Source organism: Aeromonas sp. 25-AL00135, from assembly GCF_054052385.1.
The window spans coordinates 113,113-155,479 of the sequence record NZ_JBSTYQ010000011.1; the positions used below are offsets into that span (position 1 = coordinate 113,113).

The 42,367-nt window shown below is 59.2% G+C and carries 38 protein-coding genes and 1 other annotated feature (1 of these 39 cut by a window edge); of the genes, 20 read left to right on the forward strand and 18 right to left on the reverse strand.

The window, feature by feature from the left end; all coding sequences use genetic code 11:
• The 4 genes from ACW5XC_RS12180 to xdhC form a co-directional block, all read left to right on the forward strand.
• Nucleotides 1-814, forward strand: partial view of an NCS2 family permease gene (locus ACW5XC_RS12180; RefSeq protein ID WP_236727596.1) — the 3' portion only. 488 nt of this gene lie to the left of the window's left edge; only the last 814 of its 1,302 coding nucleotides appear in the window; its start codon lies off the left edge, out of view; its stop codon occupies nt 812-814.
• Between the two features lie 374 nt (nt 815-1,188).
• A complete protein-coding gene (xdhA, locus tag ACW5XC_RS12185) occupies nt 1,189-3,507 on the forward strand; it encodes a xanthine dehydrogenase molybdenum-binding subunit XdhA (RefSeq protein ID WP_042055988.1) in 2,319 nt (772 codons plus the stop codon).
• Nucleotides 3,500-4,378 (forward strand): xanthine dehydrogenase FAD-binding subunit XdhB, encoded by an 879-nt coding sequence (gene xdhB / locus ACW5XC_RS12190; RefSeq protein WP_042055991.1) that lies wholly within the window; start codon nt 3,500-3,502, stop codon nt 4,376-4,378. Before xdhA ends, xdhB begins: the two co-directional genes overlap by 8 nt.
• On the forward strand, nt 4,375-4,860 hold the full coding sequence (gene xdhC, locus ACW5XC_RS12195) for a xanthine dehydrogenase iron sulfur-binding subunit XdhC (RefSeq protein WP_021230037.1): 486 nt from the start codon (nt 4,375-4,377) through the stop codon (nt 4,858-4,860). The genes xdhB and xdhC overlap by 4 nt, the downstream gene beginning before the upstream one ends.
• Before the next feature lie 112 nt (nt 4,861-4,972).
• Here the strand turns inward: xdhC and ACW5XC_RS12200 are convergent, their stop codons facing one another.
• A complete protein-coding gene (locus ACW5XC_RS12200) occupies nt 4,973-5,512 on the reverse strand; it encodes a glycine zipper 2TM domain-containing protein (RefSeq protein ID WP_042056068.1) in 540 nt (179 codons plus the stop codon).
• Nucleotides 5,513-6,013: 501 nt separating this feature from the next.
• On the opposite strand from ACW5XC_RS12200, the gene ACW5XC_RS12205 reads away from it, so the two are divergent.
• The gene (locus tag ACW5XC_RS12205; protein WP_005345660.1) at nt 6,014-6,202 is read left to right on the forward strand and encodes a hypothetical protein; all 189 of its coding nucleotides are present in this window, start codon (nt 6,014-6,016) and stop codon (nt 6,200-6,202) included.
• A 62-nt stretch (nt 6,203-6,264) separates the two neighbouring features.
• On the opposite strand, the gene ACW5XC_RS12210 is transcribed toward ACW5XC_RS12205, so the two are convergent.
• Nucleotides 6,265-7,791: a YfcC family protein gene (locus ACW5XC_RS12210; protein WP_042055994.1), complete on the reverse strand. Its 1,527-nt coding sequence runs from the start codon at nt 7,789-7,791 to the stop codon at nt 6,265-6,267.
• Nucleotides 7,792-8,459: 668 nt separating this feature from the next.
• On the opposite strand from ACW5XC_RS12210, the gene ACW5XC_RS12215 reads away from it, so the two are divergent.
• Entirely contained in the window at nt 8,460-10,082 is a 1,623-nt protein-coding gene (locus ACW5XC_RS12215) for an acyl-CoA synthetase (protein ID WP_042055996.1), read from the forward strand.
• A gap of 86 nt (nt 10,083-10,168) precedes the next feature.
• Here the strand turns inward: ACW5XC_RS12215 and ACW5XC_RS12220 are convergent, their stop codons facing one another.
• Nucleotides 10,169-11,458 (reverse strand): sensor domain-containing diguanylate cyclase, encoded by a 1,290-nt coding sequence (locus ACW5XC_RS12220; protein WP_042055998.1) that lies wholly within the window; start codon nt 11,456-11,458, stop codon nt 10,169-10,171.
• A gap of 354 nt (nt 11,459-11,812) precedes the next feature.
• Between ACW5XC_RS12220 and ACW5XC_RS12225 the strand changes: the two genes are divergently transcribed.
• Together ACW5XC_RS12225 and ACW5XC_RS12230 are read left to right on the forward strand one after the other, a co-directional pair.
• A complete protein-coding gene (locus ACW5XC_RS12225; protein ID WP_236727594.1) occupies nt 11,813-12,043 on the forward strand; it encodes a KAP family NTPase in 231 nt (76 codons plus the stop codon).
• Nucleotides 12,034-13,305, forward strand: coding sequence for a KAP family P-loop NTPase fold protein (locus ACW5XC_RS12230; RefSeq protein WP_236727595.1), 1,272 nt, complete (start codon nt 12,034-12,036; stop codon nt 13,303-13,305). The genes ACW5XC_RS12225 and ACW5XC_RS12230 overlap by 10 nt, the downstream gene beginning before the upstream one ends.
• Before the next feature lie 39 nt (nt 13,306-13,344).
• On the opposite strand, the gene hisIE is transcribed toward ACW5XC_RS12230, so the two are convergent.
• The 8 genes from hisIE to hisG form a co-directional block, all read right to left on the reverse strand.
• Nucleotides 13,345-13,911 (reverse strand): bifunctional phosphoribosyl-AMP cyclohydrolase/phosphoribosyl-ATP diphosphatase HisIE, encoded by a 567-nt coding sequence (gene hisIE, locus ACW5XC_RS12235; protein ID WP_236727597.1) that lies wholly within the window; start codon nt 13,909-13,911, stop codon nt 13,345-13,347.
• A 182-nt stretch (nt 13,912-14,093) separates the two neighbouring features.
• Nucleotides 14,094-14,867 carry an imidazole glycerol phosphate synthase subunit HisF gene (gene hisF, locus ACW5XC_RS12240; protein WP_042056003.1) on the reverse strand — a complete coding sequence of 258 codons (774 nt, stop codon included), beginning with the start codon at nt 14,865-14,867 and terminating at the stop codon, nt 14,094-14,096.
• Nucleotides 14,867-15,628, reverse strand: a complete 762-nt coding sequence (hisA, locus tag ACW5XC_RS12245; RefSeq protein ID WP_042056006.1) for a 1-(5-phosphoribosyl)-5-[(5-phosphoribosylamino)methylideneamino]imidazole-4-carboxamide isomerase — start codon at nt 15,626-15,628, stop codon at nt 14,867-14,869. Before hisA ends, hisF begins: the two co-directional genes overlap by 1 nt.
• Before the next feature lie 5 nt (nt 15,629-15,633).
• Complete coding sequence (hisH, locus tag ACW5XC_RS12250) at nt 15,634-16,278, reverse strand: imidazole glycerol phosphate synthase subunit HisH (RefSeq protein WP_042056008.1); 645 nt, start codon at nt 16,276-16,278, stop codon at nt 15,634-15,636.
• Nucleotides 16,278-17,402 carry a bifunctional histidinol-phosphatase/imidazoleglycerol-phosphate dehydratase HisB gene (hisB, locus tag ACW5XC_RS12255; protein WP_042056011.1) on the reverse strand — a complete coding sequence of 375 codons (1,125 nt, stop codon included), beginning with the start codon at nt 17,400-17,402 and terminating at the stop codon, nt 16,278-16,280. Before hisB ends, hisH begins: the two co-directional genes overlap by 1 nt.
• Nucleotides 17,403-17,417: 15 nt before the next feature.
• Nucleotides 17,418-18,488, reverse strand: a complete 1,071-nt coding sequence (hisC, locus tag ACW5XC_RS12260; protein ID WP_042056014.1) for a histidinol-phosphate transaminase — start codon at nt 18,486-18,488, stop codon at nt 17,418-17,420.
• Nucleotides 18,485-19,810 carry a histidinol dehydrogenase gene (gene hisD / locus ACW5XC_RS12265; RefSeq protein ID WP_042056016.1) on the reverse strand — a complete coding sequence of 442 codons (1,326 nt, stop codon included), beginning with the start codon at nt 19,808-19,810 and terminating at the stop codon, nt 18,485-18,487. The genes hisC and hisD overlap by 4 nt, the downstream gene beginning before the upstream one ends.
• 12 nt (nt 19,811-19,822) lie before the next feature.
• Nucleotides 19,823-20,719, reverse strand: coding sequence for an ATP phosphoribosyltransferase (gene hisG / locus ACW5XC_RS12270; protein ID WP_042056018.1), 897 nt, complete (start codon nt 20,717-20,719; stop codon nt 19,823-19,825).
• A gap of 24 nt (nt 20,720-20,743) precedes the next feature.
• Nucleotides 20,744-20,872: a sequence feature (His leader region), on the reverse strand.
• Nucleotides 20,873-21,059: 187 nt separating this feature from the next.
• On the opposite strand from hisG, the gene ACW5XC_RS12275 reads away from it, so the two are divergent.
• The 7 genes from ACW5XC_RS12275 (at nt 21,060) to rnd (ending at nt 28,701) form a co-directional block, all read left to right on the forward strand.
• A complete protein-coding gene (locus tag ACW5XC_RS12275; protein ID WP_042056020.1) occupies nt 21,060-21,305 on the forward strand; it encodes a hypothetical protein in 246 nt (81 codons plus the stop codon).
• Between the two features lie 67 nt (nt 21,306-21,372).
• Nucleotides 21,373-23,292 carry an ATP-dependent DNA helicase gene (locus tag ACW5XC_RS12280; protein ID WP_005345619.1) on the forward strand — a complete coding sequence of 640 codons (1,920 nt, stop codon included), beginning with the start codon at nt 21,373-21,375 and terminating at the stop codon, nt 23,290-23,292.
• A gap of 90 nt (nt 23,293-23,382) precedes the next feature.
• Nucleotides 23,383-24,084 carry a tRNA (adenosine(37)-N6)-threonylcarbamoyltransferase complex dimerization subunit type 1 TsaB gene (tsaB, locus tag ACW5XC_RS12285; RefSeq protein WP_042056022.1) on the forward strand — a complete coding sequence of 234 codons (702 nt, stop codon included), beginning with the start codon at nt 23,383-23,385 and terminating at the stop codon, nt 24,082-24,084.
• Between the two features lie 118 nt (nt 24,085-24,202).
• Complete coding sequence (locus tag ACW5XC_RS12290) at nt 24,203-24,718, forward strand: Slp family lipoprotein (protein WP_042056024.1); 516 nt, start codon at nt 24,203-24,205, stop codon at nt 24,716-24,718.
• A gap of 8 nt (nt 24,719-24,726) precedes the next feature.
• Nucleotides 24,727-25,605, forward strand: coding sequence for an alpha/beta fold hydrolase (locus ACW5XC_RS12295; RefSeq protein WP_143182613.1), 879 nt, complete (start codon nt 24,727-24,729; stop codon nt 25,603-25,605).
• A gap of 198 nt (nt 25,606-25,803) precedes the next feature.
• Nucleotides 25,804-27,480, forward strand: a complete 1,677-nt coding sequence (gene fadD / locus ACW5XC_RS12300; protein WP_085942148.1) for a long-chain-fatty-acid--CoA ligase FadD — start codon at nt 25,804-25,806, stop codon at nt 27,478-27,480.
• A 108-nt stretch (nt 27,481-27,588) separates the two neighbouring features.
• Nucleotides 27,589-28,701 carry a ribonuclease D gene (rnd, locus tag ACW5XC_RS12305; protein WP_042056029.1) on the forward strand — a complete coding sequence of 371 codons (1,113 nt, stop codon included), beginning with the start codon at nt 27,589-27,591 and terminating at the stop codon, nt 28,699-28,701.
• Nucleotides 28,702-28,890: 189 nt separating this feature from the next.
• Here rnd and ACW5XC_RS12310 read toward each other — a convergent pair whose 3' ends face one another.
• The 3 genes from ACW5XC_RS12310 to selD are packed head-to-tail and all read right to left on the reverse strand — an operon-like array spanning nt 28,891 to nt 31,707.
• The gene (locus ACW5XC_RS12310; protein ID WP_042056032.1) at nt 28,891-29,535 is read right to left on the reverse strand and encodes an MBL fold metallo-hydrolase; all 645 of its coding nucleotides are present in this window, start codon (nt 29,533-29,535) and stop codon (nt 28,891-28,893) included.
• Nucleotides 29,536-29,557: 22 nt separating this feature from the next.
• Entirely contained in the window at nt 29,558-30,673 is a 1,116-nt protein-coding gene (gene mnmH, locus ACW5XC_RS12315) for a tRNA 2-selenouridine(34) synthase MnmH (protein WP_042056034.1), read from the reverse strand.
• Nucleotides 30,670-31,707: a selenide, water dikinase SelD gene (gene selD, locus ACW5XC_RS12320; protein WP_042056036.1), complete on the reverse strand. Its 1,038-nt coding sequence runs from the start codon at nt 31,705-31,707 to the stop codon at nt 30,670-30,672. The genes mnmH and selD overlap by 4 nt, the downstream gene beginning before the upstream one ends.
• A gap of 405 nt (nt 31,708-32,112) precedes the next feature.
• Between selD and ACW5XC_RS12325 the strand changes: the two genes are divergently transcribed.
• Nucleotides 32,113-32,541: a GNAT family N-acetyltransferase gene (locus ACW5XC_RS12325; protein ID WP_042056038.1), complete on the forward strand. Its 429-nt coding sequence runs from the start codon at nt 32,113-32,115 to the stop codon at nt 32,539-32,541.
• A 34-nt stretch (nt 32,542-32,575) separates the two neighbouring features.
• Here the strand turns inward: ACW5XC_RS12325 and ACW5XC_RS12330 are convergent, their stop codons facing one another.
• The 3 genes from ACW5XC_RS12330 to ACW5XC_RS12340 all read right to left on the reverse strand — a co-directional run bounded on the left by ACW5XC_RS12330 (nt 32,576) and on the right by ACW5XC_RS12340 (nt 36,845).
• Complete coding sequence (locus tag ACW5XC_RS12330) at nt 32,576-33,760, reverse strand: acyltransferase family protein (RefSeq protein ID WP_042056040.1); 1,185 nt, start codon at nt 33,758-33,760, stop codon at nt 32,576-32,578.
• 350 nt (nt 33,761-34,110) lie between these two features.
• The gene (locus ACW5XC_RS12335; protein WP_005336736.1) at nt 34,111-35,304 is read right to left on the reverse strand and encodes a class I SAM-dependent methyltransferase; all 1,194 of its coding nucleotides are present in this window, start codon (nt 35,302-35,304) and stop codon (nt 34,111-34,113) included.
• A gap of 110 nt (nt 35,305-35,414) precedes the next feature.
• A complete protein-coding gene (locus ACW5XC_RS12340) occupies nt 35,415-36,845 on the reverse strand; it encodes a methyl-accepting chemotaxis protein (RefSeq protein WP_042056042.1) in 1,431 nt (476 codons plus the stop codon).
• 82 nt (nt 36,846-36,927) lie between these two features.
• On the opposite strand from ACW5XC_RS12340, the gene ACW5XC_RS12345 reads away from it, so the two are divergent.
• Both ACW5XC_RS12345 and ACW5XC_RS12350 read left to right on the forward strand, forming a co-directional pair.
• Entirely contained in the window at nt 36,928-37,200 is a 273-nt protein-coding gene (locus tag ACW5XC_RS12345) for an acylphosphatase (RefSeq protein ID WP_005345583.1), read from the forward strand.
• A 15-nt stretch (nt 37,201-37,215) separates the two neighbouring features.
• Nucleotides 37,216-38,082 carry a CHAD domain-containing protein gene (locus ACW5XC_RS12350; protein ID WP_042056045.1) on the forward strand — a complete coding sequence of 289 codons (867 nt, stop codon included), beginning with the start codon at nt 37,216-37,218 and terminating at the stop codon, nt 38,080-38,082.
• A gap of 137 nt (nt 38,083-38,219) precedes the next feature.
• On the opposite strand, the gene metG is transcribed toward ACW5XC_RS12350, so the two are convergent.
• Nucleotides 38,220-40,253 carry a methionine--tRNA ligase gene (gene metG / locus ACW5XC_RS12355; RefSeq protein WP_042056048.1) on the reverse strand — a complete coding sequence of 678 codons (2,034 nt, stop codon included), beginning with the start codon at nt 40,251-40,253 and terminating at the stop codon, nt 38,220-38,222.
• Between the two features lie 186 nt (nt 40,254-40,439).
• On the opposite strand from metG, the gene apbC reads away from it, so the two are divergent.
• Both apbC and udk read left to right on the forward strand, forming a co-directional pair.
• Entirely contained in the window at nt 40,440-41,522 is a 1,083-nt protein-coding gene (gene apbC, locus ACW5XC_RS12360; RefSeq protein WP_005345574.1) for an iron-sulfur cluster carrier protein ApbC, read from the forward strand.
• Between the two features lie 110 nt (nt 41,523-41,632).
• Nucleotides 41,633-42,283 (forward strand): uridine kinase, encoded by a 651-nt coding sequence (udk, locus tag ACW5XC_RS12365; RefSeq protein WP_042056051.1) that lies wholly within the window; start codon nt 41,633-41,635, stop codon nt 42,281-42,283.
• Nucleotides 42,284-42,367: the final 84 nt, after the last annotated feature.

A 42,367-nucleotide genomic window follows, 5' to 3' on the forward strand; every position in this document is an offset into this window, starting at 1 on the left:
CACCTCGATGCCGGTCATCATGTCCCTGATCGGCCTTGCGGTGATTTTCGGGCTGGAGAAGCTGAGAGTACCGGGGGGGATCCTGCTGGTGATCATCGCCATCTCCATCTTCGGCCTGATTTTCGATCCGGCGGTGAAGTATCAGGGGCTGTTCGCCCTGCCGAGCCTCTCGGACGATCAGGGCAAGTCCCTCATCTTCAGCCTGGATATCATGGGGGCCCTCTCGCCGCTGGTGCTGCCCAGCGTGCTGGCGCTGGTGATGACAGCGGTATTCGATGCCACCGGCACCATCCGCGCCGTGGCGGGGCAGGCCAACCTGCTCGATAAGGATGGTCACATCATCAACAGCGGCAAGGCGCTCAGTGCCGACTCGGTCAGCAGCATCTTCTCCAGTCTGGTGGGGGCGGCCCCGGCTGCCGTCTATATCGAATCGGCCGCGGGCACGGCGGCGGGGGGCAAAACCGGCCTCACCGCGACTGTGGTGGGCGGCCTGTTCCTGCTGATGCTGTTCCTCTCGCCGCTCTCCTATCTGGTGCCGGCCTATGCCACGGCGCCGGCCCTGATGTATGTGGGGCTCTTGATGCTGAGCAACGTCACCAAGCTCGATTTCGATGACTTTGTCGGGGCCATGTCCGGGCTGGTGTGCGCCGTCTTTATCGTGCTCACCTGCAACATCGTGACCGGCATCATGCTTGGCTTCAGCTCGCTGGTGATCGGCCGCATCTGCTCGAAGGAGTGGCACAAGCTCAACGTCGGCACCGTGGTCATCGCCCTGGCGCTGGTGCTTTTTTATGCTGGGGGGTGGGCTATTTAGGGATAACCCGCCCGTTTGGGGTCGCTCTGGCGGCCCCATTTTTATGCCTGTTATTTTTAGCCCGCCCACGCAGGCATCACGCCTCGGCCGTCTCCGCAGTTGGGGGGCCATCTCGATACCATTTTGATAAATCCCCCTACCAGATTGATAGGCTCCCACCCTTGCTCTCCTCGCTCTGCCGCTTTTTTCACCGCTGATGTGCCCCGTTTGTTCAGGGGCCACGCTTGGCTCGCTGCTACAGGCCAACAAAAGCGGGCTAGATGGGATCCCCTTCACACTTCTCCCCATTGTCCTGACGATGGCGGGAAACAGGCGCATATCTTGCTGTTTTTTATGCCGGTTCCAGATTTTTCCATTCGAAAAAGGACTTGCATATGTCCATAGGATTACCGCTCAAGCGGGTGGATGCCGAGGCCAAGGTGACCGGCAGCGCCCGCTATACCGATGACAACATCATGCTCGGGATGCGCCACGCCAAGTATGTGCGAAGCAATATCGCCCACGGCAAGGTGCTTGCCATCGATGCGACCGAGGCACTGGCCCTGCACGGGGTCGAAGCCGTGTTTACCCATGAAGATGTCCCCACCACCTGTTTTCGTACCGCCGGTCACGCCTGGTCCCTCGATGAGGCCAAACGGGATGTGAAAGACCGCCGTCTGCTCACCGACCATGTGCGCCACTTCGGCGATGGGGTCGCCATCGTGGTGGCGCGCGATCCGCTGGTGGCCGAGAAGGCTGCCGCGCTGGTCAAGGTGACTTACGAGCCGCTGCCGGTGATGACGGATGCCCAAAGCGCGCTGGCCGACGGTGCCTATCCCATCCACCCGAGCGGCAATCTGCTGCGCCAAAGCCAGCTTCGTGCCAATGACCCGGAGCAGGCCATTGCGGCGGCCGATCTGCAGTTTCAGGGGCACTACCGGACGCCGGTGGTGCAGCACTGCCATCTGGAGACGGTGACCTGCTACGCCTATATGGATCAGCCGGACCACATCATCGTCGTCAGCAGTACCCAGATCCCCCAGATAGTGCGCAGCCGGGTGGCCAAATCCCTCGGTCTGCCCTGGTCGAGCGTGCGGGTGATCAAGCCCTATATGGGCGGCGGTTTTGGCAACAAGCAGGATGTGCTGGAAGAGCCGATGGCGGCGTTTTTGAGCTACAAGCTCGGCGGCGTACCGGTCAAGGTGACCTTGAGCCGGGAGGAGTGCTTTTTTGCCTCCCGCACCCGCCACGGCTTTGCCATCGATGGCAAGATTGGCCTCAACCGCGACGGTACCCTCAAGGGCTATCAGCTCGACGTGCTCTCCAACACCGGCGGCTATGCCTCCCACGGCCACTCCATCGCCAGCGCAGGGGGCAACAAGATCAGCTACCTCTATCCGCGCAGTGCCTTCGGTTATGAGGCCAAAACCTTCTACAGCAACCAGCCCACCGCTGGTGCCATGCGCGGTTACGGCGCGCCGCAGGTGATTTTTGCCCTCGAATGCATGCTGGATGACGCCTGCGCCGAACTGGGGCTGGATCCGCTCGATGTGCGGATCGCCAACGTGGCGCGCGAGGGGGATGTCAATCAGGTCAACCAGAAGACCATCTACAGCGCCGGGCTGCCAGACTGCCTGCTGCGTGGCCGCGAGATGTTCGAGTGGGATCGACTCAAGGCCGAGTGTCTGGGGCAGGATCCTGCAAGCCGGGTGCGCCGTGGCATCGGGGTGGCGTGTTTCAGCTACGGCTCCAACACCTATCCGGTGGGGGTCGAAATTGCCGGTGCCCGCATGCTGCTCAATCAGGATGGCACCGTCAATCTGCAGATCGGCGCCACCGAGATAGGGCAGGGGTCGGACACTGTCTTTGCCCAGATGGCGGCCCAGACGTTGGGCATTCCGTTTGAGCAGATCCGGGTCATCTCGACTCAGGATACCGACATTACCGCCTACGATCCTGGCTCGTTCGCCTCGCGCCAGAGCTATGTGGCGGCCCCCGCCATTCATCAGGCGGCGCTGCAGTTGCGGGCCCGCATTTTGTCGCTAGCGGCCCAACTCTGCCATCAGGATGTGGGGTCATTGACTCTGATCGACGGCTACGTGGTGCTGGCCGGTGCGCCGGACAAGGTACTGATCAGCGTGGCCGAGGTGTCGGTCAACGCCTACTACCACCTCACTATCGGCGGTCAGATCACCTCCGAGGTCTCCCACAAGACCACCACCAACCCGCCCAGTTTCGGCTGTACCTTTGTCGATCTCAGCGTCGATATCGATCTCTGCAAGGTGACCATCAATCGCATCATCAACCTGCACGATGCGGGCAAGATCCTCAATCCGCAGCTGGCGGAGGGGCAGGTGCATGGCGGCATGGGGATGGGGATCGGCTGGTCCCTGTTCGAGGAGATGATCATCGACGCCAAGACTGGCGTGGTACGCAATCCCAACCTGCTCGACTACAAGTTCCCGACCATGCTGGATTTGCCGGAGCTTGAATGCGACTTCGTGCAGACCTACGAGCCCCAGTCGGTCTATGGCCACAAATCGTTGGGGGAACCACCCATCATCTCGCCGGGTCCGGCGATCCGTAACGCCATCCGCATGGCGACCGGTGTCGCCATCAACGAGCTGCCCATCACCCCCAAAACCCTGTTCCGGGAGTTTGTCGCAGCGGGTTTGATTGGCGAGGGATCAGGGGAGGAGCAACACCATGTTTGATATTGCCCGTTACTACAAGGCGCACAGCGTGGCCGAGGCGGTCGCCCTGCGTCAGGCCGACCCTGAGGCGCGTCTCCTGGCCGGTGGCACCGATGTGATGATCCAGCTGCATCACCTCAACACCGCCTATCGTCATATCGTCGATATTCACGACTTGCCCGAACTCAAAGGGGTGAGCGAGCTGGCTGACGGTTCTATCCGCATCGGCTCCGGCACTACCTTTACCGAGATCATCGAGAACGAGCTGGTGCAGCGCCGCCTGCCGATGCTGGCTGAAGCGGCCGCCACCATCGCCGGCCCGCAGATCCGCAACGTCGCCACCTATGGCGGCAATATTTGCAACGGCGCCACCAGTGCTGACTCGGCGGCGCCTACCGTGGCGCTGGAAGCGGAGCTGGAAATCGCTGGCCCCGATGGTACGCGCCGCATCCCCATCGCCGGTTTTCATACCGGTCCCGGCAAGGTGGCGCTACAACCGGCGGAGATCCTGGTGGCGTTTCACTTTGCCCCGGACGCGCACCCCCATGTGGGCTCCCACTACTTCAAGTACGCCATGCGCGATGCCATGGATATCGCCACCATCGGCTGCGCCGCCTACTGCCAGATTGAGCATGGCCACTTCAAGCGCCTGCGGCTGGCCTATGGGGTGGCGGCCCCGACCCCGGTGCGTACCCCGCACGCAGAAGCTGCGGCCGAAGGGCAACCCCTGACCCGCGCCACACTGGCCGCCATTGCCGAGGCTGTGGTGGCCGATGTGGCGCCACGATCCTCCTGGCGGGCGGAGAAGGAGTTTCGCCTGCACCTTATCAAAACCCTGGCGCAGCGGGTGGTCGCCTGCGCTGTCGAACGTGCCGGAGGGAAGATCCTATGATGCAACCGCAAAGCTGTCCCGCTGTGGAGATCCAGTGCGAGATCAACGGCAAACCTTACTCCTATGCTGTGCCGCCCACCATGTCGCTGCTCCACTTCCTGCGCGGGCAGGGGCTTATCAGCGTGAAAGAGGGGTGCAGTGTCGGTGAGTGCGGCGCCTGTACCGTGCGGGTGAATGGCACCGCTATCGACAGCTGCCTCTATCTGGCGGTGTGGGCCGATGGCAAATCCATTCGTACCGTAGAGGGGGAGCGCAAAGGCAACGAGCTCTCCGATGTGCAGCAGGCCTTTATCGACGAGGGAGCGGTGCAGTGCGGTTTTTGCACCCCGGGCCTCGTGATGGCGAGCGCCGCCTTGCTCGACAAGACCGAACGTCGTCCGCTGACCGATGCAGAGATCCGCCGCGGGCTGTCGGGGAATCTGTGCCGCTGCACCGGGTATCAGAACGTGGTGCGGGCGGTGAAGAAGTGCTGCAAGGGGTAACTGACTGGGCGCAATGACCCTGAGTGCCGTTGTTTGAAAAAGGAATCAAGCCGCCCAAACACAGGCCCGCCTCGAAAGAGGCGGGCCTGCTGCTGAATTGCGCCAGGAGAAATCACACTTTTGGCTGGTCGATCACCAATTTGCCATCTTTGACCGGAATGGTGGCGCCGGGGGCTTGCTTCATGCGGATCACCCCCTCCTGACCTGCGAGGCGATAGGTCACGTCATAACCAATGGTGTTGACGCTCGTATCCTGCACGGTTTTGCAGCGCTGCTCGGTGGTGGTGTAGGTATCGCCCGCCTGCATATTGCCCTGCACCTGATTGCCGGCATAGCCACCCGCGACAGCCCCGGCTGCGGTGGCCACCTTCTTGCCGCTGCCTCCGCCAAACTGGTGGCCAACCACGCCACCCAGCGCCGCGCCCACCACTGTGCCGAGGATCTTGTGCTCATCCTGTACCGGCTTGCGATGGGTCACGGTGACGTTGCGACACTCCTGGCGGGGAGTCTTGATGGTCTCGGTGACCGGCTTGCTGGCGATCACCTCGGCAAAGGTGGGCTGAGGTGTAAAGAGGGAGCCGCTAGCCGCGGCCGAGAGCGCCAGGGCCGAGGCGATGCCAATACCGATACCTGCCATCATGGATCTGTTCATCTTGTTGTTCTCCTGCATACCCATCCGGGCTGTTCCAATCTGGCGCCATCTTGTCATAACCGGTTGGCCGGACAAGGCGAGGGGGATGGGCCTGCGACAGGCGCTGGCAAGGTCAAAAAACAGCCACCATGAAAAAGTGTCTGACTTTGGCGACAACGGACTAAAAGTGACCAGTTTCCGGCGCATGGCGGGCTTTGCCAGTGTGATAAGGAGCAATTCGAGTCGCAATTTGCAAGGCGGGCGGTGAGCAGAATGCCAGAGTGGCAAAGTGCTGACGGGGGCAGGTCAAGGGAGGCCTTGAGCAAGGGCTCTGTTCGTTGAGATGGCCACGCAAGTGGTTGATAAATGGCTCCAGCCCCATCGGATGTTGGCCGATAAGAGATCACGGCAAGCATTTTGCTTTGATTGGGTGAAGCAGAGGGTGAACGGGTCGGCAGACAACTCCGTAAGACCTGAAATGAAGAGGTTCACCCGAGATCATCGGATCAATGAGGGGGAGATATGTCAATGTTACCCAGCTGGATCACCCCGGCCATCCAGGCCAACATCATCACGGTACAGCAGGCCGAACGTCTGCTCTCATCCCTCTACCGACCCCTGGCCGAGCAGGGAGAGGAGCTTCCCGCCGATATCGCCGATATCAGCCTTAAACTCTACTGCTTCCGCCAGCAGGGGAGGGTGCGTCACTAAGACTGACAAAAGAACACCCCGCGCCAGGCTCGGGGTGTTGTCACTCATGTATCACAGGCCTATCAGGCCAACATCACTTGCGCTACCAGCATCAGGGCGCCAAATCCCAGCACAAAGCCCACCATGGGCAGCACGAACTTGACCCACTTGTTGAACTGGATGCCGAGCATCTGCAAAGTGACCAGCACCAGTCCGGTGGGAGCCAGGAACAGCATGGCGTATTGCCCCCAGTTGTAGGCCGACACCACGATATAGCGAGGGATCATCACGGTATCCGCCAGCGGCGCCATGATGGGCATGGAGAGCACCGCGAGCCCCGAGGAGGAGGGCACCACCAGCCCCAAGAGGGTGAACACCAGCATCTGCGCCACCGCGAACACGGCGCCATGCATGCCGGAGACCAGATCGGAGGCGTAGGCCAGAATGGTGTCCGAGATCATCCCCTGATCCAGCACCAGATTGACCCCCCGTGCCAGTCCGATGATGAGCGAAACGGCCACCAGTTCTGATGCCCCCTGAGTGAAGGCTTCGACCGCCTCTTTCTCTTTCAGGCCCGAGATAAAAATGATGATGATGGCGATGGTCAGGAAGGAGGCCGCCATCTGCGGGAACCACCAACCGGCCATGGAGACGCCCCACACCATCAGCGGGAAGGCGAGGATAAACAGGGTCAGAATGATCTTGCGGCGCAGGGTGAAGGGCACCCCTTCGTCCATAGAGCCCTCTTTGAGAAAACGGGCGCGAAAACGCTCTCTGTCCTCATAGGTGTAGGAGAAGGCCGGGTTGGCCTTGATCTTCTTGCAGTACCAGTAGAGATAACCGATCACCACCAGGGTGCCCACCAGACAGCCAATGGCGCGAAAGATCAGCCCCTCGGTAAAGGGAATGCCGGCGGCATTGGAGGCGATCACCACCGAGAAGGGATTGATGGTGGAGAAGGTGGTACCCATGGAGGCGGCGAGGAAGATGGCTCCCACGCAGACGATGGAGTCATAGCCGAGCGCCAGAAAGATGGGCACCAGTATGGGATAGAAGGCGACCGCCTCTTCCTCCAGTCCGCAGGTGGTGCCTCCCAGCGCCATTACGAAGCAGACCAGCGCCACAAACAGGAACTCGTTGCCCCGGGTTTTGTGTGAGAGGGCGACCAGCCCCGCACTGAAGGCACCTGTCTTGTTGATGACGCCGATCAGCCCCCCGAGCACCAGAATAAAGACGATGATATCCGCCCCCTCTATGGTGCCCTTGACCATGCTGACCGCCACGTCACCGAGCCCCTTGGGTGCTTGCTCCAGCCGTGCATAGGTGCCGGGAATGGCGATGGGCTTGCGGATGGTGCCGTTGGTAAATTGCTCTACCGCAATATTGATATTGAGTTTTGCCAGGGCATCCTGGGTTGCGGGAAGTCGGCTTATTTCCCCCTGTGGGCTATTGACCATCAGGCTTTCACTGGCCGGATTATAAGAGAGTTTGGCATAGGCGCCCGCCGGAATTATCCAGGTCAGCGCAATGGCCAGCAACATAATAAGAAACAGAATGGTAAATGCAGTAGGGAATTGTCTGCGTGGTGTGGTATTCGGCACGGCACACATAAAATGCTCCTTGATAAAGCAGGTTTGGGCTCGGCGGAATATCGGGTCGATAGGGTTTCTGCGTCATACATCCAAGGTACGCAAATTCACTGTGGATTGCGTGGTGATTGGCGAGAAATCTGGCCTGATATTGAACATCCGGTAGATTGTTTCAAGTTGTAACCGTAACCCGTGCGCGGCTTGATGAACATCTCACCATGCTCGCTTTATGGGATGGCTCACAAAATTTATTTTCCATGGATTTAACAGCTGATATGAAATAAAAATTGTTATGCAATAACTATTTCAGCTTTCGTTTTATGCGGTTTACCTTAAATAAAGGTCATGAAAATAGTGCGTGCCGAGATGAATGAAATGACATATAAAGCAGCTTTGACGGAATAATATTCCGTTATCGTCATTTTTCGCTATTCGCCAAAAACAGCTCGTGAAAAAAATGGCACGCTTTCCCGTAATGAAATATTTTTTTTTGCAACGAAAACAGGGGCCCCTGTTGGCAGCAGGCTGCCCCTGTCTAAGACGTTTTGCTAATACCTGCCGCTGCAGGCTCGCTGTTAGGCTGTCATCCCCATAAGAGACCAGTGACGGGCAGGATGCCCATGTCGCTTGCAGATCTCTGAATCATCCCGAAACTGCCCGTTTTGTGCCACCTGTGAGGAAGGAATCCGATGACAGTGCAGAACATCTATGAGCGCGACCTTGCCAAAACCGCCGCCAATTTTGAGGCCCTGACCCCCATCAGCTTTCTGGGGCGGGCGGAGCGGGTCTATCCCGACTATCCGGCGTTGATCCACGGCTCGCTGCGCCAGAGCTGGGGCGAGACCGCCCGCCGTTGCCGCCAGTTGGCCTCGGCCCTGCGGCTTCACGACATCGGGGAGGGGGATACCGTCTCCATCGTTGCGCCCAATATCCCGGCGATGTTTGAAGCTCACTTCGGGGTGCCCATGAGCGGCGCTGTGCTCAACACCATCAATACCCGGCTCGATGCAGAGTCGATGGCCTTTATCTTCCAGCATGCCCAGAGCAAGGTGGTGCTGGTGGACAGGGAGTTTGGCGCCGTGGTGCGCAAGGCGCTGGATCTGCTGGAGCGCCAACCGCTGGTCATCGCCATCGACGATCCCCTCTACCGGGAAGGGGCGCTTGTCAGTGACCTCGACTATGAGACCTTTATTGCCACTGGTAACGGCGATGAACCCGGCTGGTTGCCAGAGGATGAGTGGCAGGCCATCTCCCTTAACTACACCTCCGGCACTACCGGCAACCCCAAGGGGGTGGTCTATCACCATCGCGGCGCCCACCTCAACGCCATCAACAACGTGCTCTCCTGGGAGCTGCCCAAACATCCCGTCTATCTCTGGACCTTGCCGATGTTTCACTGTAACGGCTGGTGCTTCCCCTGGACGCTGGCGGCTACCGCCGGGGTGAGCGTCTGCTTGCGTCATGTGCAGGCGGCCGCCATTTATGAGGCGCTGCACGAGTACAAGGTGAGCCACTTCTGCGCAGCGCCCATCGTGCTCAATATGCTCAACAATGCCGATCCGGCGCTCAAGCAGGGGCTGGATCACCCCATCAAGGTGATGACCGCTGGCGCAGCGCCCCCCGCCACCGTGATCGCCGGCATGGAAGCGATGGGGATCGCCGTGACCCACGTCTATGGCCTGACCGAAACCTATGGCCCCTGCGTGTTGTGCGAACCGCAAAGAAGCTGGCAAGGTCAGGATGCCACCACGCTGTCGCGCCTAAAGGCACGGCAGGGTGTTGCGTCGCCCCTGCAGGGGGAGATGCGGGTTATCAACCCGGTCAGTGGCGAACCGGTGGCCAAAGATGGCAAAACCATGGGGGAGATAGTGCTGCGCGGTAATGTGGTGATGAAGGGATATCTGAAAAATCCGGCGGCCAGCGCCGAGGCGATGGCGGAGGGGTGGTTTCGCAGTGGCGATCTGGCGGTATGGCACCCGGATGGTTATGTGGAGATCAAGGACAGATCCAAGGACATCATCATCTCCGGCGGTGAGAACATCTCCAGTCTGGAGGTGGAAGATGTGCTCTATCGCCATCCCGATGTGGACGAAGCGGCGGTGATCGCCATGCCCGATGAGAAGTGGGGGGAGGTGCCCTGCGCTTTCGTGAAACTGAAAGAGGGGCGAGAGACCACCCAGGCGGAGTTGATCGCCTTTTGCCGTGATCAGATGGCCCACTTCAAGGCGCCCAAGCGGATCATCTTTACCCCGCTGCCGAAGACCTCGACCGGCAAGGTGCAAAAGTTTGTGCTGCGCAAACAGTTGGGGTAGCCGCCTGTTCGTAAGGCGCCAGCACAGCAATTCATAGGAGGGAGATACAAGGGGTCTGGAGGGCTGCTGGCCCTCCCGTTGTATGGCTAGGGGGTCTTGCACGCGACGCAGTTGCGGCCGCTCTGTTTGGCTTGATAGAGCATCTGATCGGCGCGGGCGTAGAGGCTCTCCATCAGCTCCCCCTCGCCATTTTCCACCAGTCCTGCGCTGATGGTGATGACCAGCTTATCTCCATCTGGCAGGGGCAGCGGGCTTTGCATCACCTGCAGGCGCAGTCGCTCGGCCAGGGATGCGGCGGCCAAGAGGGTGGTGTTGGGCAGCAAGATGGCGAACTCGTCGCCACCGATACGAGCCAGCACATCTTCGCTGCGCAGCACCGATTGCATCACCCTGCTCAGATGAACCAGCGCCCTGTCCCCCAGGGGATGGCCGAAGCGATCGTTGATGCACTTGAACTGATCCACATCCAGCACCATCAGCACCGAGGTGAGGTGGTGGCGCATGTCCAGACTGAGGTTCTTCTCGCACATCTCGAAAAAGAAGCGGCGGTTGTAGAGGCCGGTGAGGCCATCGCGCACCGACTGCTGGTGCAACTGCTCCTTGAGCTGGTGCAGTTCGGTGATATCTGAGGAGATACCGATCAGGGTGGGAGTGCCATCCCCCAACAGAAAGGGCACCTTGACCGACCAGTAGTAGTGCTGATTGCCTTCGGGATCGGTCAGCATCTCTTCCCCGGCTTGCAGCTCGCCGGTTTCGAATACCCGGTTGTCCAGCCGCCACAGCTGGCAGGCGCTGGCCGCGGGTATCACCTCGTCATCACGCCGGTTGATGATCTGCTCGGCAGGAAGACCCAGCAGATCGGCGACCTTTTGGTTGACGTAGAGAAAGCGGTGCTTGCTGTCCTTCATGTAGATATGGGCATCCACATTGGCGAGGATGATCTCCAGCAGCTGATGCTGCTCCGCCAGCCGCGCCTCAATCTGCTTGTGTTCGGTGATATCAGTGGAGATGCCGCACAGGCCGATCAGGTTGCCACCCTTGTCATGGATAGGCTTTTTAACGGTCCAGTAGCAGCGCTTTTCCCCGGTGGATTTGAGGTAGTTGATCTCCTCCTGGGCGATGGCGACTTGCTGCTCCAGTACCAACCGGTCGTTGCGTTGAATGGTGTCGGAGAATTCGAGATCAAAAAAGGCCCGATCATCCTGCCCCTGCAACTCGGCGAGGGTGCAGCCAAAGAGATCCAGCACCGCCTGATTGGCATAGGTGTAACGGCCCGCCAGATCCTTGGTGAACATGTAGGCGTCCGTCTCGTTGAAGATGGCTTTGAGGTGATCCAGCTCATGCTGTAACTGGATAGAGAAGGGCTCATCCTTCATGGGGCTAACCATCCTTGGTTAAGGGCATCGTTGTATACAGCGCGAATATATGTACCAACGGTTTAAATTAAGCACTTCACAGGCCATATTTCGCGTTTATTTCCGCAGGATCTGCACCATGTCACACGATTGTCATCGTTGGTGTGGTCAAAGGAAATCAACTGAGTCCGTGGCTGTTCAGATAACTGTCCCACTCATATCGGCCCAGCTTCATGGGCCAGCAGCAGAGAAATTGCCAGGCAGTCAAATATGCCAGCCCGAGCGGCAGAAAGGGCAACAAACAGGTCTTTAATCAAACTATTTTCACTGTGCCCCTGATATCATCATCAGCAACGCAATATGGAGAGATACGAGATGGCAGTGGCACCGTTTAATTGGGATGACGCAGTTCAGTGGGACGGGCCGGGGGCCATTGTGGGTAGCGAAGAGATCTTGAGTGCCGATCGGCTGGATCGTGCCCGCTATGCCGAATTTCTGACCAAATACCTCGCCGCCGAAGGCAAGCAACGCAACTATGTGCTTAACCTAAATGCCGAATGGGGGCAGGGAAAACCTGGTTTATCAAGCGCTGGTATATGGAGCTAAAAGCGCACTATCCCACCGTCTATATCGATGCCTGGCAGCAGGACTTTTCCGACGATCCCTTATTGACGGTTATCTCGTCGATTATCGATCAATTGAGAGATGCAACAGGAAATAAGGTTGCAATACCTGATGGCATCAAGTCAAAACTATTGGGTTTGCTCAAAGTGGGCGGGAAATTGGTGCTCAAGTCAGCCATTAAAAGAGCTGGATGGGAAAATAGTGATTTTTCTGTGGAAGGCGAAGATGCAGATAAGCTGGTTGATACGCTTTGTAGCAATCATAAAGAGCGTTATGAATCTATCCAGTATCTTAAACAAGAAATTAGGCAATGGGTTGAAGGGGCTGTTGGTTTAAGTGAAGGAGAACTGGATTATCCCGCATTTATTTTGATTGATGAACTGGATCGCTGCCGCCCCTCCTATGCTGTGGAGATGCTGGAGACTATCAAGCATATATTCGATATTCCCAAAGTAGTTTTTGTATTGGCAACGGATACCGAGCAATTGCAACATGCGGTAAAAGTTATATATGGCTCAGAATTCAATGCTTATACATATCTGAGTAGATTTTTCAGTAGGCGTTTTAGCCTTCCAAGTGGTTCGAGGCTTAATTTTATTGAAGAGTATTTAGCGAGAAGCTCCTTCTTAGACAGGGACGTATTTGAAATGATTTGGCCGAAAGGCTTAAATGTAGGTTCTTTATCGGTAATACTTTCAGCTATCGCTGACTCATGTCACTTATCTTTGCGAAGCACTGAAAAGGTCATAGATAGATTACTGTCGATATTTGCCAGCATCCAAAATGATGACATAAATATTGCTTTTCTTGCATATCTTATTGCTGTACAGGAGTCTGTCCCTGATGATTATGAAAAAATAGTGAGAATGAAAAGAAGTCTTCAAGTGCTGTATGAAGTAAAAAGTAGTAGTTTATTGTTAAGTGGTCTTTATGATTTACATGGCGCTGTTTTTATATATTTATCTGAAATGGGTGATGTTTATTTTAAAGCGGGGCTTTATGAAATAAATATATATCAATTGATAAAAGGTCATTTGGTGGGGTATCTTGGCGAATATGAAAGTGCTATTGCTCAGCTTAATAGTGAATATTTATCTGTAGAACGAGCATACTCTAAAGCATCAAATGAAGAAAGGTCAGAAAAAATATCATATTATGTCCTTAATTGTCATTTACATGAAAAATCAAGAGTTCCTATGGAAAAATATAAAGACTGGATTGAATTGGCAATGTCATTTGACTAAAGAAACGGGTCTTTTGACCCGCTTCCTTGTTTAATTAGTTTATTTATTGTGCCGCTCATAAAGCCGTTGAACGACATCCTGTAATCCCAGCCCTTCATTTTGTAGCAGTACGGTCAGGTGGTAGAGCAGATCGGCGGATTCGTTAATGAGCTCCTCCCGATCCTTGGCCATGGCGGCCAGCGCCACTTCCACTCCTTCCTCACCGACCTTCTGGGCGATGCGCTTGGTCCCTTTGCCGTAGAGGCTGGCGGTGTAGCTGGTGGCCGGATCGGCCCCTTTGCGGGCGGCCAAGATCTGTTCCAGCTCTGCCAGAAAACCGAGCGGTGGCAGCGGGTGGCCGTTAAAGCAGGAGGTTGTGCCCTTGTGGCAGGTAGGGCCGACGGGGTTGGCGGCAATCAGCAGGGAATCCTGATCGCAGTCGGTGCTGATAGCCACGAGTTGGAGCACATTGCCCGAGCTTTCACCCTTGGTCCAGAGCCGCTGTTTGCTGCGGCTAAAGAAGGTGACCTGACCTGTGGTCTGGGTCTTTTCCAACGCTTCGCGGGTCATAAAGCCCTGCATCAGCACCTCGCCGCTGGCGGCGTGCTGGACGATGGCAGGGATCATGCCATCGCATTTTTCCCAGTCGAGCTGTTCAATTAATAAGTTGGAATTATGCACGGGTATCGGCTCCTCTATTATCAGACAGGCACTCAGGGCGGGGGATCATGGCGCATTTACATTTTTCCCAGTCGAGCTGCTCGGCAAGGGGGCGCGCGCTGGCGGTGGTTTGTGCATTTTCAGAGAAGTTATTCACGGATGGCGACTCCTTCGGTTTTCAGCCAGCGTTTCAATTCGGGAATGGGGATAAGGCCCTTGTGGAACACAGAAGCGGCCAGCGCCCCATCCACATCGGCGATGGTGAAGGCATCGCGAAAGTGCGTCATGGCACCGGCGCCGCCGGAGGCGATCAGCGGCACCTTGCAGACGCTGCGCACCAGCTTGAGCTGGTCGAGATCATAACCCTGACGCATGCCGTCCTGATTCATCACGTTCAGCACGATTTCACCTGCGCCGCGCTTTTGCACCTCCTGCACCCAGTCGAGGGTGTGCCAGGCGGTGGTGCGGGTGCGGCTCTCGTCACCGGTAAACTGTTTGACCTGATAGTGGCCCGTGTCGGCGTCGAAGTAGGAGTCAATGCCCACCACCACGCACTGCACGCCAAAGCGCTCGGCCAGTCGGCTGATCAGGGTCGGGTCGGCAAGGGCAGGGGAGTTGATGGAGACCTTGTCGGCGCCAAATTCGAGGATCTGGCGGGCGTCTTCGACGCTCTTGATGCCACCGGCGACGCAGAAGGGGATATCGATCACCTCCGCTACCCGGCTCACCCAGCTCTTGTCCACTACCCGGGCATCGCTGGAGGCGGTGATGTCATAGAACACCAGCTCGTCAGCCCCTTCCTCGGCGTAGCGGCGCGCCAGCTCGACAATGCCGCCCATCACCTCGTGGTTGCGAAATTGCACCCCTTTGACCACCACGCCATCTTTTACGTCGAGGCAGGGGATAATGCGTCTTGCCAGCATCAGTTGCCTCCTCTGGTATCGGCTGCGGGGGCTTGCCAGCAGGCGATGGCGTCACCCACCGAGAATTTTCCCTCCAGCAGGGCGCGGCCAAGGATGATCCCCTTGACGCCGGAGCCCTTGAGCGCCTCGATATCCGCGATGCCGCCAATGCCGCCGGAGGCCTGAAAGGCGACGCTCGGGTAGCGGGCGCAGAGATCCCGATAGAGCTCGACGTTGGTGCCAGCAAGGGTGCCGTCACGGCTGATGTCGGTGCAGAGCACATGCTTGAGCCCGGTGGGGAGAAAGCGCTCGATCAGCGCCTCGATGGTCACGCCGCTGTTCTCCTGCCAGCCTGCCACCGCGATATGGCGATTGCCCTGCTCATCGATATTGACGTCCAGCGCCAGCACGATCTGCTCGGGGCCATATTTCTCCATCCAGCTCGCTACCAGATCAGGGGATTTGACGGCGGTGGAGCCAATCACCACCCGGCTGGCACCGGCGGCCAGCAGATCTGCCACATCCTGCTCGGTGCGTACGCCGCCACCGACTTGCACCGGCGCTTCGGTGGCCGACAGCAGCTGGGTCAGCAGGGGGAGCTGGCGCGCATTGGCATCCTTGGCACCGTCCAGATCCACCAGATGGAGCTGCACCGCCCCCTGGGAGACATATTCGTCGAAGCGGGCCTGCGGGCTGCTGCTGTATTCGGTCTTCTGCTCGTAATCCCCCTGATAGAGTCGAACTACCTGACCGTTGATAAGGTCAATTGCGGGAATGATCATGCTAGTCACAGCTCCAGAAAATTTTGCAGCAAACGGGCACCGGCTGCGCCTGAGCGCTCCGGGTGGAATTGAGCGCCAAAGAAGTTGCCACGACCGACGATGGCGGTAAACGGCTGGCCATAGTCGCAGGTCGCCAGCGTCGCTTCGGTCACCTCCAGCGCATAGGAGTGCACGAAGTAGAAGTAGCTGCCGCTCGGGATCCCCTTGAGCAGAGGATGGGTCTCGTCGTGCTCAATCTGGTTCCAGCCCATATGGGGCAGGCGCATGCTTGACTGGTGTAAGGTGCCGACCGCCATCAGCCGGATCTTGCCCGGCACTATGCCAAGGCAGTCGATAAGCCGCTCTGACGAGTCATCCGTACCCATGCTCTCTTCGGAGGCCTCCGCCAGCATCTGCATACCGAGGCAAAAGCCCAGCAGCGGCTGCTTGGCGGCGCGAATAAGGGGCACCAGTCCGCGCTCGTTGAGGTTTTTCATGGCGGCCACCGCGGTGCCGACACCGGGCAGGATCAGCTTGTCCGCCTGCTCGATATCGGCCGCCTGGCTGGAGACCAAGGGCCGTACGCCGAGGCGCTCGAACGCCATTCTGACCGAGGCCAGATTTGCACAACCGGTATCGATGATGACCAGCTTCTGCTTGCTTACATCCATCACAGCACTCCCTTGCTGGAGGGGAGGTCACTCCCTTCCACCCGAATAGCCTGACGCAGGGCGCGGCCAAAGCCTTTAAACAGCGCCTCCACCTGATGGTGGGTATTGCCGCTGCCAACCTTCATCTGCAATGTGATGGCCATGGCATCCGACAGCGAGCGGAAGAAGTGGGGCACCATCTCGGTGGCCATCTCGCCCACCTTGTCGCGGCCAAAGCCGCTCGGACAATCAAACACGAAGTAGGGGCGACCGCTGAGATCCAGCGCTGTGCTCACTTCCTGCTCGGTCAGCGGACGCGCATCGATCACCGCCTGCACCTCGTCCATCGCCAGCACGAAGCCGAAACGGCCGATGCCACGCTTGTTGCCAAGGGCCTGACGCAGCGCCTGACCGAGCGCCAGCCCCACATCCTCTACCGTGTGGTGATCGTCGATATGCAGATCGCCGCTGACGTTCAGCTTGAGCTGGAAACCGGCGTGGGTCGCTATCTGATCCAGCATGTGATCAAAGAAGCCGATACCGGTGGCGATCTGGTTACCGCCGCTCTTGTTTGTGGCAGAAGGGTCCAAATCCACCGCAACCTGAATGCGGGTCTCCTTGGTGTAGCGCTCCACCGAGGCTACGCGTCCCTTGGACAACAGCTGATCACGGATGGCGAGCCAGTCGTGATCTTGCGGGTGGTAGCGAATGCCGCCAATGCCCATATTCTCGGCCAGCTGCAGATCGGTCTGGCGATCGCCAATCACGAAGGAGTTGGCAAAGTCGATGCGACCGGAGGCGAGATACTCCTTTACCAGCCCGAGGTGGGGTTTGCGGCAGCTGCAGCCGTCGGTGGGGAAGTGCGGGCAGATCAGCACCTGTTCCCACTTCACCCCTTGCGATTCAAACAGGTGCATCATCAGATCGTGGGGGGGCTGGAAGTTCTCCAGCGGCAGGCTGGCGGTGCCCAGTCCATCCTGATTGGTCACCATCACCAGCACGTAACCGGCGGCCTGCAACTCGCGCAGCACCGGAATGACCATGGGTTCGAAGCGCAGCTTGGCGAGGCTATCCACCTGCTTGTCGGTCACCGGCTCTTCAATCAGGGTGCCGTCGCGGTCGATAAACAAAAACGGGGTCTTCATCGCTACATCCTTGTTTTAAAGAGAGGGAGAGGGCAGATCACGCAGTACGGCCAGCACGGCATCCATCTCGCCCTGATAGCCGATGGTGATGCGAATGCTGTTGTCCAGACCCGGCTTGCTGGAGAAATCCCGCAGTATGATGCCGGCGGCCTTCATGGCGGCAAAGACGGTGGCGCCATCCACAAAGCGCACCAGCACGAAGTTGCCCTTGTCTTCGAACACTTCCTTCACGCAGGCAAGTTTTGTCAGCTCTGCCTTGAAGGCGGCTTTTTGCTTGTTGAGCTCTACCACTCGCTCGCGCATCAGCTCCAGTCCCATGGGGGAGAGGGATTGCGCCGCGATCTGGGCGATGGGCTCGGGGATGGGATAGGGGGCGATCACCTTGGCCAGCATGGCGATCACCTCGGGGCTCGCCAGCGTAAAGCCGCAGCGGATCCCCGCCAGAGCAAAGGCTTTGGAGAGGGTGCGGGTTACCACCAGATTGGGGAAGCGGGTCAGCAGGTCCACTACGGACGCTTCTGGGCAGAACTCGATATAGGCCTCGTCCACCACCACGATGGCGCGATCCCGAGCTTTTTCCAGCAGGGCGATGAGGCCGTCGCGACCCACCAGATCCCCGGTGGGGTTGTTGGGGGAGCAGAGAAACACCAGTTTCACATCGCTGAGGCGATCGGCGATGGCGGGCCAGTCGGGCTGACGGTTGGCGGTCAGCGGCTGCTCGACGATGCCCACGCCACAGGTCTCGGCGCTGATGGCGTACATGCCATAGGTGGGCGGGCAGATGAGGATCTGATCTTCACCCGCTTCGCAGAAGGTGCGGATCAACAGCTCGATGGCCTCGTCGGCGCCGCGGCTCACCAGCACCTGAGCGGGATTAACCCCGGCATAGGCGGCATAGCCGTTCACCACCTCGGCCGGTTGGCACTCGGGGTAGCGGTTGAGGCGGCTTCCCTCGATGGTGAAGGGATAGGCCTGCGGCGCCTCGTTGGCGTTGAGCCAGACGTGGCCCTTGCCGCCGATGCGGCGGGCGGATTGATAAGGGGTGAGGGCCCGCACCACGCGGCGCGCCAGATTGGCAATGCTCATGACAAATCCTTCTGCTGTGCTGTTGGTTGGGGCGCGGTGGCCAGGGCATTCAACCTGAGGGTGACGGCATTTTTGTGGCCATCGAGCCCCTCGGCCTGAGCAATGCGCTCGACGATAGGGCCAAGGCCGCGAATACCATCGGCGCTTAGCTCCTGCACCGTGTAGCGGCGCTGATAATCGGCGAGGCCCAGGCTGGAACAGGTGCGGGCATAGCCATAGGTGGGCAGGGTGTGATTGGTGCCGCTGGCGTAATCGCCGACCGACTCGGGGGTCCATGCTCCCAGAAAGATGGAACCGGCGTTCTCGAGTTTATCCAGCAGATCGCGCGGGGTGCAGGTCTGCACAATCAGGTGTTCCGGCGCGTAGGCGTTGGAGATGGCACACGCCTCGGCCAGATCGTCGCAGAGGATCACCAGACTGCTGCCGAGCGCCTGCGCGGCGATATCCCGGCGGCTCAACTTGGCCAGCTGGCTCTTGATTTCCCCTGCGATGGCATCGGCCAGCAATGGCGAGGTGGTGACCAGCACCACCTGACTGTCTGGGCCATGCTCGGCCTGGGAGAGCAGATCCGCCGCCACGAAGGCCGGGTTGGCGCTCTCGTCGGCAATCACCAGCACCTCGGAGGGGCCAGCGGGCATGTCGATGGCGGCGCCGCGCCAGTCGCGCGAAACCTGCCCCTTGGCTTCGGTCACATAGGCGTTGCCCGGGCCGAAGATCTTGTCCACCTTGGGAATGCTCTCGGTGCCGTACGCCATGGCGGCGATGGCCTGGGCGCCGCCGATGGCGAACACCTTCTCGACCCCGCAGGCGCGGGCGGCAAACAGGATCTCGTCGCTGGCTGGAGACGGGGTGCAGAGCACCACTTCACGGCAACCGGCGATAGCCGCCGGAATGGCCAGCATCATCACGGTGGAGGGGAGCGGCGCGCTGCCCCCCGGCACATAGAGGCCGACCCGACTGATGGGCTGGGTGCGCAGCTCGCACACCACCCCGGGTTGGGTTTCCACTCTTACCACCGGCTGTACTTGTGCGGCATGGAAGGTTCGAATGTTGGCAATGGCCGCTTCGATGGCGCTTTTGATGTCGTTATCCAGCCGCGCGCAGGCAGCTTCAATTTCGGCCTCGCTGACGCGCAACTGTTCACGGGGGGCGCGCTCGAAGCGCAGGCTCAGCTCGCGCAAGGCCTCGTCGCCACGGCTGCGCACCGCGCCAATGATCTCCTTGACCACGGCACCGATATCCGCCTCGTCATTGAGAGCGGGCCGGGTCAGCACGTCGGTCTGCTGGGCTGGGGAGAGGGTCTTCCAGATCAGGGTCTGCATGATGTCCCTTCCTTATTCCATCATTTTTTCGATGGGCAGCACCAGAATGGAGCTGGCACCCAGAGCCTTGAGCTGCTCCATGGTCTCCCAGAACAGGGTCTCGCTGGAGACAACGTGCAGGGCCACCTGATTGGTGTCACCGGCCAGCTGCATGATGGTGGGGCGCTCGGCACCCGGCAGCAGATCTGTGATGGCATCGAGCTTGTCTTTGGGGGCGTGCAGCATGATGTATTTGCTCTCGCGGGCCTGCTGCATCCCCTGAATGCGGGGCAGCAGTTTGTCGATGAGCTTCTGCTTGGCATCAGACAAGGGGCTGGGGGCCTGGACCAGTACCGCCTTGGAGCGGTAGATCACCTCCACCTCTTTGAGGCCATTGGCTTCCAGGGTCGCGCCGGTGGAGACCAGATCGCAGATGGCATCAGCCAAGCCCGCTCGGGGTGCCACTTCCACCGAGCCGCCCAGCATCACGCTCTTGAAGCCGAGACCCTTTTCGTCAAAGAAGCGCTTGAGCAGCCCGGGATAGGAGGTCGCGATGCGTTTGCCGGCAAGGCTAGCTGGCCCTGTATAGTTCACATCTTCCGGCACCGCCAGCGAGAGGCGGCAGCCACCAAAGTCCAGCTGCTTGAGGGTTTTGACCTCGAAAGGCAGTCCCTGTGAGGCGCGAATAAGCTGCACCTCTTCCAGCACGTTTTCGCCGATGATGCCAAGATCGACCACCCCTTCCATTACCAGCCCCGGGATGTCGTCATCACGCACCCGCAGGATATCGATGGGCATGTTCTCGACATGGGCGATAAGGCGCTGCTCGCGCAGGTTGATTTTCAGGCCACAGCTCTTGAACAGGGCTTGGGAGTCCTGGCTCAGACGACCGGACTTTTGCATGGCGATACGTAGACGTTGTGTTTCCATTACTCGATTTCCTTCTAGTCAAAAACGAAAAAACCCTCGGAAGTGGGTGCTTCCGAGGGTTTATGAATCTTGCGGTCCTTTTGGAAGTCACCAGTTAAGTGTCTTCCAGCAGTCAACCTCCTGAAAGACTAGTCGGGATGATGATGGTGGTGATGAGTCTTCAGGGTGGTGAACTTCATGTAATCAATCCTTTACAAAATAAGATGTCGTAATTGACGCCTGATTTAAACTACCTGCCTTGACAGAAAATGCAACCCGAAATTGTGATTTGATCGATTAAAGTGGCGAAAACGGTTTTCTGGTCGATAACTAGACAATAACCCCTGCAGGAGTCGCCATCATGCCCAGCCAGGACCTGTTGTTCCCCATTTTGCCCCGGGCGCCCGCTGCGCCCGGCAGCGAAGAGATCAAGCGGGAAGTGAACCAGATCAGCAAAAAGCACCAGCTGCGCAAGACCAGCACTGACAACAGTGACTCCCAGCAGCGCCAGCAGGCGTATAGCACGCCCGCCAAGCGTGATCAGTCCAAGGCGGAGGAGGGCGATCACAAGCCGGACCCCGAGCATCAGATCGATCTGTTCGTCTAGGCAGATTATCTGTCCCGCTTTTGCCGCGCTTTTGGCATAATGACCGCTTTTGCTGCGGGACGCCCTTTTGACCATCCAGACCCTGTTCAAGCCAGATGGCCCTCTGGCCAGCCATATCGACGGTTTCAAAGCCCGCGCTCCCCAATTGGAGATGGCCGAAGCGGTGGCGCGCGCCATCAAGAGTGGTGGCCGTCTGCTGGTGGAGGCGGGGACCGGTACCGGCAAGACATATGCCTATCTGGTCCCTGCGCTGGAGTCCGGCAAGCGGGTGGTGATCAGTACCGGCTCCAAAAACCTGCAGGAGCAGCTCTTCTACCGGGATCTCCCGACCATCACTGGCGCGCTCTCCTACACCCCGCCGGTGGCCCTGCTCAAGGGGCGCAGCAACTATCTCTGCATAGAGCGGATGAACCGGCTCTTGAGCGAATCCCATCTGCAAAAGCCTGAAATCCTGAACGATCTGGTGAAGGTCAAATCCTGGTCCACCGCCACCGATAACGGCGATGTGGGGGATATTCCGGGATTGCAGGAGAACGCCGAGATCCTCGCCCACGTCACCAGCACCAACGACAACTGCCTTGGTCGAGACTGCCCCTATTACGACGACTGCCATCTGGTGGTGGCCCGACGCCGCGCCATGGATGCCCAGGTGGTGGTGATCAACCACCACCTCTTCTTCGCCGATATGGCGGTGAAAGACACCGGATTTGGTGAGTTGGTGCCCGAAGCGCAAGTCTATGTCTTTGACGAGGCGCACCAGCTGCCGGAGATCGCCACCAACTACTTCGGCAAGTCGGTAGGCAGCCGAACGATTCAGGATCTGGCGCAGGATATCCAGCTGGCCTATCGGGCAGAGGCGCACGACATGGCCCAGCTCGGCAAGGCGGCGGACCGGCTCGCTATCGCCAGTCAGGATCTGCGTCTGGCCTTCGGGGTGGATGGCGGTCGCGGCAATACCCGCGACATGTTGCGCCAGCCGCTCTGGGGTCAGGCCTTGGCTCGTCTCAACGATGCCATCGGGCTTTGCTACGAGGTGCTGAAACTGGCTCTCGGCCGTGGCGAGCAGCTGGATCACGCCTTCGAGCGCATCAGTGAGCTGCGCACCCGTCTTGGCGAGGTGCTGGCGGTCAACCAGACCGGTTTCTCATACTGGTATGACTGCTCACGGCTTCATTTCACCCTCAATCTGACGCCGCTCTCGGTGGCCGAGCGATTCAGTGCCGAGGTGCAAAGACCGGAAGTGGCATGGGTCTTTACTTCGGCCACCCTGACGGTGGATATGCGGTTTGATCACTTCAAGGCCGAGCTGGGGCTTGCAGGCAGCGCCGAGCTGATCCTCGACAGCCCGTTCGACTATGGCGAGCAGGCGCGGCTCTGTGTGCCCCGCTATCTGCCGGAGCCCAACGCCTTTGGTCGTGGCGAGCAACTGGCCAATCTGATGATCCCCCTCATCAACAAGACGCCGGGGGGCTGTTTCTTCCTCTGCACCAGCCATCAGGTGATGCGTCAGGTGGCCGAGGTGCTGCGCCGGGAGATTGGCCGCACCGTCTTGTTGCAGGGGGAGGACAACAAGCAACGGTTGCTCAAGGAGTTTGTCGAGAATGGCCGCGCCGTGCTGGTGGCGACCAGCAGTTTCTGGGAGGGGATCGACGTGCGAGGGGCGGCGTTGTCGTGTGTTATCATCGACAAACTGCCGTTTGCCAGCCCCGATGATCCGCTGCTCAAGGCGAGGGTGGATGATTGCAAGCTCAAGGGGGGGGATCCCTTCGCCGAGCTGCAGTTGCCCAAGGCGGTGATTGCCCTTAAGCAGGGGGTGGGGCGGCTTATTCGTGATCGCAGTGATCACGGGGTACTGGTGATCTGTGATCCACGCATGGTCAACAAGCCTTACGGTGCCACCTTTATCAAGAGTCTGCCCGCCATCCCTCGCACTCGGGAGTTGGGAACGCTGGGGAGTTTTTTCGATCGAACTGAACGCGGTGAATAAATGTGTCGCCAGCTAACAGATTTGAACAACGGGTGAGCATATCTCGCTTGCCGGTTATGTAATTGACTGATTTTATAGAGATTGGAAAGCATGAACGAGTTGAAGATCCTGGCCGTTGATACCGCCACCGAAGCCTGCTCCGCCGCCTTGCTGGTGGGTGACAAGCTGTTCTCCCGCTGGGAGGAGGCGCCACGGGATCACACCCGAAAAATCCTGCCCATGGTTCAGGCTGTGTTAGAGGATGCCGGGATAAGTTTGAGTGACCTCGATGCCATCGCGTTCGGTCGCGGCCCGGGCTCCTTTACCGGCGTGCGGATCGGCATCAGTGTGGCGCAAGGTCTGGCGTTTGGTGCGGGTGTCCCGCTGATCGGTATCTCGACGCTGGCCGCCATGGCGCAAGGCGCCTATCGACTGGATGGCGCCCAGCAGGTGCTGACCGCCATAGATGCGCGGATGAACGAGGTCTATTTCGGCCGCTATGAGCTAATTGATGGCCGCATGCAGCTGGTGGGTGACGAGGTGGTGAGCGATCCCGCGGCGCTGGTTGACTCCCGTGGCAAGCTGGCGGGTAGGGTGACCTGCGTCGGCACCGGTTTTGAAACCTATGGCGAGACCCTGAGTGGTCTGGCCGATGAGCTGGCGGTGAGCCAGGTGCGTTTCCCGGCGGCAGAGGACATGCTGCCGCTGGCCCGCGCTGCTTGGCTGGCGGGGGAGGCGGTACCGGTTGAACAAGCAACGCCGGTCTATTTACGTGACAAGGTGACCTGGAAAAAACTGCCGGGTCGCGAATAAGGGCAGGAGCACTGACAGCATGTCGCTCTTGCCGCTCATCAGCTGCAACACAAGCGGGTGGCCCGACGGGCCACGCCGGCAACAGGAGAGTGACATGATGCGTAATAGCAGAAGCGACATGATGAAACGCGGGATGGTGGTCGGGGTGCTGGCTCTGTTGCTCGGGGCCTGCAGTTCGGTCCCCAAGGAGCTAGCCTATGAGCCAGAAAACCAGCTGGTGGCCTATCAGCCCGCCCTTGGCGGAATGGAGGGCAAACCGGCCCGCTGGAGCGGCGTTATCTCGGCGGTGCACAACAAGGCGGATAAGAGCGTTATTGAAGTGGTTTATCTGCCGCTTAAATCCAACGGTGTGCCGGAGCAGACCGAGCAGAGCCCGGGCCGTTTTCTGGCCATCATGAAGGGATTTGTCGACCCGACCCTCTACGCCAAGGGGCGTAGCCTGACGGTGCTTGGCACCATAGGCAAACCGGTTGATAGCCAGATTGGCGAGCACAAGTACCGCTTCTCTGTGCTCAATGTGACGGGCAGCAAGCTGTGGCCGCCAGTCAAGGAGGTGGAGGTGCGCTATATGGACCCCTACTTCTACGACCCCTTCTATGATCCTTTCTGGCCGAGACGGCCGCTGCGTCGCTAAGGCTTGCCATGATTAACGCTATGATGAGCACCACACACGAGCGGCTGCTGACCCTGGCGGATGGGCGGCGGGTAGCCCTGCTGGATAACCAGTCTGCGGAGCATGATCAGCAGGGCAAACCCCTGCTGATTGCCCTGCACGGCTGGCTCGACAACAGTGCCAGCTTCTTGCCACTCGCGCCCCATCTGGGGGATTTTCACCTCATCTGTGTCGATCTGCCGGGACATGGTCACTCCGATCACAAAACCACCCCTTATGTCTTTGTCGACTGGCTGGACGATCTCTACCAGATCGTGCAGGCGGCAGGGTGGTCGAGTTTCACTCTGCTCGGTCACTCCCTCGGGGCGCTGATCGCCTCCGCCTATGCCGGGGTGTTCCCCGAACAGGTGGAGCGGTTGATCATGCTGGAGGGGCTGGGGCCGCTGAGCCAGCCCGATGAGGAGGCTCCTACCCAGCTGCGACGTGCAATTTTAAACCGCAGTCGCACTCGGGAACGCAGTGCCAACGGCTTTGCCTCCATCGATGAGGCTGTCGCCGCTCGTTGCAAAGTGGCGGATATCACGCCGCAGTCGGCGCGTCTTATCTGTGAGCGGCAGCTTGAGATGAGGGCAGGACGCTGGCATTGGCGCAGCGATCCCCGTTTGCGGGATCTTTCACCCCTGAGAATGAGCGAAGGGCAAGCCCGGGCGCTGATGGCGGCTATCCGCTGTCCTGTGCTGTTGATTCAGGGGGAGCAGGGCTTTGCTGCGCTTGAAGCCCAATGGCAGGCCCGTCAGGATGCCTTCCAGCAGATCGAACGGGTCATATTGGGTGGAAACCACCATTTTCATATGGAAAATTCGGTTGATACGGCCGTTTGTATCGTAAAGTTTTGTCAAGTTCGGTAGAATCGCCAGCTTTCAATAATTCCAGGTTTGTTTTCTCCCTCACATTTTTCTGTTGTTAATTTGCTGTTAATTGATGTTGCGCTGTGTAAATATGTGCGGCATTAGAGCATCAGCTTAAAACAACCGATTAAAATGGATGTGAACCGGGACGGAGGCAACACAGTGAGCGCACAGGTGCTAGTTATGCAGGAGAAGTTTGTGGAAAAAGTCTGGCTGAAACGTTATCCGGAAGGGGTCCCCGCCGAGATCAATCCAGACCAATACAGCTCCCTGGTCGAGATGTTCGAATCCTCGGTGACCCAGTTTGCCGATCAGCCCGCCTTCGTCAACATGGGCCAAACCATCACCTACCGCCGTCTGGAAGAGCAGTCCCGCGCCTTTGCTGCCTACCTGCAAAACGAGCTGAAGCTGGAGAAAGGGGATCGGGTTGCGGTGATGATGCCTAACCTGCTGCAATACCCCATCGCCGTGTTCGGCATCCTGCGCGCCGGCATGATCGTGGTCAACGTCAACCCGCTCTATACCCCGCGCGAGCTGGAGCATCAGCTCAAAGATTCCGGTGCCAAAGCCATCGTCATCGTCTCCAACTTCGCCCATACCCTGGAAAAGGTGGTCTACGACACCCCGATCAAGCACGTTATCCTGACCCGGATGGGGGATAACCTGGGGCTGGCCAAGGGTACCCTGGTCAACTTCGTGGTCAAGTACGTCAAGAAGCTGGTGCCGAAATACAATCTGCCTCACGCCACCACCATGCGCCAGGCCCTCTCCAAGGGGCGTTTCCTGCAGTACATCAAGCCGGAGATCACCAACGACGATCTCGCCTTCCTGCAGTACACCGGTGGCACCACCGGCCTCTCCAAAGGGGCCATGCTGACTCATCGCAACATGATTGCCAACGTCGAGCAGTGCCTCGGCGTCTACGGCCCCATGCTGGAGCGTGGCAAGGAGTTCGTGGTCACCGCGCTGCCGCTCTACCACGTCTTTGCCCTGACCGTGAACTGCCTGCTCTTTATGCGTATCGGCGGTTACAACCTGCTGATCAGCAACCCGCGCGACATCCCGGGTTTTGTCAAAGAGATCAAGAAGTACCCCTTCACCTGCATTACCGGGGTCAACACCCTGTTCAATGCGCTGGTCAACAATGAAGAGTTTCAGGGGATCGCCTTTGACAAGCTCAAGCTGACCATCGGTGGCGGCATGGCGGTGCAGCGCGCGGTCGCGGAGAAGTGGAAGACGCTGACCGATACCCCGCTGCTGGAAGGCTATGGCCTGACCGAGTGTTCGCCACTGGTGAGCGTCTGTCCCTACGACCTCACTGATTACAACGGCTCTATCGGTCTGCCGGTCTGCTCTACCGAGATCCGTCTGGTAGATGACAACGGTCAGGTGATCCACGCCCTCGGCACCCCCGGCGAAATGCAGGTTCGTGGCCCGCAGGTGATGGTGGGCTACTGGCAGCGTCCCGAGGCGACCGCCGAAGTGATGCAGGATGGCTGGCTCTGTACCGGTGATATCGCCGTGTGCGACGAACAGGGCTTCTTCAAGATCGTTGACCGCAAGAAGGACATGATCCTGGTCTCCGGTTTCAACGTCTATCCGAACGAGATCGAAGATGTCGTTGCCCTGCACCCGAAAGTGCTGGAAGTGGCCGCGGTCGGTGTGCCACACAAGGTCTCCGGCGAGCTGGTGAAGATCTTTGTGGTCAAGAAAGATGCAAAATTGCAGGAGGACGAGATTATTGCCCACTGCCGCAAACATCTGACTGCCTATAAGGTGCCGAAACTGGTAGAATTTCGTGACGAACTTCCCAAGACCAATGTGGGCAAGATCCTGCGCCGCGTACTGCGCGACGAGGAGATTGCCAAGCAATAACCGGACTGCGGCTGCAGAATCTTCTGCGAACCAGCACCGTCGTTATGCAAAACCGTGGGTCATCCCACGGTTTTTTCTTTTTGGCCCTGATCAACCGCGCAGGCACAGATGCACTATCAACTTATCACTCAGCAAGACGAACTTGAGCAGTATCTCGCTTCTCTGGCCGACGTTCCCCTGGCTATCGATACTGAATTCGTTCGCACCCGTACCTACTACCCCCAGCTTGGCCTGTTCCAGATCTATGACGGCGAGCATCTGGCGCTGCTGGATCCGCTGACCCTGGATCTCTCCGCCCTCTGGCAGCGACTGGGCAGGGAAGGGCAGATCGCCATCCTGCACGCCTCTGGCGAAGATCTGGAGCTTATCCAGCATCAGGCTGGCCACCTGCCCAACCAAATGCACGACACCCAGCTGGCTACCGCCTTTCTCGGTTACGGCGTCTCGGTCGGTTTTGGTGCGCTGGTGAATGAATTCCTCGGGGTCGAGCTGGAAAAAGATCAGGCGCGCACCGACTGGCTGGCACGCCCGCTTACACCGCGTCAGCTCGAATACGCGGCGGCGGATGTCTTCTACCTGATGCCGCTCTACGAGAAGGTGATGGCCAAACTGCGGGAAAGCGGCAAGTTTGCCTGGTTCGAGCAGGAGTGCCAGAACCACTCCGCCCGCAAGACCCAGGGTAGCGATCCCCGTCAGGCATATCTTGACATCGTCAACGCCTGGCAACTGGGTCGCCGCGAGCTCGCCATCCTGCGTGAGCTGGCCGCCTGGCGCCAGCAAGAGGCGGTGCGCCGGGATCTGGCCCTCAACTTCGTGGTCAAAGAGCTGCACCTGTTCAAGGTGGCAGAGCGTCGTCCTGCCTCCCTGCGGGATCTCAACGAGCTCGGCCTCTCGCCTATCGAGATCAAGATCCACGGCAAGCGGATGCTCGATATTGTCGCCAAGGCGCAGCAGAGCGAGCCTGACAGCTGGCCCGAGCCCATTCGTCGGCTGGTGGACTTCCCCCAGTACAAGGCCGAGCTCAAGCGCATCAAAGCCATGGTGGAAGAGAAGGCCAAGGCGAGCAATATTCCGCCCGAGCTGATTGCCAGCAAGAAGATCATTCACCAGTACTTCACCTGGAGCTGGCGGATGAACGACGAAGAGCGGGCTCGCAGCGACAAGCCGATGCTGCTGCAAGGGTGGCGTCATGAGCTGGTCGGTCACCTGCTGGCACAATAAGCCACCAGACGGTTGCACCCATAAATCAATCCTCACCCCCGGGTGGGGATTTTTATTGGGCGAAAGAGACAAATGGACATGCTGAAATGGGGAACGCAGGTGGAACGTGGCTGGTCGGATGGCAGGAATCGAGAATGAAAAAGAGAGCAGAGAAGGAAAGGCAGCGACTAACACCGCTGCCTTTTTTGATCACCAGATAGGCTGGGTCAGGTAGGGGTTGCTCACCTTCTCGCGGCCGAAGGTGGAGCTGGGGCCGTGGCCCGGGATAAAGACGATCTCGTCCCCCAGCGGCAGCAGGGTCTCGGTGATCGACTTAATCAGGGTCGCGTGATCGCCACGGGGGAAGTCGGTGCGGCCGATGCTGCCGGCAAACAGCACGTCACCAACCCAGGCGAGTTTTTCGGCTTGGGAGAGCAGCACGATATGGCCCGGGGTGTGGCCTGGGCAGAAGTAGACATCCAGCTCGCACTGGCCAACCTGCACCTTGTCACCCTGCTCCAGCCAGCGATCCGGCGTGAAGGCGGGGGTATGGGCGAAGCCGAACATCTGGCTCTGCTGGGGCAGCATGTCGAGCCAGAAGGCGTCCTCCTTATGGGGGCCGGTAATGGCGACGCCGGTCTTTTCCCGCAGCTCGGCGGCGGCACCGACGTGATCCAGATGACCGTGGGTCAGCAGTATGTGGGTCAGGGTCAGGCCGCGCTTGGCGATGGCGGCCAGCAGTTTGGCCGCTTCGCCGCCCGGATCGATCAGGGCCGCCTGATGGGTCTCGTCACACCAGATGAGGGAGCAGTTCTGGGCGAACTGGGTGACCGGAATCACCTCGAATTTCAACATAGAGTTCCTCTCTTGGGATGGGTCAGCCGCGCAGCGCGCTGGCATGCTGCTCGGCGAAATAGTCGAGACAGGCCTGTTTGTCACCGCGGAATACGATGCGCTCCTGCTTGTTGCCAAGCTGATAGAGATACATGGGGTCGTAGTAGCGGGTCAGCAGCAAGGTGATCCAGGCTAGATGCAGCCCGGTATCACCGCTCTTTTCCTGCTCGGTGAGGGCGGTCTGCATCAGGGCATCCAGCTCGCGGTGGGCCTGATCGCCAAGACGGCGCTTGAGGCGGGCCAACGCATCGGTGAGATAGGCGGCAAACAGCGGCCATCCCTCTTCTTGGCCATACATGGCTTGATAGCGCAGCCAGAGATCGTGCACGTAATCTTCGCGGATCTGCTCGGCTCGATCGATTTGCGGTACATCCACCACCACCAGCGGTGCCTGACTCATGGCCTCATGGAGGGAGAGGGGCAGGCAGCAGCGGCCGATCAGGCGGCTCTCATCCTCGACCACGAAGGCATGCTCGCCCTGATGGCGGCGCTTGAGCAGTTCGATGGCCATGTTGTTTTCAAAGTTGATGTTGCTGGGCTGGCCGCCGGGCAGTTGACCGAAGGAGGAGCCCCTGTGATGGGCGTGTCCTTCCAGATCGAGCGCCTGAGCTACGTGGTCCAACATATGGGTCTTGCCGGAGCCGGTCATGCCGGTCAGCACAGTCCAGCGACACTCGGCAGAGGCCTTGTCCTGGGTGTCGATCAGGAAACGGCGCAGCTCCTTGTAGCCTCCGGCGACGCGGGGGCGAGTCACCCCCGCATCAGCCAGCCACTGTTGTACGGTTTGCGAGCGCAGGCCGCCGCGAAAGCAGTAGAGCACGGCATCGGGCTGCTTGCGCAACTGCGCCAGCCAGCCTTCGAGTCGTTCGGCACGTACTGCTCCCCCCACCAGCTTGTGTCCAAGCTCAATGGCGGCGGCCTGACCCTGCTTCTTGAAGCAGGTCCCCACCTGGGCGCGCTCATCGTCTGTCATCAAGGGCAGGCTGGTCGAGCAGGGGAAGGCCCCCTCCTTGAACTCGATGGGGGCGCGCACATCAATCAACGGCACATCGCCTAAAAAAATCTGGGCGTAGTCCGTGGCCAGTGGCAATTCACTCATTGGACAATCTCGATAAAGCGGGAGCCCTCAAGGGGCTTGATCTGGCCGATGGGCGAGAGCGCAATGCCAGCCTCTTGCGCGATGGCGAGCAGCTCGGCTTCGCTCTCTTTACCCACGGCGACCAGCAGGCCGCCGCTGGTTTGCGGATCACACATGATGTTGCGGGTGCGATCGTCCATGGCATCGAGCTTGTGGCCGTAGGAGTCGTGGTTGCGCAGGGTCCCGCCCGGGACGCAGCCCTCGGTGAGGTAGTAATCCACCTCGTCCAGCAGCGGCAGCGCCTTGAAGTCGAGGCGGGCGCTGACATTGGATCCTTCACACATCTCCAGCAGATGGCCCGCCAGACCAAAACCGGTCACGTCGGTCATTGCGTGGACACCCGGCAGCTCGGCAAAACGCTGGCCAATCTTGTTGAGGGTGCACATGGCGTTGGGGGCCAGCTGCTCGTGTTCGGGCTTGAGCTTGCCCTTCTTCTGGGCGGTGGTGAGGATACCGATACCAAGGGGCTTGGTCAGATAGAGGGTGTCACCCACCTTGGCGGTGTCGTTCTGCTTGATGGCATCAAGGGGCACAATACCGGTGACCGCGAGGCCGAAGATGGGCTCGGGGGCATCGATGCTGTGGCCACCGGCCAGTGAAATACCCGCTTCGTGGCACACCTGACGGCCGCCGTCGATCACCTGCTGGGCCACTTCGGCGGGCAGGGTATTGATGGGCCAGCCGAGGATGGCGATGGCAACGATGGGCTTGCCGCCCATGGCGTAGATATCGCTGATGGCGTTGGTGGCGGCGATGCGGCCAAAGGTGAAGGGGTCATCGACGATGGGCATGAAGAAGTCGGTGGTGGAGACAATGCCCTGACCGTTGCCGATATCGACCACGGCCGCGTCATCTTTGCTGCTGTTGCCAACGATCAGGGTCGGGTCGTTGAAGCCCGGGATCTGGCTCTTGAGGATGGTGTCGAGTACCTTGGGAGAGATTTTGCAGCCGCAGCCAGCGCCGTGGCTGTATTGGGTCAGACGAATGGAAGACATACTTACCCCTTTTATTTGCAAACAGAGCAGAGGCTCTGTGGAGCCGTCTTGGTCAATGGGCGGCCTTGTAGAGAGAAGGACAAGAAGCCGCAAATATGGGTGGCCTCGGTGCCAACAGGGGCAGCGATGACTGGCAGTTATGAAGGACCGCCAGGCCGGACGGGGAAGAAAAGGGCGACAAGGTGCGCCAGCGCAGCCCCGCCAAGGGCCACAGGATGGGGCATTATGCCACATTTGCCCCTTGGGGTTCGAACAGGAATTCACATAAACAGCAGGGAATTGCCCGCACTTGCCTGTCATCGGTCTGGATCCGGCGCTGGCTGATTGATTGCAGTACAGATGCAGCAAAAAGAACGCCAAAGAGACCAAAAGCATGCAACCGCCGATCTACAACAGGAGAGCTTAGTGACCACCACATTTTTGGTTAACCACCCCATCACCACGACGCAGTTTGCGGCGTTGTTGGCGAAGACCTCGCTCGGGGCGAGACGGCCGCTGGAGCATCCAGCTACCCTGCAGGGCATGCTGGATCACGCCAATTTGTTGATCACCGCCTGGCAGGGCGAGACCTTGGTCGGTGTGGCCCGCTCGGTGACCGATTTTCATTTTTGTTGTTACCTCTCGGATCTGGCGGTGGCCGAGTCGGTACAGGGGCAGGGGATTGGCAAAGCCCTTATTCGCGAGACGTTTTTGCAATTGCAGCCGGGCTGCAAGCTGATCCTGCTTGCCGCGCCGCAGGCGGTGGCGTACTACCCCAAGCTCGGATTTAGCCAGCACCCGAGCGCCTGGGTGATGAGCAGCCTGGATGAACTGGTACTGGATGAGTTGGCATAAGACCGTCAACTCATCCAGACAGGGCGAGACTAGCTTATCCGGCTTGTTCCAGCGCCGGTTGCCGTGACTTGCCCCAGCGGCGCAGGCGCCGTTGCAGTGGCCGCTCCAGCAGGTTATAGCTCAACGCCGAGAGCCCGATCAGCACCGCCAGCATCAGCAAGGTGGCCACTACCCCCAGCAGCGGGTTGGTCTGGCCATACCACCACTCGGTGAGCCCCGGTGCCAGATAGTGGATAAGTTCGCAACCGGTGAGCAGCACCAGCGCATGGAGCAGGTAGATGGAGTAGGAGAGATCTCCCAGCCAGTTGGTGAAGCGGTTATCCAAAAGGCGCAGCAGCGGACTCCAGCGCTCCCCCTGGGCGGCGGCAATCCAGATCAGCAGCACGTAGGAGGCGATCAGCAGCAGTGTCAGCTGCGGCGTCATGGTGAACTGCATCAGCGCGAAGGGCAGCAGAAAGGCGACCAGCAGCGGCAGATCATGCTTCATCATGGGCAAGCCTTGCGCGGCCTTGACCCTCGGCAGCAGCCAGAGGCCGAGCACAAATTCACTCACCCCGCGTCCCACCGCCAGCGCCCCGCTGGTGACATCCAGGGTGCCGCGACTGTGCACGATAAAGGCCAGCACCGTCAGCGCCAGCAGGGGGGCGAGATGGCTCCAGCGACTGCGGGTCACCGCCAGCGGGATCAGCAGCGGGAACAGCAGGTAGCTGATCCACTCTACGCTCAGGGACCAGGCGGCGAAGTTCCAGGTCAGCCCGTGATCGGTTACCACCTGTAGCAGCAGGAAGGCGCTCGGCAACGCCTCGGCCGGGGTGAAGGGGGAGTCGAAAGGCGGCATCCCTTCCCACTCCCACATTTTGAACAAGGGGCCAGCATAGAAGCCTACTCCGTGTTGTGCTTTGTAAAGCTCCCAGCCAACCAGCAGCAGCAGGGTCACCAGATAGAGGGGATAGACGCGGGTCAGCCGCAGCCAGAGAAAACGGCCATAGCTCACGGTACGTGGCGTGCGGGTGAAGGCCTCGCCATAGACATGGGCCAGCACCACGCCGCTCAAAATAAAGAACAGGTCGACCCAGAGGTAGCCATTCTCGATGAGTTGGGTGTGGCCTGCGATCGACTCCATCCACTGGGGAAAGAGCAGCAAGCGGGCATGGAACAGCACCACCATCAGGGCAGCGATGCCCCGCAGCGGCGTTAACAGCGGCAATGATTGATTCATATCGGGATCCCTTGTGATGTTCAGCTTGGCCTGACATCGATTTTGTTGTTGTACCGTCCATCAATCCTGATAGGACGGTTGCCCCGGCTTGGCTGCCGCAGGCGGGATCACACTACGGAAAAGAGAGTCATACGGATGTGATTTAAATCATAAATGTGCAGTTATTGTGCAAAGTAATTTAAACAGAGAAGAAGTGGGGCGCTGGCAGCAAAAGAGGAGGAGAAGGAACGCGAATAAAGCAGAGAGGGTGGTCATCGGGGCGAGCGTCAGGCTCAGGTTTATACGGCGCGATGCAAAACAATCAGGCCCGCAAGGGGCCTGATTGATCACAAGGGGAGGGTGGTTGCCGATCAGCGGGCGCGTACCACCAGACCCTTGAGGTAGAAGCCTTCCGGATAGGCGGTACCGATGGGGTGATCAGACGCCTGGGAGAGCAGCTCCAGGATCTGGGCATCGCGACCGGCATCGAGCGCCGCATCGGCAACGATCTTCTGGAACAGGCTCTGTTCCATCAGGCCGGAGCAGGAGTAGGTCAAGAGCACGCCACCCGGTGCCAACAGCTGGAACGCCAGCATGTTGATGTCCTTGTAGCCGCGGCAGGCGCCCAGCAGTTGGGCCTTGCTCTCGGCAAACTTGGGCGGATCCAGCACGATGACATCGAACTTCTCGCCCTTCTCGCGATATTCCCGCAGCAGCTTGAACACGTCGTGACGGACAAACTGGGTGTTGCTGGTATCCAGCCCGTTCAGCTCGGCGTTCTGGCGGGCGATATCCAGCGCATTCTGGGAGAGATCGACGTTGACCACTTCCTTGGCGCCGCCCTTGAGGGCATAGACGCCAAAACCGCCGGTGTAGCAGAAGCAGTTGAGCACCCGCTTGCCTTCGGTGTACTTGGCGGCAGCCTGACGGTTATCCCGCTGATCCAGATAGAAACCGGTTTTGTGGCCGTTGCGAATATCCACCAGGATCTTGACGCCACCATTCTCCTCGATGACCACCGGCTCGTTCGGGGTCTCGCCATAGATGACGCCGGTGCGCTCTTTCAGCCCTTCCTTCTTGCGCACTGCCACGTCGGAGCGCTCATAGATGCTGCACTCTGGGTAGAGGGTACGCAGTGCTTGCGTTATCAGCTCACGCTGGAACTCGGCACCGGCTGAGAGGATCTGGCACACCAGAAAATCGGCATAACGGTCGATGGTCAGACCCGGCAGGCCGTCGGATTCGGCGGCGCAGAGGCGATAGCCGGTGAGGCCCTGACGCTTGATCAGCGGATCGCGAGACTCCTGCGCATATTTGAGACGACGGATAAAGAAGTCGAGATCGACGGTCTCATCCTTGTCGAAGGTCCAGACCCGGGCACGGATCTGGGAGCTGCCTGACCAGGCGCCACGGGCGAGCCACTTGCCATCGTTGGCATAGATCTCGACGGTATCGCCGTCAATGGGGTTGCCCTGAACCCGCTCAATCCCCTTGGAGAAGATCCAGGGGTGGCGACGCAGCAGGGATTTTTCGCGGCCTTTGACGAGATAGATGGAAGCGCTCATGGATGTTTGCCAGATGGTCAAAAGAAAAGGGGCCACATTCTATGTGGCCCGCAGGTAAAACTCAAACGGCCCGGTGCATCAGCGTGCCCGAACCGGATGTGGCTGACAGATCAGATCCGGATCCCCTTGAGTGCCCGGGTCAGCTCGCTGGCGGTGGCTTTCAGCCCCTGCGTGCCAGCTACCGAGGCGCTGGCAGACTCCTCCACCTGCGCTGCTTCATGGCGTACCTGATCCAGATTGTGGGTGATCTCGGCGGCCACCGAGCTCTGCTCTTCGCTCGAGGTGGCGATCTGGGTACTCATCTCCAGCACCGCATCGCTGTGATTGCTCAGCTTCTCGATATCGAGCCCCACCTCGCTGATGAGTTGCTGGCTGCTGGCGGCGCGCCCCACGGTTTTCTCCATGATGTCGTTCAGCGCCCCGGTGCCGGCTTGCAGCTCTTCGATCATCTTCTGGATTTCGACCGTTGCCTGCTGGGTGCGGCTGGCGAGGGTACGCACTTCGTCCGCCACCACCGCAAAGCCGCGGCCCTGTTCACCGGCGCGGGCCGCTTCGATGGCGGCGTTGAGGGCCAAGAGGTTGGTCTGCTGGGAGATGGCGTTGATGACGTTGACCACCTCGTTGATCCGGTTGGCATTGTGAGTCAGGCGCTCGACTGCACCGGAGGCATTGCCAATCTCGTCGGCCAGAGTGCGGATCGCCTCTATGGTACGAGCCACCCGGTTGGCGCCATTGGCCGCCTCTTCGCTCGATTGACGGGTCTGCTGCAGGGTGTCGTTGGCATTGCGCGCCACTTCGCGAATGGCGGCTGACATCTGTTCCATGGCGGTGGCCAGCGAATCCATGTGCTGGCGCTGGGCGCGCGCCATGTTTTCGCCTTCACTGGCGTGGTCACGAAACTCGTCGGCGGCCATGGTCAGCGCCTCGGCAGACTCTTCGACCAGCTTGACGATCTGATGCTGGCGGTCGGTAAAGCGGTCGATGCTGCCCGCCAGGGTAGAGAACTCGTCGCGTACCGGGAAGAAGTTGAGGCGGAAGGTGAGATCGCCGTCGGCCACGGTTTGCAGCGCCTTGTTGGTGGAGTAAAGGGCGCCGGAGACAAAGGTCATCATGTAGTGGATCACCAGTGCCATCAGGGCCGCCAGCGCCCCAATCATGGTGAGCGTGGTGCCCTGATCATCCCACATTGAGGACGTACTGGTGTCGAGCTCGCCGGTCACATAGCCAGCCTGACCCGCTGGAGCGGTGAAGCGGTAGCGATCGCCCTGTTGTTCGAGTCCGCTCACCCCTTGTGGCTGGATGCGCAGATCGGCTGGCAGAGTGAGCGTTGGCTGCTGACTAACCAGTTGTGCGGTGGTCTCGACCCGCTGCTGCAACAGCTCAACCTTGAGTTTTATCTCCTGCTCATGGCTGTTTGCCAGCAGATACCAGCTGAGAAAGGCGATGATCAGCAGGGGAAGCCAGAAGGCGATGTGGAATTTCTCACTGATGGTGAGGTGAATGAGATAGCGGTCAACCCACCGGAATTTAACTTCTTTCATAATGGAGCTGCATCCTGCAGAGATAGAGTGTCGGGCACATTATCGTCTCGGGAATTTTTTTCTTAAGCGGAAGGTGTGAGAAATGGGAGAGCAATCGTTTGTCATTCGGGTGTGGGGGCAGGTGCAGGGGGTGGGATTTCGCTATTTCACCCGTGAGCGGGCGCTGCAACTGGGTTTGCGGGGCCATGCCTACAACCTGGAGGATGGCTCGGTGGAGATCCTCATTAGCGGCCCCGCGCAGGGGGTGCAGATGATGCTGGGTTGGCTGGAGCATGGCCCGCGCACCGCCAGGGTGACCCGGATGGAGTATGAAGAGGCGCTGCCGCCCACCGGTCAGGGCTTTCACACCAACTGAAGGGGCGGAGACGAGATGGACGCTGACAAGGAAGGTCTGTTGCTGACTCAGGCAACAAGCTGGGTCGCCCGTTATCAGGAGGCGGCGCGGGCGGTGCGCGAAGAGGCCAGCGAACCGGCCGTGCATGGCTACCGTATCGCAGCGCGCCGCTTGCTGGCGCTGCTCGCCCTGTGGCGGCCACTCACCTATCATCCCGAGCTGGAGCGGCGTCTGCTGCGCTCGGTCGGGCGGCTCTCGGCGCTGCGGGATGCTCAGGTCTACGCCGAGCGTTTTGGCAAGCCGCCTGCCAGCACGGGTAATACCCACAAATCGGCCTGTCGCGTGCCCCTGTTGTCGCGGCGACTGACCCGCTGGCTTGCGGCGGTGGCGCAGGTGCAGGATGCGCGGGCATTGGCGTTCCTCTATCAGCAGCATCTGGCCCTGCGCCTTGATGAGGCACAGAGCGCTCTCGATGAACCTATTCCCTGCGTTGGGAAGTCTGCCAGCTCCCGTCAGCAACAGTTGCGCCGCTGGCATCGGCTGCGCCTCGAGATCAAGCAGGCCCGTTATGGCGTGGAACTATTGCTGGATCTGGGGAGTGGGGAGCCCGGCTGGTTGAGCACCCTGGCTCACTGGCAGGAGCGACTCGGCCAGTTGCAGGATTGGCGTCAATGGCGGCGGAGGTTGCGAGCAGAGCAGGGGAACACCCACAAGCAGGCGAAACTGCGGCAGCAGTTGAAGGGGAAGATCACCGCCCGTTTGCGTCAACTGGACTGCCAGCAGGCGGAGCTGGTGGCGCTCAAACTGACGATGCTGGCAGGCCACAACATGAATGACATGCCAAGTCGGCTGGTCAGGTATTCAGAACAAAATGTATCGCCCACCAAGTCAAGCGGTGGATAGCCACAAGGCCGCAATCTGCGAAAGTCATCCGCGACCAGCATCTACAAAAACTCTCCAAGCCACAAATGCGAGACAAAAAAAGAGAGGCCGTTTGGCCTCTCTTCTCTATCTGATTGTGATCGCAGTCAGCGATGTGCTTACTTGACGCGCATGCCCGGCTGGGCGCCTTCCTGCGGCTCCAGGATCCAGAGATCCTTGCCGCCCGGGCCTGCGGCCAGCACCATGCCTTCGGACATGCCGAAACGCATTTTGCGTGGCGCCAGGTTGGCCACCATCACGGTCAGTTTGCCTTCCAGATCTTCCGGGTTGTAGGCGGACTTGATACCGGCAAACACCTGACGGGTTTCGCCGCCGATATCCAGTTGCAGCTTGAGCAGCTTCTCGGCTTCCGGTACCGCTTCGGCCTTCTTGATCAGCGCTACGCGCAGGTCAATCTTGGCAAAGTCGTCATAGGTGATGGTTTCGCTGATGGGGTCATCAGCCAGCGGGCCGCTCACTTTCGGTGCCTGCTCCTTGGCCAGGTCTTCCTTGGATGCCTCGATCATGGCTTCAATCTTCGCCGGCTCGATGCGGGAGAAGAGGGCTTTGAACGGTGCAACGGTGTGATCGACCAGCGGCATCTCGATGCCATCCCAGCTGAGGGTCTCGGCCAGGAAGGCTTCGACACGCTCGGCCAGCAGCGGCATGACGGGCTTGAGGTAGGCCATTAGCACGCGGAACAGGTTGATGCCGACCGAGCAGACCGCCTGCAGCTCGGCGTCAGCCCCTTCCTGCTTGGCGATAACCCAGGGCGCCTTGTCGTCCACGTAGCGGTTGGCCTTGTCGGCCAGCGCCATGATTTCGCGGATGGCGCGGCTGAATTCGCGGCTCTCATAAGCCTCGGCAATGGCGGTACGAGCATTGGCGAATTCGGCGTAGAGCTCGGGTTCGGCGCAGGTTGCCGCCAGCTTGCCGCCAAAACGCTTGGCGATAAAACCGGCGTTGCGGGAGGCGAGGTTGACCAGCTTGTTGACCACGTCAGCGTTGACCCGCTGCACGAAATCTTCGAGGTTCAGGTCCAGATCGTCGATGCGGCTGTTGAGCTTGGCGGCGTAGTAGTAACGCAGGCACTCCGGATCCAGGTGGTTCAGGTAGGTGGATGCCTTGATAAAGGTGCCCTTGGACTTGGACATCTTGGCGCCGTTGACGGTCACATAACCGTGCACGTTTACCTTGGTCGGCTTGCGGAAGTTGGCACCTTCCAGCATGGACGGCCAGAACAGGCAGTGGAAGTAGGCAATATCTTTACCGATGAAGTGGTAGAGCTCGGCGTCGGAGTCCGCTTTCCAGTAGCTGTCAAAGTCGATGTCGCCACGCTTGTTGCACAGGTTCTTGAAAGAGGCCATGTAACCGATGGGGGCATCCAGCCAGACGTAGAAGTACTTGCCCGGGGCGCCGGGAATTTCGAAACCGAAGTAGGGGGCGTCACGGGTGATGTCCCACTGCTGCAGGCCGCTTTCGAACCACTCCTGCATCTTGTTGGCCATCTCTTCCTGAATGGCGCCGGAGCCGCGTACCCACTCAGAGAGCCATTTTTCAAACTGCGGCAGGTCGAAGAAGAAGTGCTCGGAGTCCTTCATTACCGGAGTCGCGCCGGAGACGGCAGATTTCGGATCGATCAGCTCAGTCGGGCTGTAGGTGGCGCCACAGCTGTCACAGTTGTCGCCATACTGCTCCGGAGACTTGCACTTGGGGCAGGTACCCTTGACGAAACGGTCCGGCAGGAACATGGATTTTTCCGGATCGAACAGCTGGGAGATGGTGCGGCTCTTGATAAAGCCACCATTTTTCAGGCGGCCGTAGATCAACTCCGCCAGCTCGCGGTTTTCGTCGCTGTGGGTAGAGTGATAGTTGTCAAAGCTGATGTTGAACCCGGCGAAATCGGCCTGGTGCTCCTTGGAGACAGCGGCAATCATCTCTTCCGGGGTGATCCCCATCTGCTGTGCCTTGAGCATGATCGGGGTGCCGTGGGCATCATCGGCACAGATGAAGTGCACCTGATGACCGCGCATTCGCTGATAACGAACCCAGATATCGGCCTGGATATGTTCCAGCATGTGGCCAAGATGGATGGAGCCATTGGCATAGGGGAGGGCGCAGGTTACCAGCATTTTACGAGGATCAGTTGCCATATTACGTTCTTGATGTGCTTGTTGGGATGATAGAGTGCCGTGCATGTTACCCGAATTGGGGGTAGCCTGCCTAGGGTTGTGGCTATGCCAACCTTGGCAGCACCTGCCGTTACGATGGCAGGCAAGCCACTGATTTGTGTGCGGTAACCGTTCACCTCAAGATAATGACAAGATAATGAGGAGTTAATGGTGATTGATTCAGTAAAACAGATCCTCGCCGAATTTAAGCCAGCTGGCTGGCACAAGGATCTGGTGGATGCCGGATTCGTTCGCGAGATCATCAATCAGGGTCAGGGGCTCACTATCCGGCTGGTATTGCCGTTTGCCGGTCTCTCGCTGCTCGATCAGCTCAAAGAGAACTACGATGCCAGGCTGCGCAGTGCCACCGGCGCCGCCCGTATCGACTGGGCACTGGAGATTGACGTCGCCAGCATGCCGCGGGCGCAGGGCCTCAATGCCGTGCAGGGCATTCGCAACATCATCGTGGTTGCTTCCGGCAAGGGGGGGGTAGGCAAGTCCACCACCGCGGTCAATCTGGCGCTGGCCCTGCAAAAAGAGGGGGCGCGGGTCGCTATTCTCGATGCCGATATCTATGGCCCTTCCATTCCCACCATGATGGGCACCCTCAAAGAGCGCCCGGTCAGCCATGACGGCAAGCTGATGGAGCCGGTGATGGCCTGCGGCCTCAAGAGCAACAGCATCGGCTATCTGGTCTCCGAGCAGGATGCCACCATCTGGCGCGGCCCGATGGCGAGCAAGGCGCTGGCGCAGATCCTCCATGAGACCCGCTGGGGCGAGGTGGATTATCTGGTGGTAGACATGCCACCGGGCACTGGCGATATCCAGCTCACCATGGCCCAGCAGGTGCCGACTTCGGCGGCGGTGATCGTCACCACCCCGCAAGATGTGGCGCTGGCCGATGCCCGCAAGGGGATCGCTATGTTCAACAAGGTCAATGTGCCGGTGCTCGGTATTATCGAGAACATGAGCTACCACGTCTGCAGCGCCTGCGGTCATCATGAGCCGCTGTTCGGTACCGGTGGCGGCCAGAAGATGGCAGAGCAGTATCAAGTGGCGCTGCTTGGCCAACTGCCGCTGCACATCGATATCCGCCAACACATGGATGATGGCTGTCCGACGGTGTTCGGCGCACCGGAAGGGAGCCTGGCTCAGGCCTATTTGAAGCTGGCGCGCAGGGTAGGCGCTGAACTCTTTTTCAGCGCAAAACCGATTGCGACCCCCCTCTATGCCATGGCGCTGGATGAATAATCGGCGGTCGGTCACTTGAAAGGGAATTGAGGGTGGGCATGACCCACCCTTTTTTATATAATGGATCGGTTTAAACCATCCCCACTGCTCTTCTCTTTTAGGTATTTGTCATGTCTGATACTCAACATTCGTGTGTGATCATCGGTATTGCGGGCGCATCTGCGTCTGGCAAAAGTCTTATAGCCCAGACCATTTATGAAGAGCTGGTGGCCGAACTGGGCGCAGGTCAGATTGGTGTGATCACCGAAGATTGCTACTACCGTGATCAGACCCACCTGACCATGGAAGAGCGGGTCAAGACCAACTATGACCACCCCAACGCGCTGGATCACGACCTGCTGGTACAGCACCTTAGTCAGCTGGTCAAAGGTGACGCGGTTGCCATTCCCCAGTACTCCTACACCGAACACACCCGGATGAGCGAAGTGACCCCGTTTGCCCCGCGCCGGGTGATCATTCTGGAAGGGATCCTGCTGCTGACCGACAGCCGTCTGCGGGATCTGATGGATGCTTCCATCTTTATGGATACCCCGCTCGACATCTGCCTGCTGCGTCGTCTGGTGCGTGATGTGCAGGAGCGTGGCCGTACCATGGACTCCGTGCTCAAGCAGTACCAGAAGACGGTACGTCCGATGTTCCTGCAGTTTATCGAGCCGTCCAAACAGTACGCCGATGTGATCGTGCCCCGTGGTGGCAAGAACCGCATCGCCATCGACATGCTCAAAGCGCGTATCCGCCACATGTTGATTGGTTATGTCTAGTCCTGAAATAGGTTTACACATTTTCAACTAGCATTTCTCTACTCAGAACCCCCTATGTACCGCATCGGGGGTTCTGTATTTCAA

Coding starts and splice junctions, on each gene's coding strand:
- hisD (WP_042056016.1), bottom strand. CDS start 19,810: ATGCAGACCCTGATCTGGAAGACCCTCTCCCCAGCCCAGCAGACCGAC.
- ACW5XC_RS12220 (WP_042055998.1), bottom strand. CDS start 11,458: ATGAAGGATGAGCCCTTCTCTATCCAGTTACAGCATGAGCTGGATCAC.
- ACW5XC_RS12335 (WP_005336736.1), bottom strand. CDS start 35,304: ATGAGCGCTTCCATCTATCTCGTCAAAGGCCGCGAAAAATCCCTGCTG.
- ACW5XC_RS12310 (WP_042056032.1), bottom strand. CDS start 29,535: ATGTTGAAATTCGAGGTGATTCCGGTCACCCAGTTCGCCCAGAACTGC.
- rnd (WP_042056029.1), top strand. CDS start 27,589: ATGCACTATCAACTTATCACTCAGCAAGACGAACTTGAGCAGTATCTC.
- ACW5XC_RS12230 (WP_236727595.1), top strand. CDS start 12,034: ATGGAGCTAAAAGCGCACTATCCCACCGTCTATATCGATGCCTGGCAG.
- ACW5XC_RS12295 (WP_143182613.1), top strand. CDS start 24,727: ATGATTAACGCTATGATGAGCACCACACACGAGCGGCTGCTGACCCTG.
- hisB (WP_042056011.1), bottom strand. CDS start 17,402: ATGAAGACCCCGTTTTTGTTTATCGACCGCGACGGCACCCTGATTGAA.
- ACW5XC_RS12200 (WP_042056068.1), bottom strand. CDS start 5,512: ATGAACAGATCCATGATGGCAGGTATCGGTATTGGCATCGCCTCGGCC.
- hisIE (WP_236727597.1), bottom strand. CDS start 13,911: ATGATCCCTGCCATCGTCCAGCACGCCGCCAGCGGCGAGGTGCTGATG.
- ACW5XC_RS12340 (WP_042056042.1), bottom strand. CDS start 36,845: ATGAAAGAAGTTAAATTCCGGTGGGTTGACCGCTATCTCATTCACCTC.
- ACW5XC_RS12225 (WP_236727594.1), top strand. CDS start 11,813: ATGGCAGTGGCACCGTTTAATTGGGATGACGCAGTTCAGTGGGACGGG.
- metG (WP_042056048.1), bottom strand. CDS start 40,253: ATGGCAACTGATCCTCGTAAAATGCTGGTAACCTGCGCCCTCCCCTAT.
- xdhA (WP_042055988.1), top strand. CDS start 1,189: ATGTCCATAGGATTACCGCTCAAGCGGGTGGATGCCGAGGCCAAGGTG.
- hisG (WP_042056018.1), bottom strand. CDS start 20,719: ATGGAAACACAACGTCTACGTATCGCCATGCAAAAGTCCGGTCGTCTG.
- selD (WP_042056036.1), bottom strand. CDS start 31,707: ATGTCTTCCATTCGTCTGACCCAATACAGCCACGGCGCTGGCTGCGGC.
- ACW5XC_RS12210 (WP_042055994.1), bottom strand. CDS start 7,791: ATGTGTGCCGTGCCGAATACCACACCACGCAGACAATTCCCTACTGCA.
- tsaB (WP_042056022.1), top strand. CDS start 23,383: ATGAACGAGTTGAAGATCCTGGCCGTTGATACCGCCACCGAAGCCTGC.
- ACW5XC_RS12215 (WP_042055996.1), top strand. CDS start 8,460: ATGACAGTGCAGAACATCTATGAGCGCGACCTTGCCAAAACCGCCGCC.
- ACW5XC_RS12275 (WP_042056020.1), top strand. CDS start 21,060: ATGCCCAGCCAGGACCTGTTGTTCCCCATTTTGCCCCGGGCGCCCGCT.
- hisF (WP_042056003.1), bottom strand. CDS start 14,867: ATGCTGGCAAGACGCATTATCCCCTGCCTCGACGTAAAAGATGGCGTG.
- xdhB (WP_042055991.1), top strand. CDS start 3,500: ATGTTTGATATTGCCCGTTACTACAAGGCGCACAGCGTGGCCGAGGCG.
- ACW5XC_RS12345 (WP_005345583.1), top strand. CDS start 36,928: ATGGGAGAGCAATCGTTTGTCATTCGGGTGTGGGGGCAGGTGCAGGGG.
- ACW5XC_RS12290 (WP_042056024.1), top strand. CDS start 24,203: ATGATGAAACGCGGGATGGTGGTCGGGGTGCTGGCTCTGTTGCTCGGG.
- mnmH (WP_042056034.1), bottom strand. CDS start 30,673: ATGAGTGAATTGCCACTGGCCACGGACTACGCCCAGATTTTTTTAGGC.
- ACW5XC_RS12330 (WP_042056040.1), bottom strand. CDS start 33,760: ATGAATCAATCATTGCCGCTGTTAACGCCGCTGCGGGGCATCGCTGCC.
- hisA (WP_042056006.1), bottom strand. CDS start 15,628: ATGATCATTCCCGCAATTGACCTTATCAACGGTCAGGTAGTTCGACTC.
- ACW5XC_RS12205 (WP_005345660.1), top strand. CDS start 6,014: ATGTCAATGTTACCCAGCTGGATCACCCCGGCCATCCAGGCCAACATC.
- hisH (WP_042056008.1), bottom strand. CDS start 16,278: ATGGATGTAAGCAAGCAGAAGCTGGTCATCATCGATACCGGTTGTGCA.
- ACW5XC_RS12350 (WP_042056045.1), top strand. CDS start 37,216: ATGGACGCTGACAAGGAAGGTCTGTTGCTGACTCAGGCAACAAGCTGG.
- xdhC (WP_021230037.1), top strand. CDS start 4,375: ATGATGCAACCGCAAAGCTGTCCCGCTGTGGAGATCCAGTGCGAGATC.
- apbC (WP_005345574.1), top strand. CDS start 40,440: ATGGTGATTGATTCAGTAAAACAGATCCTCGCCGAATTTAAGCCAGCT.
- hisC (WP_042056014.1), bottom strand. CDS start 18,488: ATGAGCATTGCCAATCTGGCGCGCCGCGTGGTGCGGGCCCTCACCCCT.
- udk (WP_042056051.1), top strand. CDS start 41,633: ATGTCTGATACTCAACATTCGTGTGTGATCATCGGTATTGCGGGCGCA.